22 protein-coding genes and 1 pseudogene (1 of these 23 running past the window's edge) are annotated in these 57,671 nt (G+C 72.3%); 14 read left to right on the plus strand and 9 right to left on the minus strand.

Annotated elements, in window-relative coordinates:
* Positions 1-598 precede the first annotated feature (598 nt).
* From EDD93_RS38700 to EDD93_RS38710, 3 genes are all read right to left on the minus strand, one after another.
* Positions 599-1,189 carry a hypothetical protein gene (locus EDD93_RS38700; protein WP_123531716.1) on the minus strand — a complete coding sequence of 197 codons (591 nt, stop codon included), beginning with the start codon at positions 1,187-1,189 and terminating at the stop codon, positions 599-601.
* Positions 1,190-1,192: 3 nt separating this feature from the next.
* Complete coding sequence (locus EDD93_RS38705) at positions 1,193-2,581, minus strand: helix-turn-helix domain-containing protein (RefSeq protein WP_123531895.1); 1,389 nt, start codon at positions 2,579-2,581, stop codon at positions 1,193-1,195.
* A 78-nt stretch (positions 2,582-2,659) separates the two neighbouring features.
* Entirely contained in the window at positions 2,660-4,129 is a 1,470-nt protein-coding gene (locus tag EDD93_RS38710; RefSeq protein WP_123531718.1) for an MFS transporter, read from the minus strand.
* Between the two features lie 147 nt (positions 4,130-4,276).
* On the opposite strand from EDD93_RS38710, the gene EDD93_RS38715 reads away from it, so the two are divergent.
* The gene (locus EDD93_RS38715; RefSeq protein ID WP_123531720.1) at positions 4,277-4,855 is read left to right on the plus strand and encodes a TetR/AcrR family transcriptional regulator; all 579 of its coding nucleotides are present in this window, start codon (positions 4,277-4,279) and stop codon (positions 4,853-4,855) included.
* Positions 4,856-4,907: 52 nt separating this feature from the next.
* On the opposite strand, the gene EDD93_RS38720 is transcribed toward EDD93_RS38715, so the two are convergent.
* The 6 genes and pseudogenes from EDD93_RS38720 to EDD93_RS38745 form a co-directional block, all read right to left on the minus strand.
* Positions 4,908-6,980: an AAA family ATPase gene (locus tag EDD93_RS38720; RefSeq protein ID WP_185092669.1), complete on the minus strand. Its 2,073-nt coding sequence runs from the start codon at positions 6,978-6,980 to the stop codon at positions 4,908-4,910.
* 109 nt (positions 6,981-7,089) lie between these two features.
* Positions 7,090-18,522: pseudogene (locus EDD93_RS38725) on the minus strand (SDR family NAD(P)-dependent oxidoreductase); the annotation flags it as partial.
* A 32-nt stretch (positions 18,523-18,554) separates the two neighbouring features.
* On the minus strand, positions 18,555-37,148 hold the full coding sequence (locus tag EDD93_RS38730) for a type I polyketide synthase (protein ID WP_123531724.1): 18,594 nt from the start codon (positions 37,146-37,148) through the stop codon (positions 18,555-18,557).
* 82 nt (positions 37,149-37,230) lie between these two features.
* Complete coding sequence (locus tag EDD93_RS38735; RefSeq protein ID WP_123531726.1) at positions 37,231-38,781, minus strand: long-chain fatty acid--CoA ligase; 1,551 nt, start codon at positions 38,779-38,781, stop codon at positions 37,231-37,233.
* Positions 38,781-40,067 (minus strand): 5-aminolevulinate synthase, encoded by a 1,287-nt coding sequence (gene hemA, locus EDD93_RS38740; RefSeq protein ID WP_123531728.1) that lies wholly within the window; start codon positions 40,065-40,067, stop codon positions 38,781-38,783. Before hemA ends, EDD93_RS38735 begins: the two co-directional genes overlap by 1 nt.
* 67 nt (positions 40,068-40,134) lie before the next feature.
* A complete protein-coding gene (locus EDD93_RS38745; RefSeq protein ID WP_123531730.1) occupies positions 40,135-41,718 on the minus strand; it encodes a class I adenylate-forming enzyme family protein in 1,584 nt (527 codons plus the stop codon).
* A 403-nt stretch (positions 41,719-42,121) separates the two neighbouring features.
* On the opposite strand from EDD93_RS38745, the gene EDD93_RS38750 reads away from it, so the two are divergent.
* The 13 genes from EDD93_RS38750 to EDD93_RS38810 all read left to right on the plus strand — a co-directional run.
* Positions 42,122-43,390 (plus strand): hypothetical protein, encoded by a 1,269-nt coding sequence (locus tag EDD93_RS38750; RefSeq protein ID WP_123531732.1) that lies wholly within the window; start codon positions 42,122-42,124, stop codon positions 43,388-43,390.
* A gap of 33 nt (positions 43,391-43,423) precedes the next feature.
* Positions 43,424-44,284 carry a hypothetical protein gene (locus EDD93_RS38755; protein WP_123531734.1) on the plus strand — a complete coding sequence of 287 codons (861 nt, stop codon included), beginning with the start codon at positions 43,424-43,426 and terminating at the stop codon, positions 44,282-44,284.
* A 19-nt stretch (positions 44,285-44,303) separates the two neighbouring features.
* On the plus strand, positions 44,304-44,600 hold the full coding sequence (locus EDD93_RS38760; protein ID WP_185092670.1) for an acyl carrier protein: 297 nt from the start codon (positions 44,304-44,306) through the stop codon (positions 44,598-44,600).
* A complete protein-coding gene (locus tag EDD93_RS38765; protein ID WP_185092671.1) occupies positions 44,597-48,958 on the plus strand; it encodes a non-ribosomal peptide synthetase in 4,362 nt (1,453 codons plus the stop codon). The genes EDD93_RS38760 and EDD93_RS38765 overlap by 4 nt, the downstream gene beginning before the upstream one ends.
* An 8-nt stretch (positions 48,959-48,966) precedes the next feature.
* Complete coding sequence (locus EDD93_RS38770; protein WP_148083934.1) at positions 48,967-50,238, plus strand: hypothetical protein; 1,272 nt, start codon at positions 48,967-48,969, stop codon at positions 50,236-50,238.
* Positions 50,239-50,290: 52 nt separating this feature from the next.
* Complete coding sequence (locus EDD93_RS38775) at positions 50,291-51,361, plus strand: SAM-dependent methyltransferase (protein WP_123531740.1); 1,071 nt, start codon at positions 50,291-50,293, stop codon at positions 51,359-51,361.
* Entirely contained in the window at positions 51,361-52,722 is a 1,362-nt protein-coding gene (locus EDD93_RS38780; protein WP_123531742.1) for an MFS transporter, read from the plus strand. Before EDD93_RS38775 ends, EDD93_RS38780 begins: the two co-directional genes overlap by 1 nt.
* 52 nt (positions 52,723-52,774) lie before the next feature.
* Positions 52,775-53,515 (plus strand): GNAT family N-acetyltransferase, encoded by a 741-nt coding sequence (locus tag EDD93_RS38785; protein ID WP_221217395.1) that lies wholly within the window; start codon positions 52,775-52,777, stop codon positions 53,513-53,515.
* 26 nt (positions 53,516-53,541) lie between these two features.
* Positions 53,542-54,840 carry a hypothetical protein gene (locus EDD93_RS38790; protein ID WP_123531746.1) on the plus strand — a complete coding sequence of 433 codons (1,299 nt, stop codon included), beginning with the start codon at positions 53,542-53,544 and terminating at the stop codon, positions 54,838-54,840.
* A gap of 94 nt (positions 54,841-54,934) precedes the next feature.
* Positions 54,935-55,306 (plus strand): cupin domain-containing protein, encoded by a 372-nt coding sequence (locus EDD93_RS38795; protein ID WP_123531900.1) that lies wholly within the window; start codon positions 54,935-54,937, stop codon positions 55,304-55,306.
* A complete protein-coding gene (locus EDD93_RS38800) occupies positions 55,303-56,331 on the plus strand; it encodes a histidinol-phosphate transaminase (RefSeq protein WP_123531748.1) in 1,029 nt (342 codons plus the stop codon). Before EDD93_RS38795 ends, EDD93_RS38800 begins: the two co-directional genes overlap by 4 nt.
* Before the next feature lie 28 nt (positions 56,332-56,359).
* Positions 56,360-57,049, plus strand: a complete 690-nt coding sequence (locus tag EDD93_RS38805; RefSeq protein WP_185092672.1) for a GNAT family N-acetyltransferase — start codon at positions 56,360-56,362, stop codon at positions 57,047-57,049.
* 39 nt (positions 57,050-57,088) lie between these two features.
* A protein-coding gene (locus tag EDD93_RS38810) for a KamA family radical SAM protein (protein ID WP_260256158.1) crosses the window boundary here: on the plus strand, positions 57,089-57,671 show its 5' end (the start). 830 nt of this gene lie beyond the right edge of the window; the window shows 583 of its 1,413 coding nt (coding positions 1-583); it begins with the start codon at positions 57,089-57,091; the stop codon falls past the right edge of the window.

Below are 57,671 nucleotides of genomic sequence, written 5' to 3' on the forward strand. Positions count from 1 at the left end.
CACAGGGGTGCTCCGCACCCTTGGCCGCCTTCGGCGTCCTGGGGCATCGTCACCTTCGGTGCCAATGCTCGGGCCTTCGGCCCGTGGGGCCGGCCTTCGGCCTGCCCCTGGCTGGCTGTAGGAGAGGGTGGCTTGTTCGTCAGTCTGTGCTGTTCAGGTGAGGGTGGTTGGGGTGTTCTCGGTGGTTCTGGTTCTTGTTGCGGGTTCTTCGTGGTTTGTGTTCCTCGGCCTGTTCCCGGTTGCAGTGTGCGCCCGTTCCCTGATGTCTCGTCATGCTGGTCCATCGGGTACCGGCCCAACTCCTGGTACGTCCCGGGTGCCCCTGACTGAGCATTAATTGGTCTACTCCAATTTAGCTCCCAGGAAGAACCGAGACCGCACCTGGCAACTCGTCAGGTCCACAAAGACAAAACACAAAAAAGCCCTCCCCGCCCCGAGAAAGACATCTGCACCTACGAAATGAACGCCGCCACGAAAGCCCCGGGAAATCGCTCTGTCGGGCACGGCGTCACATCCCGGCGCCCCGCCCCAGGTTCCGCGGCCCCCGTAACCCCGAAAGCTGACACCGCTCACCTGGGGCTGCTGGGAGGAGTGGCTGTCAGGCGCCGATCCCGATGGATCCGACGTAGGCATACGCGGCGTAGTCGGAGTCCAGGTCGGTGATGATGTCGTCCCAGATCTCGTCCAGGGTGTCCAGGTCACCCGCACCCCAGGCCTCGACCATGTCGTCCCAGACATAGCGGGCCTGCACGGAACGTTCGGAGATTTCCGGCCGGCGACGCTGCTCGTCCACGGCCGACTGGTCCACCGGGTAGATCTCGATCCGCCGGCCCCGGCCGGCGTTGTCGAGCAACCGCTTCAACGCACCCGAACGCACCAAGTTGTCCCGACGACGCTCCTGATAGGCCCTGTCGACCGCCTCCAGCTTCGAGCGGCTGGGACGCACCCCACGCTCCCAGGAACGCAGCAGCCGCGCACTGACCCCGTGCCTGGCAAGAACTTCACGACCGGGCCGACTGTCAAGATAGTTCAGACGCGCGGAAAGCCCGCGGCTTGTCGTGACCGGCGAGGCAATACCGCCTTCACGCGCGATGCGATCGAGCTCGGCCGCCAGCGCCCGAGCACCACTCACTCCCCGGGCCCCGTACTTCTGCCATTCGCCCCAGAGGTCGGTCGCGCCGCCTGTCATGGGCTACTCCCCCAGCGTGTAGATGAATTTTGCTTTGACCTGGGAAAGGTCGCGGCCTTCCGGGAACACCGTCTGCCAGTCCCCGGCGACGTGCAGTTCGTCCGTACCCGACATCTGAACGACTGTCAGCCCCGACGTGTGTGCCTTATGCGCTTTCAGCCACAGATTCACAAATGCCTGCGAACGAATGATATGCATCCAGTCAGGACGCCGGATCTCCCGGTTCGCAGTACTCTCCCCGATCGTGGACACAAACTTAGAATACATGGACTTCACGTATTCCAAGGTCGTTTCATCACCACTGGAAATAGCTTCCCTGCGCACCTCGGCAAGAGTGCGGCGCATCTTCTCCAACAACCCTTCCGAGGCACCCGACGTCCACGACTCATGAATCAGCGGAGCCTCGGCCAACCCGAGTTTCGCGCAACGCAACAGAAGACGGAGGGTGGGCTCCGTCACCCACAGGGGCCCTGGTTCCTTGCGTGCGCCGAGCGGTGACGGGAGATCCGGCTGATCCCAGGGGGCAGGGGTGATCCGATGGATACCGGATCGCTTCGGGTCGTGATGGTCGCCCTGGGAATGAACGAGTTTCCCGATCGGCAACCACGCCTTCAGCGCGCTCAGATAGGCGGCATTCATATCCAGAGCAGTAACCTCAAGAGTCACGTGCCCACCACGAGCGGCACGATGCAGCTCCTCCGAACGCCACTTCGGACGCGCTTCCCAAACCTGGTCAGCGCCTTTCTGTGATGCCTTCTTCAGGATATCGGCGGTAGGTGGAAACTCCGAGTGCTCATAACGGCCACCGACCCGCGAAGCGGCGAACAGAGCCATCACATCCGGTACGGCTGTTTTGATGAGCGCGGCCTGCGCGGCTCCCAAATCACCGTTATGCGTGGTGAGTTCCTCCGTCACGCGTCCACTGACACGATCCGCGAGCGGCCCCGCAGGCACAACCGACCGCCTCGGAACCACCGGCGCCGGCGCGGGCGGCGCCGAGGCGGCCGCGACGGGGGCCGGGACCGATGCGGCCGGAGCCGGGACCGGTGCGGCGGGCGCGGGAGCAGCGGGAGCGGGACCAGCGGGCGGGGCTGTGAGTGGCGGCGTTTCGAGTGGGATGAGGGTCAGCTGCCCACCGGTCGCGATGCGGTCCGTGGGCAGTTTCGCCAGGGCGTGGGTGGGGCCCGCGAGGAGATCCAGCACGGGGATCCCCCAGTGGGCGGCGAGCTGGTCGCAGTCCGTCAGCGTCCACGAGGCCTTTCCGCGCTGTCTGCGGCTGATCTGGCTCTGTGTCAGCCCCAACGCGGTGGCCAGAGCGGCCTGCTGCTCACCGGTGCGGTGCGCAATCGCGGTCACCGTCACCCGCAGCGTTTCCTCCGTACTCATCAGCATGAGCACACCCTACCTAGCCTATGCGTATGTCGCATAGGTGATGGGGCGTGCTCATGTGTTCCAGTGCTGGGGTTGTGGTCAGCGGCTGGTCGCGGGCGCGCTGTTCAGCGGGGTGACCGCGTCCGGGGTGGTGGTGTGCTTCGGGAGTACGGAGTCCTGTGCGGGCTTGGGCTTCGTCAGCAGCAGCCCGGTGAACACTGCGGTGACCAGGGTGACGATGCCCGCGGCAAGGAAGGCGCTGTTGAGGCCGGTCTCGAAGGTGGCACCGCTGGACTGCCGGGAGCGGACGATGGCTCCGAGTACGGCGACGCCGAAGACGGCGCCGATCTGCCGGGTGGTGCTGCTGACGCCGGATGCGAGGCCGCCTTCCTGCGGGCTGACCGCCTGGATCGCGGCTCCGGTGAGCGGGGACATGGCCAGGGCGAATCCGGTGCCGGCGATTGCCAGGCGCCACCACACGTTCCCGTATGCGGTGTCGGCGTGGACGGTGCCGAGTGCGAGGAGTCCCAGGCCGGCCAGGGCGAGGCCGGTGGTGACCACGACGCGGAAGCCGTAGCGGGCGGCGAGGCGTCCTGCGTACGGGCTGACGACGACCATGGCGAGGGAGACGGGCAGGGTCTGCAGGCCGGCGCGCAGGATCGAGCTGCCCTGGACGTAGACGAAGAACTGGGAGAAGAAGAACGAGGAGCCCATGAGGGCGAATCCGACTACGACCATCGCGGTGTTGGACACGGTGAACAGGCGCTGCTTGAACAGTTGCAGGGGCAGCATGGGCGCGGCGCGGCGGGCTTCGACGGTGATGAAGGCCGCGAGGAGGATCACTGTGGCGGCGAAGCTGGCCAGGATGACCGGCGATGTCCAGCCGCGGGCGCCGCCCTCGATGAGGCCGTAGGTGAGCGCGCCCACGCTCAGGACGGACAGCACGGTGCCGGGGATGTCGATCGCGGGGGCGTTCGGGTTGCGGGACTCGGCGAGGTGGCGCAGGCCGACCAGCAGAAGGATCACGCCGATGGGCAGGTTGACGAGGAAGATGGCGGGCCAGCCGAAGGCCTGGGTCAGCACACCGCCGGCGACGGGGCCCGCAGCGAGGCCGATTCCGCTGAGTCCGGCCCACAGTCCGATCGCCTTGACGCGTTCCTGGGGCAGGGGGTAGGCGGCGGCGAGGAGGGCGAGTGAGGCGGGGGCGAGCGCGGCGGCTCCGATGCCCTGCAGGACCCGGCCCGTGATCAGCCAGCCGACGGAGGGTGCGAGGGCGCAGAACAGGGACGCGACGGTGAAGACCACGACGCCGGTGAGGTAGACGCGTTTGCGGCCGAACCGGTCGGCGAAGACGCCGCCGGACAGGAGAAGCATCGCGACCAGGAGTACGTAGGCGTCAACGATCCACTGCAGACCGGTCAGTTCCGTGTGGAGGCGGTGCTGCATGTCGGGCAGGGCCGCTCCGACGATCGTGTTGTCGAGCAGGACCATGAACTGGCCCAGGCAGGTGACCGTGAGGAGCACGGTTCGGTTCGGCCGGCTGTCCGGTGTTGCAGGCGATGCAGCCATGGGGGTTCCTCTCAATGTCATCGGTTGTGCCCGGCCACGACTGGTGTGATCGCCTTCCAGAACTTTAAGGCAGTCAGTGGCTGCGTTAAGAGACTATACGGAGGGTCACCCGTAAACGCAAGTCTGGACTGCGTTAAGGTGAGGGGTATGAATGGACAACAGCGAGCCCGGCGGCCCGGCGGGCGCAGCGCCCGTGTCGGCGCACAGGTACATCAGGCACTGACCGAACTGATCGGCGAGCGCGGGTACGGCCACTTCACCGTCGCGGAGGTCGCGGCCCGTGCGGGTGTGGCCGACAGCAGCATCTACCGCCGGTGGGGCAGCCTGGAGAACCTTCTCTCCGAGGTGATGCTCAGCCGCCTCAACGCGCAGTCACCCATGCCCGACACCGGGAGCCTGGCCGGTGACCTGCATGCCTACGCGGCCAACGTCGCCCGCGAGATCACCGGACCCGACGGGCTGGCACTCGTACGCCTGGCCGTCGCCCTCACCGGCACCGGTACCGGCCAGCAGGGTCAACAGGGGCGGGAGGCACGCGACAGCCTCCGCGACGAACGCACCCGCCAGATGCAGTCCATGCTCGACCGCGCCGCCGAACGCGGCGAGAGGACTCCCGCCGCACTCGACGTGCTCGACCACGTCCTCGCGCCGATGTATATCCGCGTCCTGTTCGGGATGGAACTCACCCCCCAGTACATCGACGGACTCGTCGACCGAATCCTCTGACACCCGCCACAGCAACACGGCGGCCGCGCGCGGCACCGCGCCCGCGCAACCGTCAGGCAGACCCGGCGGTGACGGTGCACAGGCGCTTGGTGGCCCGGGTCAGGGCCACGTACAAGTCCCTCTCCCCGCCAGGGCGAGCCGCGATGATCTCCTCCGGATCCATCACCACCACCCCGTCGAACTCCAGACCACGCGCCTGCGACGCCGGCACCACACGCGCATGACGAGCGACACCCCCGGCCACCAACTCGCCCACCCTGGAGTCCGCACACACCACCCCCAAAAGCTCATCCGGGAACTCAGCCCCCTGGACGGACACCTCCCGCGCAACAGCGGCGACCGACCCACCCGACGGCACAGTCACCGAACGGGGGTGCTCACCACTGCGCAGAGACCGCGCAGGCACCTGATCCGGAGCGATCCGCGCCAGCAGACCCCGCACACTCTCCAGAATCTCCTGCGTCGTGCGATAACTCACGCTCAGACTGTGCCGCTTGAACCTCCGCCCCACGTGAGGACTCAACGCCTCCTCCCAGCCGGCCGCCGTCACCACCGGACCCGCCTGCGCGAAATCGCCCACCAGCGTCATCCCCCGGCCCGGACAACGCCGGACAACCATCCGCCACTCCATCCCCGTCAGCTCCTGCGCCTCGTCGACCACCACATGCCCGAACACCCGCTCGGGAGGGCCATCGGTCAAGGACGCCGCCTCGTCCAGGAGCGGGACATCGGCACCGGTCCACGGGTCACCCGCACTACGCAGCAGCAGGGACCGCTCCTGTTCGGTCACGCCCGGCAGGTGCTCGGCGAGAGCGTCCTCGTCCCCCAGCAGCGCGTTCACGAGGTCACCCGGCACAAGCCTCGGCCACAGCGCCTCGACCGCGCCGTCCATACCGGCATCACCCAGGAGGTCGGCCCGGATGGCATCCAGGTCCAGCTCATGGACCGGGCCCGGGTCTCCGGCGCCTTCGGCACGACGCCGAGCGGCCCCCGTGAACCGGTCGAGATCCAGACCCGTCATCCTCTCGGTGTCGGCGTCGATCTGCTCCAGGACGTCGCCCATGTCCCGTTGCATCGCATCGGTCACCGCATCGGCCAGGAGCTCCTTGAACACCTGGCGCGCGGGATTGTGTCCCGATACGGCCGCGACAGCGGTATCGCGCGCCGCGGCCACTTCCCTCTCGGGAAGCGAGATCACTTCCTGACCGACCTGCACCGTGAAATCACCGGCGGGAGCTTGATACGAACGCAGGAGGCCGGCCAGGGCGTCGGCGAAGTCGGAGCTGCCCTTGAGCCGTGCCGTGCCGAAAGGGTCCACCGCGTCCGTGAACACCCCGGCCAGCTCCTGACACGTCGCCAGGACCACGTCGTTCTCACCCAGCGAGGGAAGGACCTGGGAAATGTAGTCCAGGAAACGGGCATTCGGGCCCACCACCAGGACCCCCTCCTCCGCGGCACGCGGGAAGGCGTACAGGACGTAGGCCGCCCGGTGCAGGGCGACGACCGTCTTGCCGGTGCCGGGCCCGCCCTGCACCACGGTCACCCCCCGGTGGGGGGAGCGGACGATCTCGTCCTGCTCGGCCTGCAGCGTCGCGACGGCCGCGTTCATCCTGCCCGTACGCCGCGCCGACAGAGCCTCGACCAGCGGTCCGTCCCCCACCACGTCCTGATCGGTCGGGGCGCTCCCGTCCAGCAGCTCGTCGCTCACCGAGACGACGGTGCGGTCGTCGAGGCGCAGATGCCTGCGCCGCCGCAGGTCCATCGGGTGGACCGGTGTCGCCTCGTAGAAGGGCCGCGCCGCGTTCGCGCGCCAGTCCACGAGCAGCGGCAGCTCGTCCTCCTCCGTATGGAGGCCGATCCGCCCGATGCGCAGGGCCGTGCCGTCCGACCAGTCGATGCGCCCGAAGACCAGGCCCATTTCGGCGCTCTCCAGCCGGCCGATCTCCTTGGCCAGCCGGTCGGCGGCGATATCTCTCTCGTACGCCTCACCGGCGCTTTCCGCCGGAGCCTTCAGCACACTCGCCCGGTGTACTCGCGCCTCGGAAAGCCGCTCGGTGATCAGCTCGTACAACGAGGACACATAGTCCTGCTCCGATTCAACCGCACGCACAGCAGAATCGTTCATATTCAACAACAAGAAGCTCCTTCGATTCGAGCAACACCATACGGACGAAGCTCCATAAAGATAAGTCTTGACTTACTTGTCGGGGTTATGCCCCCGTGTCCGACCGCTTTTACGCGTCACGCATTCCGCTGCCACATATATCGGAATGCTGGACGGAATGGCTCTTGAGTGAATCGAGCCAGTTCCGCAGGTGCGTGGCGGTCTCTGCCGCCCGGTCCTCGATGATCGAGAAGTGATCCGCCTCGATGTACTCGGCCGGTCCACGGTGTTGCCAGTCGGGAACGGGTTCGGCGTCGAAGCCGCTCAGCGTCACGGTGGCCCGCAGATTCAGCGTCGGCGCAGCAATCCGTCCGGTCCCGCGCTCGGGGTAGATCCGCACGTAGCCGCCCATGGAGACCAGGCTGTGGTCATCGACGGGAGTCAGTGCGTTGTCCCGGGACAGGACCTGTCCCAGCGCGTCGACAAGGACGCGCTGGGTTGCTTCGTCCTCGTCCGGGGCGTAGGTGTCGATCATCGCGAGGCCCACGAGCTCCCCGCCCTTACTCTCCACCCGGCGGGCGACCGCGTGGGCGACCGCGCCACCGGCCGAATAGCCGACCAGCGCCACCGGACCACGCCCGCACTCCGGCACAACTGCCGCTGCGAGGCTCTCGATCGCCGCCTCCCACGTCGCCGGCAGCTCCTCGCCGGCGCGCATGCCGGGCAGCCGCAACACACTGACCTGCCGCTCGCCGCCCAGCTCGCGGGCCAGGCGGGCGAACTGGTGAGGGCCCGACCCCGCCAGGAACGACGGGATGCAGACCAGTGCCGGTGCCCCGGTGCCGCGCGCCAGGAGCTGCACCTCGGCCGGACGCCGCCCGCCGGCCTCGTCGGCGGTGTACGTGGGCATCAGTGCCGAACTCGCCACCAGCAGAGGCATCGCCGCCGCCAGTTCGCCGCGGCGGTGTGCCGCCGACACCAGGTCGGTGAGCGTGCCGCGCACCCCGGCCGGTTCCTGCTCGGCCACATCGGCGGCGGGCTCCTCGATCCTCGATCGCACGAGCTTCGCCACATCGGCGGCGGTCGGGTGATCGAAGATCAGCGTCAGCGGCAGCTCCAGACCGGCCAGTTGGGCGAGCCGGTTACGGAATTCCACGGCACCGAGGGAGTCGAACCCGAGCTCCGTGAACAGTGCGTGCGGGTCGATCGCCTCACCGGACCGGTGACCGAGGACCGCCGCCGCGACGCTGCGCACCTCGCGCAGGATCACACCGTCACGGTCCGCGTCGGGCAGCGCGGCCAGTCGCTGCGTCAGGCTGACATCCGTAGCCTCGGCAGCCGGGGACACCCGGATCATCGCGCGCAGCATCGCGGGCAGGGTGCCGCCGCGCGCCAGGTCGGTGAGCGCCGCCGTGTCCAGCAGTGCGGTCACCGCAGTCGCGCGCTCCGTCGCGAGCGCGTTGTCGAACAGCGCCATGCCGGACTCCGCGTCGATCGGGACCAGGCCCAGCCTGCTCCGGATCCGGCGGGTGTACTGCTCGCCGTCTTCCCCTCCGAGCGCCCCGGCCATGCCGACGGTCCACAGTCCCCAGGCCAGTGAGTGCGCGGGCAGACCCGCGCCGCGCCGTACGCGCGCCAGCGCGTCCAGTACGCCGTTCGCAGCCGCGTAGTTGCCCTGCCCCTGTCCGCCGAGCAGCGGTGCCGCCGACGAGAACAGCACGAACGCGGACAGGTCCAGGTCACGGGTGAGCTCGTGCAGGTGCAGTGCCGCATCGACCTTCGGTGCCAGCACCCGCGTCGTCTGCTCGGTGGTGAGGCTGTCGAGCGTGCCGTCGTCCAGGACGCCCGCCGTGTGGATCACAGCGGTCAGCGGAACTTCGGTGTCGATACCGGCCAGCAGGGCCTCGACGGCGGCGCGTTCGGTGACGTCGCATCCCACGACCCGGATCCGGGCTCCGAGAGCGGTCAGCTCGGCAGCCAGTTCGTCGGCACCGTCCGCGGCCGGGCCGCGCCGCGACGCCAACAGCAGGTGCCGTGCGCCGTGTTCGGTGACCAGGTGCCGGGCGACGATCGCGCCGATGCCCCCTGTCCCGCCGGTGATGAGGACCGTGCCTCGGTCGAACGACGGCGGCAGGCCCGGTTCGGTGGCGGGAAGCGGCTGCAGGCGCGGCGCCAGGAGCCGGCCCTCGCGGACGGCCAGGTGCGGTTCGTCCTGGGCCACGGCGGCGGCGAGGGACGCGACCGGCAGGGCGTCGCCGTCGTGGTCGATGAGCAGGAACCGGCCCGGGTACTCGGACTGTGCGCTGCGCACCAGAGCGGCCACGGCTGCCCCGACCAGCTCGGGTTGCTCACCGGGCAGTCCGGCGGCCCGGTGCGTCACGATCGCGAGCCGGGCGGGGTGCCCGGCGCTGTTCCAGCTCTGCAGGAGGGCGAGCGTGGTCAGCACACCGGCATGCACCTCAGCCGCACCGCCGGCCGCTTCGCGGGGTGCCTGCCACAGCACCGTGTGGGGGACGTCCCGCAGCTCGCCGAGTTCCGCCGGGCCGGCGCAGCTGGTGAGAGGCTCGGGGGCCTCGACGACCGCGGGGTCGCCCAGCACCACGATGCTCCGGGCGTCCGCCTTGTGGGCGGCGGGCACGGCGACCCATTCGAGGTCGAACAGCGGTGCCGCGCCCTGCAGCTGGGCCAGCGCCGCCCGCTCGATCGGGCGGACCCGCACCGACTCCACGCTCAGTACCGGGGCGCCGGTCGCGTCGACGGCGTCCACGCGGAAGGTGTCCGGCGCGGTGCGGGCGATACGGACGCGCAGGGCGCCCACGCCGGACTGCGCCAGCTGTACACCGCCGAAGGCGGACGGCAGGGGCGTCCGGCCGTCGGGCCCCTTGCCGGCGAGAAGGCCGACAGCGGCGTGGAAGACCGCGTCCAGCAGCGCCGGGTGCAGCCCGAACGCCGTGGCACGCGCTGCGGTACCGGCGTCGAGTGCGAGATCCGCGAAGACCTCCTCCCCGCGCAGCCACGCCGTACGGACCCCCTGGAACGCCGGGCCGAACGCGAACCCGAGATCGCCGAGCACGCGGTACACCTCTGCCCCGTCGACCGGTTCACCCTCGGCCGGGGGCCAGTCCCGGTGCCAGGCCGGTGCCGGGGCCGGCGTGGCGGGAGTGAGCAGGCCACGGGCCTGCGGCACCCAGGTGCCGGCGACACGGGCGTGGACCGTCACGGTCCGGTGCCCGTCGGCGTCGGGTCCGCCCACGGCGAGCTGAAGGTCCGTGCCGCCCTCGGCCGGGAGGATCAGCGGTGCCTCGAGGGCCAGTTCCGCCAGGCGCGGCACGCCGAGCCGGGCGCCGGCGGCCAGTGCCAGTTCCACGAATCCGGTCCCCGGCATCACGGCCGTGCCGAGAACGGTGTGGTCGGCGAGCCAGGGGTGTGTGCGCTGCGAGAGCCTGCCGGTGAACAGCCACTCGTCCGTGCCGGCGAGCTGTACCTGGGCGTGCAGCAGCGGATGGCCGGTGGAGTCGGCGCCGGCGAGCGGCGCGGCGCTCTCCGCGGGCTGCAGCCAGAAGCGTTCGTGCTGGAAGGGGTAGGTGGGCAGCGCGATCCGTGTCTGCGGCCGGTCTCCGAAGCAGCCGGCCCACCGCACCGGCCGGCCCGCGCAGTGCGCCGCAGCCAGCGCGGTGACCAGCTGCTCGGGTTCGGCGGCCGTGCGGCGGGATCCCGCGACGACGGATGCGCGCTGTGCGGGGTCGGCTGCCAGCGTGGCTCGGGTCATGGCGGTCAGCACCGCGTCGGGGCCCAGTTCGACGAAGAGGCCGACACCCGACCGGAGGAGGGAGCGCACGGCCGGAGCGAAGCGCACGGCCTCGCGCACCTGCCGTACCCAGTACTCGGGCGTGCCCGTGAGTCCGTCGGCGAAGGCTCCCGAGACCGTGGAGCACAGCGCGATGCGCGGCTCGTGGTACGTCAGGTCCGCGGCGATCTCCGCGAAGTCGGCCAGCATGGGGTCCATCAGGGCGGAGTGGAAGGCGTGGCTCACCCGCAGCCGGCTCGTCCTGACGCCCTCGGCGACCAGCGTCGACTCGAGCGCCGACACCGCGTCGGTGTTGCCGGAGAAGACCACCGCTTCGGGAGCGTTGACCGCCGCCAGGGAGACCGCGGCGGCCGGATCGGTGTTGATGGCTGCCAACAGCTCCGCGGCCCGTGCTTCCGGAACCGCGGCGGCCAGCATGCTTCCCCCGGCCGGCAGCGCCCCCATCAGGCGGCCCCGGGCCGCGACGAGCCGGCACGCGTCCGGCAGCGACCACACACCGGCCACGTGTGCGGCGGCCAGCTCACCGATCGAGTGCCCGGCCACCGCGTCCGGGCTCACGCCCATGGACTCCACGAGGCGGAACATCGCGACCTCGAACGCGAACAGCGCGGGCTGGGCGTACTCGGTGCGATCGAGCAGGGCCTCGTCGCCCGCACCGAACATCACATCCCGCAGCGCGTGCTCCAGGTGCGCGTCGAACTCCGCGCACACCTCGTCGAGCGCGGCCGCGAACACCGGGAACTCCCCGTACAGTCCGGCGCCCATCCCGATCCGCTGCGCGCCCTGACCGGTGAACAGGAACGCTGTCGTACCGGCCCGGCCGGCTCCTTCGACCACGCCCGCTCCGGTCTCACCGGCCGCCAGCCGTGCCAGGGCCGCCAGCAGCGACTCCCGGTCCGGGCCCACGACCGCGGCGCGCTCCTCGAGCTGCGCGCGGTGCAGTGCCAGCGTCGACGCGACGTCGCTGAGGCCGAGTTCGGGGCGTTCGCTCAGCGTGTCGTGCAGGCGGCGTGCCTGGGACCGCAGCGCCGCGGGCGTCCGCGCGGACAGCAGCAGCGGCACAGCCGCCGGGGCGGGTGCGGCGACCGGCGCCGGCGGGGCTGCGGGCGCCTCCTCGATGATCACGTGTGCGTTGGTCCCGCTGATCCCGAACGACGACACGCCCGCCCGGCGCGGCTGCTCACCGGCCGGCCACGGCTCCGCGTCGGTCAGGATCCGTACCGCGCCCGCCGCCCACTCCACGTGCGGCGAGGGAGCATCGACATGCAGGGTGGCCGGCAGCACCTCGTGCTGGAGCGCCTGCACCATCTTGATCACACCGCCGACACCGGCCGCCGCCTGTGTGTGCCCGATGTTCGACTTCAGCGAGCCGATCCGCAGCGGCTCGGCTCGCTCCTGCCCGTAGGCGTTGATCAGCGCCTGCGCCTCGATCGGGTCGCCCAGCGTGGTGCCGGTGCCGTGTGCCTCCACCACGTCCACCTCGGCCGCGGCCACACCCGCGTTGGCCAGTGCCTGGGCGATCACCCGCTCCTGGGAGGGGCCGTTGGGTGCGGTCAGGCCGTTGCTCGCACCGTCCTGGTTGATGGCGCTGCCTCGGATGACGGCCAGTACCGGACGCCCGTTCCGCTGCGCGTCGGACAGTCGTTCGAGGGCCAGTACGCCGACGCCCTCGGCCCACGAGACACCGTCGGCACCGCTTGAGAACGCCTTGCAGCGTCCGTCCGGCGACAGCGCCCGCTGCCGGGAGAACTCCAGGAACAGCAGCGGAGTCGACATGACCGTCACCCCGCTGGCCAGGACCAGCGAGCTCTCCCCCGCGCGCAGCGCCTGGACCGCCAGGTGCAGAGCCACCAGCGACGAGGAGCACGCCGTGTCCACCGTCACCGCGGGTCCTTCCAGACCGAGGGAGTAGGACACCCGACCGGAAACGACACTGCCGGCGGACCCGGTCGCCAGATAGCCTTCCGCGGCGCCGTCGGCGGCCTCGCGCGCCGTGTAGCCGTAGTCCTGGTACATGACGCCCGCGTAGACCCCGGTGTCGCTGCCCCGCAGTGAGGTCGGATCGATACCGGCGTCTTCGAGCGCTTCCCAGGACGTCTCCAGCAGCAGCCGCTGCTGCGGGTCCATCGCCGCGGCCTCGCGGGGTCCGATCCCGAAGAACGCGGCGTCGAAGTCACCTGCGGCGTCCAGGAACCCGCCTTCCCGGGTGTAGATCTTGCCCGGCTTGCCCGGATCGGTGTCATACAGGTGATCGACGTCCCAGCCCCGGTCTCCCGGGATCGGGGTGATCGCGTCGACCCGCCCGTCGATCAGGTCCCAGAGCTGGCCGGGGTTCTCTACGCCGCCGGGGTACCGGCAGCTCATACCGACGATCGCGATCGGCTCGTCGGCAGCCCTGCTCCTGGTCCCGGCCGAGGCGGGACGCGGCCGCGCCGGCTGCGAACCGTCGACCCTGGTGCGCAGGAAGCCCGCGACAGCGGCGGCGGTCGGATAGTCGAACACCAGCGTGGACGGGAGCTGGACACCGGTGGCGGCGGTCACCTTGTTGCGGAACTCGATTCCGCCGAGCGAGTCGAAGCCCAGTTCCGTGAACGGTGTCCCGGGGGCGACGGCGTCGGCCGACTCGTGGCCGAGGACCGCGGCGGCGATCGCGCGGACCTCGTTGAGGATCAGCGGCTCCCACTGCTCCTCGGGGGCATCGAGCAACCGCTGACGCAACGGGCTGTCGGCGATCCGGTCGCGCGACGGCAGGCGGATCAGGCCGCGCAGCAGCGCGGGCAGCGTGCCGAGCCGGCCCAGTGCGGTGAGGGCCGGTGTGTCGAGCAGCGCGGTCATCAGCATCGGTTCACCGGAGGTCAACGCGCTGTCGAGCATCTGCATGCCGGTGTCCGGCTCGATCGGGGTGAGACCGAGACGGGTGCGGATCTGGCGCACCATGTTCTCGCCACCCGCGTCGTTCAGCGCCTCGGCCATGCCGAGCTTCCACAGTCCCCAGGCCAGCGAGTGCGCGGCCAGGCCGGCGCTGCGGCGGGCCTGGACGAGCGCGTCCATCGCCGCGTTCGCGGCCGCGTAGTTGCCCTGGCCCTGCCCGCCGAGCAGCGGCCCGGCGGAGGAGAACAGCACGAACGCGGACAGGTCCAGGTCGCGGGTCAGCTCGTGCAGATGCCAGGCGGCGTCGACCTTCGGGGCGAGCACGCGGTCCACCTGCTCGGCGCTCAGGGTCTCGATCGTGCCGTCGTCGGACACGCCCGCGGTGTGCACCACGGCGGTCAGCGGCTGGTGCGCGGGTACGGAGTCCAGCAGCGCGGCGACCTCGGCGCGCTCGCTGACGTCGCACGCGGCGACGCGCACGTCGGCGCCCAGCGCGGTCAGCTCGGTGACCAGTTCCTCGACACCCGGTGCGGCCGCGCCCCGGCGCGAGGCGAGGAGCAGGGTGCGCACCCCGTGGCGGGCGACCAGGTGGCGTGCGGTGACTGCGCCGAGGCCGCCCGCGCCGCCGGTGATCAGGACCGTGCCGTCGCCGAAGTCCGCGCCGGCCGGTTCGCCCGTGGCCGCACGCACCAGCCTCGGGACCACGGTTGCGCCGTCGCGGATCGCGAGCTGCGGTTCATCCATGGCGGCCGCGGCGGCGATCAGCGGGAGCAGGTCCGCGCCGTCGCCGGGGTCGATGTCCAGGTCGACGTTCACGATGCGCCCCGGGTTCTCCGACTGCGCGCTGCGTACCAGGCCTCGGACGGCCGCAGCCGCAGGGTCCGGCGTCTCACCGGGCAGGCCTGCCCCGTTGCGGGTCAGCACGACCAGTGCCGAGTCGGCGCAGCCCGGTTCGGTGAGCCAGCCGCGCAGCACCGCGAGGGCTCTGTGCACGGCCCTGCGAATGGCTGCGGGGACGTCCTCGCCGTCCGCCTGTGCCGTCTCGGGCGACCAGACGACGGCCGCGCCGGCATGACCGCCGCCGCCTGCCGCGAACGCGGCGACGTCCGCGAAGGTCTCGGCGCAGCCCGCGACGGACCGCCCCAGTGCGACCGGTTGCCCGTCGGGCGCCGCCGGCGCCGTCACCGACGTCCAGTCCACGGCGTAGAGCGGGCTGCGGGCCCCGGCGAGAGCGCTCGCGTCCGCGGGGCGGGCGAGTACGGCGTCGATCGACAGGACCGCGGCGCCACCGGCGTCGCAGGCGTCGATACGCACCTTCTGGGGACCCGAGCGGATGATGCGGGCCCAGACCGAGGTGGCGCCGGGCCGGAACACCCGGACGCCGCCGAAGGAGAACGGGAGCGGCAGCCGGCCGTCGGGCAGGTCCTCGGCGAGCACGTCGATGGCGGCGTGGAAGACCGCGTCCAGGAGTGCGGGATGCACCCCGAAACCCGCTGCCCGGCCCGCCGCCGTCTCGTCCAGGGTGACCTCGGTGAACACCTCGTCACCGTCGGTCCAGGCGGCGCGCACGCCCTGGAAGCTCGGGCCGTAGCCGAATCCCAGGTCGGTGAGCCGGTCGTACAGGCGCGCCCCGTCGACCGGTGTGCCGTCGGCGGGCGGCCAGTCGGGGTCGGTCCAGTCCGGTGTCACGCTGTCGGCGGGGGCGAGCGCGCCGGTGGCGTGGAGCGTCCACTCCGGCTCGCCCGGGTGGGACGGCGCGGGGCCGGTGACGGCACGCGAGTGGATCGACAGGCGTCGGCGGCCGGTGTGATCGGGTTCGCTCACCGAGAGCTGCACGTCTGCGGCGGCGGTGCCGTCGAGGAGCAGCGGTGTCGCCAGGACGAGTTCGTCCAGGACGGGCAGGTCCAGCCGGCGCCCCGCGGCCAGGGCGAGGTCGACGAATCCGGTGCCGGGCAGAAGCACCGATCCGAAAGCCGTGTGGTCGGCGATCCACGGCAGGTCGGCGACGGAGAGGCGGCCGCTGAACAGCCATTCGTCGCGTCCGGCGAGCGGTGCGGCGACACGCAGCATCGGATGATCGAGCGCGTGCAGGCCGGCGCGGCTCATGTCACCCAGCGCGTCGTCGTCGGGCTGTACCCAGTAACGGCGGTGCTGGAAGGCGTAGACGGGCAGATCGAGGTGGCGGGCGGGGCCTTCCGGCATCAGCGGCGCCCAGTCGACAGCGGCGCCCGAGCAGTGCACGGCGGCGAGCAGCCGCAGGAACTGACCGGCCTCGTCGACACCGCGCCGTGCCGCCGCCGTGACCAGCGAGCGGGACTCCTCCTCGTCGCCAAGTGTCTGACGGGTCATCGCCGCCAGTACCGCGTCCGGGCCCACCTCGACGAACCGGCGCACGCCGGCATCGGCGAGCGAGCGCACCGCAGGTGCGAACCGCACGGCTTCACGCACCTGCCGCACCCAGTACCGCGGTGTCAGCAGCTCGGAGCCGGCCATCGCGCCGGTCACCGTGGAGCACACGCCGATGCGCGGCGTCCGGTACTCCACCGATGCGGCGACCCGCTCGTACTCGGCGAGCATCGGCTCCATCAGGGCCGAGTGGAAGGCGTGGCTGACCGTCAGCCGCTTGGTCCGCACGCCCTCTTCGGCCAGCTGGTCCTCCAGCGCGTGGATCGCCGCCGCCTCGCCGGAGAACACAGCCGCCTCGGGCGCGTTCACGGCCGCCAGTGAGACCGTCCCGGCCGCGAGCAGTTGCCGCGCCCGCTCCTCCGGCACCGCGGCGGCCAGCATCGCGCCACCGGCCGGCAGCGCCCCCATCAGCCGGCCCCGGGCGGCGACGAGCCGGCACGCATCGGCCAGCGACCACACCCCGGCCACATGGGCTGCGGCCAGCTCACCGACCGAGTGCCCGGCCACCACGTCCGGGGTCACGCCGAACGACTCCAGCAGGCGGTACAGCGCCACCTCGAACGCGAACAGGGCGGGCTGCGTGAATTCCGTGCGGTCCAGCAGGGCGGAGCGCCCGGTGCCACCGGACATGACCTCGCGCAGCGACACCCCCAGCAGGGTGTCGAGCTCCGCGCACACCTCGTCGAGGGCGGCGGCGAACACGGGGAACGCGGCAGCCAGCCCCGCGCCCATACCGGTGCGCTGCGCGCCCTGGCCGGTGAACAGGAAGGCCGTCTCACCGGCGGTGGCGGCGCCCGAGACCACGTGCGGGGATTCCGCACCCGCGGCGAGGGCCGTGAGGCCGCTGAGGAGACCGGCCCGGTCGGCGCCGAGCACCGCGCCGCGCCGGCCCAGCCGAGCGCGCCCAGTGATCAGGACGGCAGCGATGTCGGCGTCCTCGGCCTCGGGGTGGTCGGCGAGCCAGGCCAGCAGCCGGCCCGCCTGGGCCCGGAGCGCGGGCTGCGACTTGGCCGAGAGCAGCCACGGCGCCGGCAGCGCCGGGCGGACCTGCTCCTGCTCCTGCTCCTGCCCCCGTCCCTGTGTCCGGTCCTGGTCCTGGTCCTGTGCGACAGCTTCGCGGGCGGACGGCGCCTCTTCGAGGATCACGTGCGCGTTGGTCCCGCTGATCCCAAACGACGACACGCCCGTGCGGCGCGGCCGGTCGAGCTCGGGCCACGGCTGAGCCCGCGTCAGCAGTTTCACGGTGCCCGCCGACCAGTCGACCTCGGGGGTCGGCTCGTCCACGTGCAGGGTCGAGGGCATGACGCCCTCCCGCATCGCCATGACCATCTTGATCACACCCGCGACACCTGCCGCGGCCTGTGTGTGACCGATGTTCGACTTGACCGAACCCAGCCACAACGGGTTGTCGTCCGCACGGGCCCGGCCATAGGCGGACAGCAGCGCCTGCGCCTCGATGGGATCGCCCAGACGCGTACCCGTACCGTGCGCCTCCACCGCGTCCACCTCGGACCCGGACAGCCGCGCGTCGGCCAGCGCGGCCCGGATGACCCGCTCCTGCGCGGGCCCGTTCGGTGCGGTCAGCTGGCTGCTCGCACCGTCCTGGTTCACCGCGGAACCGCGCAGCACCGCCAGCACCCGGTGCCCGTTGCGCTGTGCGTCCGACAGCCGCTCCAGCACCAGGACGCCCACGCCCTCGGCCCAGCCGGTGCCGTCGGCCGACGAGGAGAACGCCTTGCAGCGCCCGTCCGGCGCCAGCCCGCGCTGCCGGGAGAACTCCACGAACGTGCCCGGTGTCGCCATCACCGTGACACCGCCGGCCAGCGCCATGGAGCATTCGCCCCCGCGCAGCGACTGGGCCGCGAGGTGCAGCGCGACCAGCGAGGACGAGCACGCGGTGTCGACCGTCACCGCCGGCCCCTCCAGGCCGAAGGTGTAGGACAGCCGGCCCGACGCGATGCTGCCGGCGCTGCCGGTCAGCAGGTAGCCCTCGAACTCCTCGGGCGCACGGGGAGTCCGGGAGCCGTAGTCGTCGTACATGACGCCCGCGTACACCCCGGTGCGGGTGCCGCGCAGCGCGGTCGGGTCGATGCCCGCGTGCTCGACGGCTTCCCACGCCGTCTCCAGGAGCAGCCGCTGCTGGGGATCCATCGCCGCCGCCTCGCGGGGGCTGATGCCGAAGAACTCGGCGTCGAACCGGTCCGCCTCGTACAGGAAGCCGCCCTCGCGGGAGTACGAGGTCCCGAGGTGGTCGGGTTCGGGGTGGTACAGGGCCTCCAGGTCCCAGTCGCGGCCGTCCGGGAAGGGGCCGACGGCGTCGCGTTCGGCGCGCAGCAGCTCCCACAGGTCGTCCGGGGAGGCGACACCGCCCGGCAGGCGGCAGGCCATGCCCACGATCGCGACCGGCTCGTGTGCGCGATCCTCCAGCTCCTGCACCCGCTGGCGGCTCTCCCGCAGGTCGACGGTCGCCCGCTTGAGGTAGTCGCGGAGTTTCTGCTCGTTACTCATGTCTACCTGCCGAGTTCGTTGTCGAGTGCTGCGAAGAGTTGGTCGTCGCTCGCCAGATCGAGGTCGGCGCCGTCGGTGCCGCCGGCCACTGTCCGGAGCAGGCCGCGCAGCCGCGTGGCGTACGTTCCTTCCGGTCCGTCGCCGTCCGCCGGGCCTGCGGCCGAGAGCGCGGCCTCCAGTGCGTCCAGGGCCGCCTGGACCGGGTCCTCGGTTTCACCGGCCAGTTCGCCCTGCAGGTACGCGGCGATGGCCCGGGTGCTCGGGTGGTCGAAGACGAGCGTGCTGGGCAGCCGCAGTCCGGTGGCGATGTTCAGCCTGTTGCGCAGTTCGACCGCGGTGAGGGAGTCGAGGCCCAGGTCCAGCAGTCCGCGCTGGACGTCGATCGTCCGCGGGGCCGGGTGGGCGAGGACGATGCCGACCTGTTCCCTGACGAAGTCGAGCAGCAACTGCTGCTGCTCCTCCCCGTCCAGGCCGGTGAGGCGCTCCGCCAGCGGGATCGCCGCCGGAGCGGAGGCGGGCCGGGCGGGCCGGCGCCCGGTGCGCACCAGGCCCCGGTACAGCTCGGGCAGTGCGTCGCCGAGGCTGCGCAGTGCCGCGAGGTCCAGTGCCACCGGTGCGAGCACCGGCCCCGGCACCACCGCATCGGTGCCGGGCCGTGGCGCGCCGGCTCCCGTCAGGGCCGTATCGAGGGCCGCGAGGGCCTGGCCGGCCGGCATCGGCAGGATCCCGTTGCGTGCGAGCCGGGCCCGGTCGGCGTGGTCGAGGTCGTTCGCCATGCCGTCCTGCCACATGCCCCAGGCGAGGGACACAGCGGGCAGGCCCTCGGCGTGCCGGTGTGTGGCGAGCGCGTCCAGGAAGGTGTTGCCGGCGGCGTAGTTGGCCTGTCCGGCGTTGCCCACCAGGCCGGCGACGGAGGAGAAGAGGACGAAGTCCGTCAGTGGCAGTCCGGCGGTCAGCTCGTGGAGGTTCCAGGCGGCTTCCACCTTCGGCCGCAGGACCCGGGAGAGGCTCTGCGGGCTCAGGGCGTCCAGCATGCCGTCCTCGACGACTCCGGCCGCGTGCACGACCGCGGTGAGCGGGTGCGCGTCCGGGACCGAGGCGAGCAGTGCGGCCAGGGCGTCGCGGTCGGCCGCGTCGCATGCCGCGACCCGTACCTGCGCGCCGAGCTCCGTGAGTTCGGCGACGAGGTCCTGCGCTCCGCCCCGCCTGCTGGTGAGCAGCAGGTGGCGGGCGCCCCGGCCGGTCACCAGGTGCCGGGCGACCTGGGCTCCGAGCGCGCCGGTGCCGCCGGTGATCAGCACCGTGTGCTCCGGGTCGAACGCGTCGCCGGCGTCGGGGGTCCGGGCTGGGTGCGGGGCCTTGGCGAGCCTGGTCACGTAGGCCTGTCCCCGGTGCAGTTCGAGCTGCGGACGGGGGTCGGCCAGGGCGGCGGCCAGCAGTTCGCGGCCGGCCGGCAGGCCGTCCGTGATCACGTGCTGGAAGCGTCCGGGGTGTTCCGACTCGGCGGTCCGCATCAGCCCGGACAGTGCGCTGTGCGCCAGTTCCCCGGTGCTCACGACGGCGAGCCGTGCTCCGGCCGGCGTGTCGGCGGCGAGCCACTGGCGCAGGACCGCCAGCACGTCCTGGGTGACCCGGCCGGTCTCGTGGACGGGGGCCGGGGGCACCGGAAGGACGACCACGTCGGGTGCGGCCGTGCCGTCGGCCGTCGCGGCGGCCAGCGCGGCGAGGTCGGCGTGGTGCCGGGCGGCGAGTCCGAGGCCGGCCTCGGACTCGGACTCGCCGAGGACCACGATGCTCAGGTCGCCGCCGGCGGGGAGTTCCGCACCGGCCCGCTCCACCGCGTACAGGTGCTGATCGCGGGGGCGGGTCGGCGCGGTCCCGGCCGGCAGGGCGCGCAGGGCGAGCGAGGCGACGGTGGCCACCGGCGCGCCCGTCTCGTCGGCGATGTCGACCGCGACCGTTCCGTCCGGGCCGGCCGACAGCTTGACGCGCAGGGTGCCGGTGCCGCTGCGGACCCCGGTCAGCCGGACGCCGCCGAAGGAGAAGGGCAGCCGTAGTCCGGCCGACTCCTCCAGGAGCAGTGCGTGCAGCGATGCGTCGAACAGGGCCGGGTGCAGGGCGAATCCGTCGGGGTCGGCGGACGGCCGTACCTCGGCGTAGAGGTCGTCGCCCGAGCGCCATGCCGCCTGGAGGCCCTGGAAGGCGGGGCCGTAGCCGTAGCCCTGGTCGGCGAGGCGGTCGTACAGGTCTTCGACCGGCTGGGGTTCGGCGCCGGCCGGGGGCCAGGACACGAGATCGGGTCCGGGGACGGCGGGGAGGGCGGCCATCACGGTTCCGGTGGCGTGCCGGTTCCAGACCTTGTCCTCCTCTTCGCCTTCTCCGCGCGAGTGGACGGCGATGGGCCTGCGGCCGTCCGCGTCGGGCCCGCCGACGGTGATCTGGAGCTGGAGCGCGCCCTCGTCCGGGAGGACCAGGGGTGCCTGGAGGGCGAGTTCCTCCAGGTGCTCGCAGCCGAGTGCGGCGCCCGCGTGCAGTGCGAGGTCCACCAGGGCCGTGCCGGGGACCAGCAGGGTGCCGGCGACGGTGTGGTCGGCGAACCAGGGGTGGCTGCGGGCCGAGATCCGGCCGGTGAACAGGACGCCGTCGGAGTCGGCGAGGGCCAGCGCGGCCCCGAGCAGCGGGTGCCGGGCGGAGTCGAGCCCGGCCGAGGCGACGTTGCCGCCGCCGGGCCCTTCCGTGAGCCAGTAGCGCCGGCGCTGGAAGGGGTAGGTCGGCAGGTCCGCAGCGGGCGCGGTGTTCTCGCCGAACAGTGCGGGCCAGTGGACCGGTACGCCCCGTACGTGGGCGTGGGCCAGGGCGGTGACGGCGGTGTGCGGTTCGTGGCGCCCGCCGCGCAGCACCGGGACCAGGAGCGATCCCGCGTCGAGGAAGTCCTGTGCCATCGCGCTGAGCACGCCGTCGGGCCCGAGTTCCAGGAAGGTCCGTACGCCTTCGGCCTCCAGGGCGCGTGCCGCGTCCAGGAAGCGCACGGGCCGGCGGACGTGGCGGACCCAGTACTCGGGCGTGGTCAGTTCCTCGGCTCCGACCGGCTGACCGGTCAGGGTGGAGACGATCGGGATGGCGGGCGCGGTGAACGTGAGTCCCTTGGCGACCATCCGGAACTCGTCCAGCATCGCGTCCATGTGCGGGGAGTGGAAGGCGTGGCTGACGCGCAGCCGCTTGGTCTTGCGCCCCAGGGCGGAGAGTTCGGCGCCGACGGCCTCGACGGCTTCCGCGTCGCCCGAGAGCACCACGGAGGCGGGGCCGTTGACGGCGGCGATGTCCAGCAGGCCCTCCCGTCCGGCGAGCAGCGGCAGCACCTCCTGCTCCCCGGCCTGTACGGCGAGCATCGCGCCGCTGCCGGGCAAGGCCTGCATCAGCCGGCCGCGCGCCGCGACGAGCCGCGCGGCGTCGCCCAGCGAGAGGACGCCTGCGACGTGCGCGGCGGCCAGCTCACCGATGGAGTGGCCGGCGAGGTAGTCCGGCCGTACGCCCCAGTGTTCGAGGAGCCGGAAGAGCGCGACCTCGGTGGCGAAGAGGGCGGGCTGGGCGAAGCCGGTCCGGTCCAGCGGCGCCGGGTCCTCGCCGAAGAGGACGTCGAGCAGCGGCTCGTCCAGCCATTGGTCGAGCTCTGCGCACACGGCGTCCAGGGCCCGCGCGTAGGCGGGGTAGGCGGCGTACAGCTCCCGGCCCATGCCGAGCCGCTGGCTGCCCTGGCCGGTGAACAGGAAGGCGGTGCGGCCGTCCACGGGTGTGCCCCGCACGGCCGGTGCCGCGAGTGCGTCGGCCGCTTCGGCGGTGGTGGCGGCCACCGCAACGGCGCGGTGCGGGAGGCCGGCCCGTCCGAGGGCCAGGGTGCGGCCCGCCGCTGCCAGGTCCTGCGGCCCGGCGCCGGCGAGCGCCGCGCCCACCTGCCCGGACTGTGCCAGCAGGGCCGCGTCATTGTGCCCGGACAGCAGCAGCGGCACGACCGGCATCGGCTCGGCCGGCGGGACCGTCTCCTGGGCCGGCGGCTGCTCCACGATGACGTGGGCGTTGGTGCCGCTGATGCCGAAGGAGGACACGCCTGCCCGGCGCGGCCGGTCGGTCTCGGGCCACGGCACCGCCTCGGTGAGCAGTTCCACCTCGCCCGCGGACCAGTCCACGTGCGGGCTGGGCTCGTCGATGTGGAGGCTCTTGGGGAGCACTCCGTGCTCCATCGCCTTGACCATCTTGATGACGCCGGCCACACCTGCGGCGGCCTGGGAGTGTCCGATGTTGGACTTCAGGGAGCCCATCAGGAGGGGGGACGTGCGCTCCTGACCGTAGGTGGCGAGTACGGCCCGAGCCTCGATCGGGTCGCCCAGCGTGGTGCCGGTGCCGTGGGCCTCCAGTGCGTCGACGTCTGCGGTGCTCAGGCCCGCGTTGGTCAGCGCCTGGCGGATCACCCGTTCCTGGGAGGGGCCGTTGGGGGCGGTGAGGCCGTTGCTCGCGCCGTCCTGGTTGACGGCGGTTCCGCGGATCACGCCGAGGATCCGGCGGCCGTTGCGCCGGGCGTCGGAGAGCCGCTCCAGCAGGAGGATTCCGGCGCCCTCGGCCCAGGCCGCCCCGTCCGCCTGCGCGGAGAAGGACTTGCACCGGCCGTCCGGTGCCAGGCCGCGCTGCCGGCTGAACTCGACGAACAGGGTGGGCGCGGCCAGCACGGTCACGCCGCCGGCCAGGGCCAGTTCGCATTCACCGTTGCGCAGTGCCTGGGCGGCGAGGTGGAGGGAGACGAGCGAGGAGGAGCAGGCGGTGTCGACGGTGATCGCCGGGCCCTGCAGGCCGAAGGTGTAGGCGATCCGGCCGGAGGCGACACTGACCGTGCTGCCGACCGACAGGTAGCCCTCCATGCCCTCGGGGGTGTCCTTCAGGCGTGCCGCGTAGTCGTTGGCCATGACGCCGGCGAACACACCGGTCTGGGTGCCCTTGAGGGAGGTGGGGTCGATGCCCGCGCGCTCGAAGGCCTCCCAGCAGATCTCCAGCAGGAGTCGCTGCTGGGGGTCGATGGCGGTGGCCTCCCGTGCGCTGACCCCGAACAGTTCGGGGTCGAACTGCGGTGCCTCGTAGAGGAATCCGCCGTGCCGGGTGTACGAGGTGCCCGGGTGGTCGGGGTCCGTGTCGTACAGGCTCTCCAGATCCCAGCCCCGGTCGGCCGGGAACGGGCCGATGGCGTCCCGCCCGTCGGACAGCAGCGTCCACAGCTCCTCCGGGGAGCCGGCCTCGCCCGGGTAGCGGCAGGCCATCGCGACGATCGCGATCGGCTCGTCGGAGGTGCCGGCTGCCGGTTCGGCGTGGGCCGGTGCGGTCTCGGCCGGTGTGGCGGCCGGGCTGCCCAGCAGTTCGGTACGCAGGAAGCCGGCCAGGTCACCGGTGTTGGGGTGGTCGAAGACCAGCGTCGCGGGCAGCTTCATGCCGGAGGCCGCGTTCAGCCGGTTGCGGAGTTCCACCGCCTTGAGCGAGTCGAAGCCCAGCTCGTTGAAGGCGCGGTCGGAGGCGACCTGGCCGGCGTCGGTGTGTCCCAGTACGGAGGCCACCACGCCTCGGACCAGTTCCAGGACCGCGCGCTCCTGGTCCTGGGGGGCCAGGGGGGCCAGGCGTTCACGGAGGGTGTTGCCGCCGGGCTGTTCGCCGGCGGCGGCCCGCCGCACCACCAGGCTGTGGAAGATCGCGGGCAGCGTGCCGTCCTCGTTCTGGGCCCGCAGCCCGGTGTAGTCGAGGAGGGCCGGGACGAGCACCGGCCGGCGGGTGGCGAGGGCCGCGTCGAACAGGGCGAGGCCCTGCTCGCCGCCGATGGGGGCGATGCCGCCCCGGGACATGCGGGCGAGGTCGGCGTCGGTCAGGTGACCGGTCATCCCGCTGCCCTCGGCCCACAGGCCCCAGGCCAGCGACGTACCGGGCAGGCCCAGGGCCTGGCGGTGCTGTGCAAGGGCGTCCAGATAGGTGTTGGCCGCGGCGTAGTTGGCCTGCCCCGGAGTGCCGACCGTGCCGGCCAGCGAGGAGAACAGGACGAACGCGTCCAGGTCCATTCCGGCCGTCAGCTCGTGCAGGTGCCGTGCGGCATCGACCTTGGGGCGCAGGACGGTGTCGAGCTGCCCGGCCGTGAGGGCGTGCACGGTGCCGTCGTCGAGGACGCCGGCGGTGTGCAGGACCGCGCTGAGCGGGTGCGGTGCGGGGATCGCGTCCAGCATCGCGGCGACCGACGTGCGGTCGGCCATGTCGCAGGCGACCACGGACACGCAGGCTCCGTGGGCCGTGAGTTCGGCCTCCAGCTCGAGCATGCCCGCCGCGTCCCGGCCCCGACGGCTCGCCAGCAGCAGATGCCGTACGCCGTGTTCGGCGACGAGATGGCGGGCGAAGAGCTGCCCCAGGGTGCCGGTGGCGCCCGTGATGAGGACCGTGCCCTCGGGGTTGAGTGCGGGCACGGTGTCGTCCGCCTCGGGCGACCTGACCAGCCGGGGTACGAGCAGCGCCCCGTCCCGCAGGCTCACCTGCGCGTCCGGTACGCCCAGTGCGAGGCCGAGCTCGGCCTCGGAGACGTCCCGGTCCGTCAGGTCCAGCAGGCCGAAGCGCTCGGGGTGCTCGGTCATGGCGGTACGCACCAGACCCCAGACGGGAGCCGAGGCGAGTCCGGCCTCCGTGCGGGCGGTGGTCGCGTCACGGGTCAGGAAGACCAGGCGCGAGCCGGCGAACCGGTCCTCGGCGAGCCATTCCTGGGCCAGCCGGAGCGCTTGGTGTGCCGCGGCGCCGGGGCCGTCATCGCCCGGGAGGGGGACCACGACCAGCGGCGGGCTGCCGACGATGCCGGCGAGGTCCGGGTAGCTGCCCGCAGGGGCGGGCAGGTGGTGGCCCCGGTCGTCGAGGACGGCCCACCCGGCGGCCGGGGCTGCCTTGGGGGCGGCCGTCCACTCCACCTGGAGCACCGGCCGGCGGGACGTGCCCGAGCCGGTCAGCTGCGCGGGGTCCACGGCCCGCAGGCTGAGCGTCTTCACCGATGCGATCGGCGCTCCGCTCGCGTCGGCGAGGGACAGGGCGGCGCCCGAGCCCTCCGGGGTGATGCGTACGCGCAGCACGCTGGCGTTCACCGCGTGCAGCCGGACGCCGGTCCAGGCGAACGGCAGCACCAGGCGGCCGTCGGCCGCGAGTGCCAGCGGGTGCAGGGCGGCGTCGAGGAGGGCCGGGTGGATCCCGAACTCTCCCGGGGAGACGCCCTCCGGGAGCGCGACCTCCGCGAAGGTCTCCCGGCCCGCGCGCCACAGCGCCCGCAGGCCCTGGAAGGCGGGCCCGTACTGGAAGCCCCGCTCGGCGAGCGTGTCGTACGCCGCCGTCAGGTCGACCGGCTCGGCGCCGGCCGGGGGCCAGGCGGTGTCGGCCGGTACGTCGGCGGGTCCGTCGGCGTGGCCCAGTACGCCGGTGGCGTTCAGGGTCCACGGGTGGCTCAGCGCGTCGTCGGAGTCGGGCTCCGGGCGGGAGTGCACCGACAGCGTGCGCCGGCCCTCCTCGTCGGGGGCGTCGACGACGGCCTGGAGCTGTACCGCGCCTCGTCCGGACAGCACCAGCGGTGCCTGGAGGGTCAGTTCGTCGAGCTGGTCGAGGCCCGTGTGGTCACCGGCCCGGATGGCGAGGTCCACGAACGCGGTGCCGGGGAGCAGCACGGTGTCGGCCACGGCGTGGTCGGCCAGCCAGGGGTGCGTGTTCAGGGCGATCCTGCTGCTCAGGACCAGCCTGTCCGCGTCGGCCAGCCAGAGCGCGGCGCCAACGAGCGGGTGCCGTTCGGCGGCCATGCCGAGCCCGCCCGCGTCCCCGGCCGTCACCGGGCCCTCCAGCCAGTGGCGCCGGCGCTGGAAGGGGTAGGTCGGCAGGTCGACGACCGCACCGGGGCCACCGAGCACGGCAGCCCAGTCGAGCGGTGCGCCCGAGACGTGGGCCTGTGCCGCGGAGGCGAGGAAGTCGTCGAGTCCGCCTTCGTGACGGTGGAGCGAGGGGACGGTGACGGCGCTGTCGTGGGGCGTGTCGTCGATCGTCTCCTGGAGGGCGATGGTCAGCACCGGGTGGGCGCTGGCCTCGATGAAGACGCGGTGGCCCTGGTCGAGCAGGGTCCGGGTGGCCTCCTCCAGCTGGACGGTCCTGCGGAGGTTGCGGAACCAGTAGGCGCCGTCGAGCTCCGTGCCCTCCAGCGGCTCACCGGTGACGGTGGAGAGGAAGGGCACCTCGACGGTGCGCGGAGTGAGGGAGGACAGGGCGTCGAGAAGCTCGTCGCGCAGGGTCTCGACGTGTGCGGAGTGGGAGGCGTAGTCGACCGGGATGCGCTTGGCGCGCATCTTGTTGTCCTTGCAGTGGGCGACCAGCTCCTGCAGAGCGGTCACCTCTCCGGCGACGACCACGGAACGCGGGCCGTTGTGTGCGGCGATGTCGATGGCGCCGTCCCAGCGGGTGATGAGTTCGCGGACCTCGTCGGCGGGCAGGGCCACGGAGACCATTCCGCCCGTACCGGCCAGCTTCACGATCGCCCGGCTGCGCAGCGCCACGACCTTCGCCGCGTCGTCCAGCGACAGTGCGCCGGACACCGCGGCCGCCGCGATCTCGCCCTGCGAGTGGCCGATCACCGCGTCCGGCTCGATGCCCACCGAACGCCACAGCGCGGCCAGCGACACCATCACGGCCCACAGCGCCGGCTGCACCACGTCCACCCGGTCGAATCCGGGGGCGTCCTCCACACCGCGCAGGACGTCCAGCAGCGACCAGTCCGTGAACGGCGCGAGCGCCCGCTCGCACTCGGCGAGCCGGGCGGCGAACACCGGGGAGGAGTCGAAGAGTTCCAGGGCCATGCCCTGCCACTGCGAGCCCTGTCCCGGGAACACGAACACCGTCTTGCCCGCGCCCGTGGCGGTGCCCTGCACCAGGTTCGGCGCGGTCCCGCCCGAGGCCAGTGCATCGAGGCCCGCCAGCAGCTCGTCCCGGCCGGTGCCCGAGACCGTCGCCCGGAAGGGGAGGTGCGGGACGCGGGTGGCGAGAGCCGACGCCACCCGTGCCGGGTCGGCGCTCTGCGAGGCCAGCAGCTCACGCATCTGGCCGGCGCGGGCGGCCAGGGCCGCCTCGCTCTTCGCCGAGACCACCAGCGGAAGCCCCGGCACCGCGGGTTCAGCGGCCGTGACCGGCTCCGGGCCCTGTTCCAGGACCACATGCGCGTTCGTACCGCTGATGCCGAACGAGGAAACGGCCGCGCGGCGCGGTCGTGCCACCTCCGGCCAGGCCCCGTGCTCGGTGACCAGTTCCACGGCACCGGTCGACCAGTCGACGTGCGGTGTCGGCTCGGCCACGTGCAGCGTCGCCGGAAGCTCCGCGTGACGCATCGCCATCAGCATCTTGATGATGCCCGCGACACCGGCGGCGGCCTGGGTGTGGCCGATGTTCGACTTGATCGATCCCAGCCGCAGCGGCTCGCCGCGGTCCTGGCCGTAGGTGGCCAGCAGCGCGTTGGCCTCGATCGGGTCACCGAGCCGGGTGCCGGTGCCGTGCGCCTCGACCGCGTCCACCTCGTGCGGGGCGAGGCGGGCGTTGGCGAGGGCCTGGCGGATGACGCGTTCCTGGGAGGGGCCGTTGGGGGCGGTGAGGCCGTTGCTCGCACCGTCCTGGTTGACCGCGGAGCCACGGATCACGCCGAGGACCTGGTGCCCGAGGCGCTGGGCGTCGGAGAGACGCTCCAGCACCAGCATGCCCGCGCCCTCGCCCCAGCCCGTGCCGTCCGCCGAGGCGGCGAACGACTTGCAGGTCCCGTCGGGCGACAGTCCGCGTTGCCGTGAGAACTCGACGAAGGTCGTCGGCGTGGACATCACGGTCACACCGCCGGCGAGTGCCATCGAGCACTCGCCCTGGCGCAGCGCCTGAGCGGCGAGGTGGACCGCGACCAGCGACGAGGAGCATGCCGTGTCCAGCGTCACCGCCGGCCCCTCGAAGCCGAACGTGTAGGACACCCGGCCGGACAGGACGCTCGCGATCGTCCCCGTCAGCAGGTGTCCCTCGAAGCCCTCCGGAGCGCTCGCCAGCCGCGATCCGTAGTCGTTGTACATCACGCCCGCGTAGACGCCGGTCGAGGAGCCGCGCAGCGCGGCGGGGTCGATTCCCGCCCGCTCCAGCGCCTCCCACGCGACCTCGAGCAGCACCCGCTGCTGCGGGTCGGTCGCGATCGCCTCACGTGGGCTCAGGCCGAAGAACTCGGCGTCGAACTCCGCGGAGTCGTAGAGGAATCCGCCCTTGCGGGTGTACGACTTGCCGGTCTTCTCGGGGTCCGGGTCGAAGAGGTCCTCCACGTCCCAGCCCCGGTCGGACGGGAAGTCGCCGATCGCGTCCCGGCCCTCTGCCACGAGCCGCCACAGCTCCTCGGGGGAGGAGACCCCGCCCGGGTAGCGGCAGCCCATACCGACCACGGCGATCGGCTCGTCCAGTCCCGGGGCGTGGGCGGTCACCGACGGAACGGCGGCCGTCGTGGTCGCGTCCAGGCGGTCCAGCAGGAAGTCCGCCACCGCCCGGGGCGACGGGTGGTCGAACACGAGGGTGGTGGGCAGCCGCAGCCCGGTCACCGAGTTCAGCCGGTTGCGCAGTTCGATCCCCGTGAGGGAGTCGAAGCCGGTCTCCTTGAACGCCTTGGCCGGGTCGATGCCGGCGTCGGCCCCGTGACCGAGGACCAGCCCGACGGTCTCCCGTACGGTCTGGAGCACGGCCTGCGCCCGCTCCGGTGCGGGCAGTTCGCTCATCCGCCGGCCCCAGGACGAGTCGGCGTCGGCGGTGCCTGCCGCCTGCCGGCGGCCGACGCGGACCAGGCCGGTGAACAGCTCGGGCAGCGCGTTCTCCGCGCCCCGGGCGCGCAGCGCGCCCAGGTCGAATTCGGCGGGGACCAGCAGCGGCTCCGCCGAGGCGAGCGCCGCGTCGAACAGGTCGAGTCCCAGTTCCGGGGTCAGCGGGACGATGCCGCTGCGCTTCCAGCGCGCCACGTCGGCGTCCGCGAGGCTTCCGGCCATGCCGTCGGCGCTGTCCCACAGGCTCCACGCGAGGGAGGTGGCAGGCAGGTTCCGGGCGTGGCGGTGCTGCGCGAGTGCGTCGAGGAAGGTGTTGGCGGCCGCGTAGTTGGCCTGGCCGGCGTTGCCCATGAGCCCCGCGATGGACGAGAACATGACGAACGAGGTGAGGGCGCGGGACTCGGTGAGGCGGTGGAGGTTCCAGGCCGCGTCCACCTTCGGGCGCATCACCCGCTCCAGCTGACCGGCCGACAGCGAGGCGACCGTCGCGTCGTCCAGGACACCCGCCGTGTGCACCACGGCGGTCAGCGGGCGCTCGGCCCCGGCCCCGTCCAGCAGACCCGCCAGCGCGTCGAAGTCCGACACGTCGCACGCCGCGACCCGGGCGCGGGCGCCCGACTCCGCCAGCTCCGCCACGAACTCGGCGGCGCCCGGGGTCTCGGCACCCCGCCGCGACACCAGCAGCAGGTGCCGAGCACCGTGATGCGTCACCAGACGGCGCGTGATCAGGCGGCCCAGCGTGCCCAGAGCACCGGTCACCAGGACCGTGCCCTCCGGGTCCAGGCCCTTCGCCGTCCCCGCGGTGGCCGCGGGGCGCGCCAGGCGCGGTACGAACAGCCCGCCGCCGCGCACCGCGACCTCGGGTTCGCCGGACGCCAGCGCGGCGGGGAGCAGTTCCGCGCCGTCCTCGTCCACGTGGACGAGGACCAGCCGGCCCGGCTGCTCGGACTGCGCGGTACGGACCAGGCCCACGAGCGGGGCCGTGTGCAGTGCGCCGTCCGGTACGACGAGGACGAGGCGGCTGTCCGCGAACTGCGGGGCGGCCAGCCAGTCCTGGACCGCCTCAAGACCGCGCGCCGCCGTGGTGTGGGTGCGGGCGAGCTCATCTTCGGTGGTGGCTGCGGTGAGCTGCTTCTCGCCGATCACCACGAACTCCGGGGCGGTGGAGCCCGCGTCGACCGCGGCGCCGAGCGCGGCGAGGTCGGCATAGGGCGCCTCGCCGAGCCGGACCCATGCCTGGTCGGTGACCTGCCCGGCGGCCGGGACGGTGTCCCAGGCCATCCGGTACAGGGACTCCACGGCCGGGCCGGTGACGGCGGCGGCGAGCTGATCGCGGGGGATCGGCCGCAGGGCGACCGACTCGATCGCCGCGACAGGGGCGCCGGTGCCGTCGGCCAGCGTGAGGCGGGCCGTGTCCCGGCCGGTGCGGGTCCAGCGGACGCGCAGCACCGTGGCGCCGACCGCGTGCAGTGCGAAGCCCGAGAACGAGAACGGCAGCCGGATCGTGCTGTCGTCCTGCGCCGGGTCCGCGGCCTCGAGGACGAGCGGGTGCAGGACCGCGTCGAGGAGCGCGGGGTGCGCGCCGAAGCGCGCGGCTTCGGTGTGGAGCTGTTCGGGCAGGGCGACCTCGGCGAAGATGTCGTCGCCCGCGCGCCAGGCGGCGCGCAGGCCGTGGAAGGCCGGCCCGTAGCCGTAGCCCAGGTCGCCGAGGCGGTCGTAGACGCCGTCCAGGGGGACGGGGGTGGCTCCGGCCGGGGGCCACTGGTCCAGGGAGTCGCCCGGCGGGGCGACGGCGGGGGTGAGCAGGCCGGCCGCGTGGCCGGTCCACTGCTCTTCGCCGGTCCGCGCGTACACGGTGAACCGGCGGTCGCCGCGCGCGTCGGCCTGGTCGACGGTCAGCCGCAGCTGGGCGCTCGTCCTCTCGGCGAGGATCAGGGGTGCCTGGAGGGTGAGTTCCTCGACGGTGGCATGGCCCAGGTGCTCGGCCGCGGTGCCCGCGAGCTCCAGGAACACCGTTCCGGGGACCAGGACCGTTCCGCCGATCGTGTGGTCGGCCAGCCACGGATGCGAGGTCAACGACACCGAGGCCGAGAACTGCACCGCGTCGCCGTCGGGGTCCGCGATCGCCGCGGCGAGCATCGGGTGGTTCACAGCCGTCAGGCCCAGGCCCGCCGCGTCACCGGAGCGCGGCGTGTCCAGCCAGAAGCGCTCACGTTGGAAGGCGTACGTGGGCAGTTCGACCAGGCCGGAGCCCGGCAGGAACCCTGCCCAGTCGACGTCCACACCATGGGCGTGCACCGCGCCCAGCGCGGCGAGGACGGAACGCTTCTCGGCACGGTCCTTGCGCAGCAGCGAAACCGCGACGATGCCCTCGACATCCGCCAGGCACTCGCCGGTCAGACCCGCGAGTGTGCCGTCGGGGCCCAGCTCCAGGAACGCCGTCACACCGAGATCCGCGAGCGTCGCAACACCGTCCGCGAAGCGCACCGCCGACCGGGCCTGAACGGCCCAGTACTCAGGAGTGAACTCCTCCACCACCTCACCGGTGACATTCGAAACGACCGGAATCCGGGGAGCCGCATGGGTCACAGTCCGGGCGACCTCCGTCAGCTCCGCCAGCATCCCGTCCAGATGCGCGGAATGGAACGCATGGCTCACCTTCAGCCGCGTCGCCTTCACACCCTCCGCACGCGCCAGCTCCAAAACCTCGAGCACAGCCGACTCATCACCCGAAACCACCGTGCCAGCAGGGCTGTTGACCCCCGCCACATCCACACCCGTACGTCCCCGGAGCCACCCCGCGACACGCGCCTCGTCCGCGTTCAGGGCCACCATCGCCCCACCCTCAGCAACACCGTCCATCAAACGCGCCCGCGCACACACCAACCGCGCCGCATCCTCAAGCGACAACACACCCGCCACATGAGCCGCCGCCAGCTCACCCACCGAATGACCCACCAGATAATCCGGGGTCACCCCGTAATGAGACAGCAGCCGGAACAACGCCACCTCGACCGCGAACAACGCCGGCTGAGTGAACGCGGTACGCCCGAGCAACTCCGGCTCACCCCCGATCACCCCCGCCAACGACCGGTCCAAATACACATCCAACGCCGCGACCACCTCATCGAACGCAGCCGCGAACACCGGCTCCGCCGCATACAGCTCACCGCCCATCCCCACACGCTGACTCCCCTGCCCGGAGAACAGGAACGCCACGGCACCCGTCGGGGCGGGCCCGCCCGGCGTCAGCGTTCGCAGAGCCTCGAGGAGTTCCTCGCGGGTCTCCCCCACGAGCACGGCCCGGTGATCGAAACGAGCACGCGATAGGGCCAGCGAACGGCCCACGCTCACGGCGTCGAGCTCCGGCCGGTCCGCCAGGAACGACACCAGCCGGTCCGCCTGCTCCGAGAGCGCGGCCTCGGACCTGCCCGAGAGCACCCACGGCACCGGACCCGCCACCGGCGGCTCCTCCACCGGAGCCACGGTCTCGTCGACCTGCTCGACGATGAGGTGGGCGTTGGTGCCGCTGATACCGAAGGACGAGACGCCCGCCCGGCGCGGACGGCCGAGCTCCGGCCAGTCGTGGGCCTGCGTCAGCAGCTCGACCGCGCCGTCCTGCCACGTGACGTGCGGGGTCGGCTCGTCCACGTGCAGCGTCGCGGGGAGAACCCCGTTGCGCATCGCCATGACCATCTTGATCACGCCCGCGACACCCGCCGCGGCCTGCGTGTGACCGATGTTCGACTTCAGTGAGCCGAGGCGGAGCGGCTCCTCGCGGTCCTGGCCGTAGGTGGCCAGCAACGCCTGCGCCTCGATCGGGTCGCCGAGCTTCGTACCGGTGCCGTGCGCCTCGACCGCGTCCACATCGGACGTGGTCAGGCGGGCGTCGGCGAGCGCGGCGCGGATGACCCGCTCCTGGGAGGGCCCGTTCGGTGCCGTCAGGCCGTTGCTCGCACCGTCCTGGTTCACGGCCGAGCCACGGATCACCGCGAGCACTCGATGCCCGTTGCGCTCGGCGTCCGACAGCCGCTCCAGCACCAGCAGGCCCACGCCCTCGGCCCAGCCGGTGCCGTCGGCCGACGAGGAGAACGCCTTGCAGCGCCCGTCCGGCGCCAGCCCGCGCTGCCGGGAGAACTCCACGAACATGCCGGGTGTGGCCATGACGGACACACCGCCTGCGAGGGCCACGGAGGACTCGCCCCGGCGCAGGGACTGGGCGGCGAGGTGCAGCGCGACCAGCGAGGACGAGCAGGCGGTGTCGACGGTCACCGCCGGGCCCTCGAGCCCGAAGGTGTAGGACAGCCGGCCCGAGGCCACGCTGGCGGTGTTGCCCGTCAGCAGGTAGCCGTCGTGTCCGTCGGACGGCTCGTGCAGCCGGGGCCCGTACTCCTGTGCCGTCGCGCCCACGTACACGCCGGTACGGGTGCCGCGCAGCGCGGCGGGGTCCATGCCCGCCTGCTCGAAGGCCTCCCAGGCCGTCTCCAGGAGCAGCCGCTGCTGGGGATCCATCGCCGCCGCCTCGCGGGGGCTGATGCCGAAGAACGCGGCGTCGAACCGGTCCGCGTCGTGCAGGAAGCCGCCTTGGGTGGCGTAGGTCCTGCCGGGGCTGTCCGGATCGGAGGTGAAGAGCGAATCGAGGTCCCAGCCTCGGTTGGCCGGGAATCCGCCGACCGCGTCGGCCTCGCTGCTGACCAGGCGCCACAGGTCTTCCGGAGAGGCGACTCCGCCCGGCAGCCGGCATGCCATGCCGACGATGGCGATCGGCTCGTCGGGGGCGGTGGCCCCGTACGCGGCGTCGTCCCGGTCCTGGCTGCGGTCCGGGCCGTCGAGCAGGCTGTCGAGGTGTCCGGCGAGTCCGGCCGGGGTCGGGTAGTTGAAGAGGAGGCCGGCGGTCAGCGAGAGCCCGGTGGCCGCGTTCAGCGCGTTGCGCAGTTCAACGGCCGAGAGGGAGTCGAAGCCCAGTTCCCTGAAGGTCGTGTCGACGCCCACGTCGCGCGCCGATCCGTGGCCGAGCACCGCTGCCGCGTGCGCGCGCACGAGTTCCAGCGTGGCGCCTCGCGTGGCCTGCTTCGGGGCGCTCCGCTCCGTCGCAACGGCGGGGATCTGTACCGGGTCCTTCGCCGAGCCGTCCAGCCAGTAGCGCCGGCGCTGGAAGGCGTACGTGGGGAGTTCGACCAGGCCGGAGCCCGGCAGGAACCCTGCCCAGTCGACGTCCACACCATGGGCGTGCACCGCGCCCAGCGCGGCGAGGACGGAACGCTTCTCGGCACGGTCCTTGCGCAGCAGCGAAACCGCGACAATGCCATCGGCATCCGCCAGGCACTCGGCCGTCAGGCCGGCAAGCGTCCCGTCGGGGCCCAGCTCCAGGAACGCCGTCACCCCGAGGCCGGCCAGGGTCGCAACACCGTCCGCGAAGCGCACCGCCGACCGGGCCTGAACGGCCCAGTACTCGGGGGTGAACTCCTCCACCACCTCACCGGTGACATTCGAAACGACCGGAATCCGGGGAGCCGCGTGGGTCAGGGTCCGGGCGACCTCCGTCAGTTCCGCCAGCATCCCGTCCAGGTGCGCGGAGTGGAACGCATGGCTCACCTTCAGCCGCGTCGCCTTCACACCCTCCGCACGCGCCAGCTCCAAAACCTCGAGCACAGCCGACTCATCACCCGAAACCACCGTGCCGGCAGGGCTGTTGACCCCCGCCACATCCACACCCGTACGTCCCTGGAGCCACCCCGCGACACGCGTCTCGTCCGCGTTCAGGGCCACCATCGCCCCACCCTCAGCAACACCGTCCATCAAACGCGCCCGCGCACACACCAACCGCGCCGCATCCTCAAGCGACAACACACCCGCCACGTGAGCCGCCGCCAGCTCACCCACCGAATGACCCACCAGATAATCCGGGGTCACCCCGTAATGAGACAGCAGCCGGAACAACGCCACCTCGACCGCGAACAACGCCGGCTGAGTGAACGCGGTACGCCGCAGCAGCTCCGGCTCACCCTCGATCACCCCCGCCAACGACCGGTCCAAATACACATCCAGCGCCGCGACCACCTCATCGAACGCAGCCGCGAACACCGGCTCCGCCGCATACAGCTCACCGCCCATCCCCACACGCTGACTCCCCTGCCCGGAGAACAGGAACGCCAGCGCGCCGTCCTGCGCCGCGCGCCCCCTGACGACTCCGGCCGAGGGCATGCCCTCGGCCAGTGCACGGGCTCCGGTCAGCAGCTCCTCGCGGGTCTCCCCCACGAGCACCGCGCGGTGGTCGAAACGAGCACGGGTCACGGCAAGCGAGCGGCCCACCGCCGCGACGTCCAGCTCCGGACGCTCCGCCAGGAACGACACCAGGCGATCCGCCTGACCCGCCACGGCCTCGGCCGACCTGCCGGACACCACCCACGGCACCGGGCCGGCGCCGGACTCGGCACCGGGTGTCTCCTCCCCGGCCGCCGGCTCGGTGCGCCAGTCCGAGAGCACGACGTGACAGTTCGTACCGCCCATGCCGAACGAGCTGACACCCGCGTAGAGCGGCTGCTCCGGGCGCGGCCACGGCTCGCGGCCGCGCTGGACGGTGAGCTTCAACCGGTCGAGCGGGATGTCCGGGTTGGGGGTTTCGAAGTTCAGGCTCGGCACGAGCTCGCGGTGCCGGATGCAGAGCGCCGCCTTCAGCAGGCCGACGATGCCGGCGGCGCCCTCGAGGTGGCCGACGTTGGTCTTCACCGATCCGACCCGCAGGTCGGCCCCGTCCACCCGGCCGTCGCCGAGCACCGCGCCCAGTGCCGACGCCTCGATCGGGTCGCCCACCTTGGTACCCGTGCCGTGGAGCTCGACGTACTGCACCTGCTCGGCGGGCACCCCGGCACGCTCGTAGGCCTGCCGCAGGACGTCCTGCTGGCCGGCCGGGCTCGGCACGGTGAGGCCCTCGGTCGTTCCGTCGTTGTTCATCGCGCTGCCGTGCAGCACGCAGTAGACCGGGTCGCCGTCGGCCACGGCGGCGTGCAGGGGCTTGAGCACCACGAAGGCGCCGCCCTCACCGCGTACGTATCCGTTCGCCCGCGCGTCGAAGGTGAAGCTGCGGCCGTCCGGTGACAGCGCGCCGAACCGCTCCGCGCCGATGGTGCTGTCCGGCACCAGGTTGAGGTTGACACCGCCGGCGATGGCCATGGCGGACTCGCCCCGGCGCAGGCTCTCGGCTGCCTGGTGCACGGCGACCAGCGAGGAGGACTGGCCGGTGTCCACGGCCGCGCTCGGCCCGTGCAGGCCCAGGGTGTAGGAGATCCGGTTGGCGATGACGCCTCGGTTGAGTCCGGTCAGGGTGTGACGGGTGATGCCTTCGATGCCGTGCTGGTGTGTGAGGGCGGCGTAGTCGTCGGCGATGACGCCGACGAAGACACCGGTCCGGCTCTCGGCGAGATCGGACGGGCGGATCCTGGCGTCTTCCAAGGCCTCCCAGGCGAGTTCAAGCATCAGCCGCTGCTGCGGGTCCATCGACGATGCCTCACGCGGGCCGATGCCGAAGAAGCCGGCGTCGAAGCCGCTGACGTCCTCGAGGTAGCCGCCCGGACGAGAGGGCAGTTCGGGGCGCCCCGCGGGAGGCGCGCCGATCGCACTGCGGCCGTCGCTCAGCAGTTGCCACAGCTGAGCGGGGTTCTCCGCGTGTGGCAGTCGGCAGGACATACCGACGACGGCAATGGCCTCTGTCGATATCGCCGTGTCCGCTTGGAATTCAGCCATGGTGGAGCTGCCCCCTATTTTTACGTTCGATGCTTGAACGGAGGCGTAGCACCCGCAGCTGTGCCGCGGGTGCTACGCCAATTCATGCCGCTGTCTGCGGAGAATGCTTCTCGTATTTCGCCACGAGTGTTCGTTTGAGAACTTTTCCGCTGGATCCCAGCGGGAGGGCGTCGACGAATTCGACTCGCCGAGGGTACTTATATGCGGCGAGACGCTGCCGCCCCCATTCGGTGATCTCCTCGCCGGATCCGGGGGTGATGTCCGCCGGCCGGGAAGGCACGACGACCGCCCAGACCTCCTCACCGAGCACGGGGTGCGGAACACCGATGACCGCGACCTGTGCGACGGCCGGGTGCCTGACGAGGATCTCCTCGATCTCGCGCGGATAGACGTTGTAGCCGCCGCGCAGAATGAGGTCCTTCTTGCGGCCCACGACCGAGAGGTAGCCGTCGCCGTCCAGCGTGCCGAGATCGCCGGTGCGGAACCAACCGTCCTTCACCGCCTCGGCGGTGAGGTCCGGGCGGCCGAGGTATCCGGCCATGACGCTCTGGGCCCGCACCACGATCTCGCCCACCTCGCCGACGGGCAGGAGCTCGATCCCGTCGGCGTTCGGCCGGGCCGTGCCGACGGTGATGCCGGTGATGGGAACACCGACCGTTCCGGGGCGAAACGTGAGGCCGGGGTAGTGGTAGGCGACGCTGCAGGAGGTCTCGGTCATCCCGTAGCCCTCGTACACCGGGCATCCGAACGTGCTCCGGACCGCTTCGAGGGTCTTGGCGGGAAGGGCCGATCCCCCGCTGTACACGCGGTCGAGCCGAGGGACCTGCCCTCCCTCGGCCACCGCATCGAGCAGCTTGGAGTACATGGTCGGCACGCCCATGAACACCGTGCACCGGTGTTCCGTCATCAGTTCAAGGGCCTTTCGGCCGGTGAACCTGGGCATCATGACGAGGGAGATGCCGGCGCGGAAGCCGGTCAGCATGGCGCAGATCTGGCCGAAGGCGTGCGCCAGCGGCAGGCACCCGAGCAGGACGTCGTCACCCCGGAACGCATACGGAGTGGTGACCATCCTCTCGACGTTGTACAGAATGTTCCGGTGGGTGAGCATCACGCCCTTCGGCTCACCCGTCGTACCGGACGTGTAGAACACGACCGCGACGTCGTCGGGTTCCGGCACGACGGCTTCGTCGATCGGCGCCGTGCCCTGTGCCTCGTGCTCCAGGTCGAGCGTGCCCGCAGGGCCCGGACCGACGCTCAGGAGCACGGTGCCGCGCCGCTCCGCCGCCTCGCTCGCCCGGTCGAGCAAGGAGGCGGCGCACACCAGGTATCGGGCGTCGGCGTCGGCCAGTACGTGGTCGATCTCCGCCGCCGTCGCCATGACGTTCAGCGGGATCGCGACGGCACCGGCCGCCAGCACGCCGAAGTACACGACGGGAAACTGCGGGGTGTCGACCAGCAGCATGGCGACCCGGTCCCCCGGCCGTACGCCGTTGTCACGCAGCACCGAGGCGTAGCGGCGGGCCTGGTCCCACAGCCACCCGTACGTGTAGTGCTCGGACTCGTGGACAACGGCCGGGTGTTCGGGACGCCGCTCCGCCGTGCCGGCCAGTACGCCGACGACTGACATTGTCATTACACCAGCGCTCCGGCTTTCGCCTCGGTGCGGATGCCGGCACCGCAGAGCTCGGACTCGAACCAGTCCCGGGCACTCGCGGTCGGAATGCTCAGCTCCTCCCAGATTCCCCGAAGGGCCTGGGCGAAGCTCTCGACGTCGCTCTGGCTGTGCACGGCGGACGGAGCGATCCGCAGGATCTCCTCGCCCGCGGGCACGCTCGGGGCGTTGATGGACTGGACGTAGATCCCGTGCCGCTCGAACAGCAGCTGGGACGCCCGCTTGCACAGCTCGTCGTCACCGACGAAGGCGGCGATGATGTGGGAGTCCGTGGAGACGAACGGGATGTCGGCGTCGATCAGGAGGCTGTGCAGAAGCTGCGCGTTCTCCGAGAGGAGCTTGCGCTCGACGTCGGAGGACCGCAGGTAGCGGACCGACGCCAGCGCGGCGGCAGCGACCGCCGGCGGCAGCGAGGTGGTGAAGACGAACGAGCGCGCGTAGGTCCGCACCGCGTCCACGAGGGCCGCCGGGCCCGCGATGTAGCCGCCGACCGTTCCGAAGCCCTTGGCCAGGGTGCCCATGACGACCGTGAAGCGATCGCGGATGCCTTCCCGCGCGGCGATGCCGGCGCCCTGCGGACCGTACATGCCGACCGCGTGGACCTCGTCGATGAAGGTGGTGGCACCGTACTTGTCGGCGATGTCGGCGATCTCGGCGAGCGGCGCGACGTTGCCCGACATGGAGTAGACCGACTCCACGACGATGAACTTCGGGCAGTCGGCGGGAGCCGCCGCGATCAGCTCCTCCAGGTGGGCGACGTCGTTGTGCCGGAAGACGTGCTTCTGCGCGCCGCTGTGGCGGAGTCCGTCGATGATCGAGGCGTGGTTCTTCGCGTCGGAGAACACGACGGTGTCCTTGGGCATCCCCGCCAGCACGGTGAGGGCGCCTTCGTTGGCGGTGTAGCCGGAGGTGAAGAGGAGCGCGGCCTCCTTGCCGTGCAGATCCGCCAGTTCGTTCTCCAGACGGACGTGGTGGTGGTTGGTCCCGCCGATGTTCCGGGATCCTCCGGAGCCTGCGCCATGGGTCTCTATCGCGGCCTGCATCGCCTCGATGACCTGCCGGTTCTGCCCCATGCCCAGGTAGTCGTTGCTGCACCAGACGTTTACTTCCGAATCCACCCCGTCACGCCGGGCAGAGGCCATGGGGTAGTGACCGGAACGACGGCCGATCTCCAGGAACTCGCGCTTGCTCTCCGCGAGATCGCCGGCGGTTTTGCCACTCAGATAGGATGCCAGGTGAACGTTCATTTACTCGCCTTCTCGACTTAGCGATGGGACTGGCCTGCACACGAGGTCGCCGGTGCCGGGAGCGGCACTAGGAAAACTGCGACTTCAGGAGCTCCTTGTCGGGCTTGCCGTTGCTGTTCATCGGCAGCACGCTCAAGACGTGTATCTTCTCGGGCACGTGAATCGGGGACAGTGCCTCGGTGATTCCCGAGCGGATGTCTTCCACTTCGACCACCTCGGCCGGATCGCATTCGATCGCGGCGTGGATGTGCTCGCTTCCGTCCTCGTCCCGGACGCTGTATACGGCGGCATGCCGGACGCCCGGGTGGGAAAGGATTTCCGCCTCGAGAACGATGGGATGCACCTTGACGCCGCCCACCTTGATGACATGGGCGACCCGGCCCATGAGCGTCAGATAGCCTCGCTCGTCGATGAATCCGATGTCTCCGGTGGAATACCAGCCGTCACGAAGAACTCGTGCCGTCAATTCCGGGTCCCGGTGATAGCCGTCCATCATCTGAGGAGACTTGACGTGAACCTCGCCGGTTTCGCCGGCCGTCAGCGGCGCGCCCGTTTCCGGGTTGCGGACGGCGATCTCGACATACGGGAAGGGCCGCCCGACGGTTGCCGTGAGATCCGGGTCGCCGTGCTCCGGGGGTGTGAGGGTCGTGATTCGACCGCATTCGGTCGCGGCGTACCCCTGCCACAGGACAGGGCCGAAGATCCGGAAGGCCTGGGCAATTCGTGCGGGGGCCGCGGGGCTGCCGCCGTAGACAATCCGCTTCAGTGAGGAAAGGCCTGCGGCTGCCACGGCTTCGGGGTCACGGATTCCGCGCTCGACCAGGTGGTCGATGAGCTGGAACACGTGGTTCGACGCCATGAACGTCCACGTGACGTCCTTCGACTCCGAGACGGTCTGCGCGAACTTCTCGGCGTCGAAGGTCTCGTGGAGGTACAGCGCTCCGCCCAGCGCGAGGACCGCGTCCGCCAGCGGTGCGACGCCGTGGCTCAGCGGGGTCGACACCAGTATCGTCGCGCAGTCGGCCTCACGGCCGAGCTCCATCCAGGCGCTCAGGGTGGCTTCCCACGCACCGCCCGACAGCCGGATGCCCTTGGGCCGTCCCGTGCTGCCGCTGGTGAAGCCGATGAAGGCCGGCGCGCCCGGCTCCCACGACACGGCTTCCGGGGTACCGGCGCCCTCGGTCCGGCCTGCCCCGTCGTGCTCCGCGTGCGCAACCCGTGTCACCGGGATCCCGCTGCCGGCAGCGAGCTCCGCCGCGCGCTCCGAGCCTTCGGCATCGGCGTAGATGGTCACGGCTTCGGTCTCGCGCAGGATCTGGATCTGGTGGTCCAGCGGGAGGACCGTCGCCCTGGTGCCGGGGTTGGTCGTGCGCAGATAGGACACGGCGCCGCCGAGCAGATGCGTCGCGTACCGCGCGGTGAGCATCTCGGGGCTGTTGGGCGCGACCAGAATCGCGACCATGTCCCCCCTGCCCACTCCGCTATTGCGCAGCGCAAGGAACGTTTCAGTGACGGACCGAATCAGATCACTGCCGGAGAAGGTCTTACCACGCCAATAGGCGGCATCCCGATCCGGTGCGGCTGCGAGCAGCGAAAGGATATCGGAGACATAACTCTGACTTTTACTCCACCAATGTTCGGGCAGGCTCATGGGACCTTCCATAGCGATGTCATCCGATTGGGCGGTTTAATCTTCGACATCCAATGGAATCCAGTCAACCTCGTTCCGTCAGGGCTCTAGCAACCGTCATGCGCTTCTTGAACGCATGACTTCGAATCCCTCTTCGGTGCGAGGTGGCGCGCCTGCACGGGCGTTACATCCACGCGATTGCATTCCCGTGGCAGTGGGCCGGAAACCGCCCCCGGCGCCCACACATACCCGCGCGAGAGGCCGCCTCGACGGGGAGAACGCGGCTTCGCCGGGCGCCGGCGGCTCCTCGCGTCCGGTGCCGGCGCCCGGCGACCGCCACCGGTGTGGAGCGAGACTTGAGCGTTCTTCCAGGGCCTCCAGCGAGCCTCGAACCATCCATCGCCGGGGCCCAAGGAGAATCGAGATGGAAGAGACCGACGCACCGCTGTCGCACGAACTCTCCGACTGGTGCAGTTCCGCAGGGGCGGGCGACTTCCCGTACGCCGGCGTCATCGACCGGCTGCGCGCCGTGGGCAAGCACTTCCTCGACGAGGAGCTCCTGACGCTGCTCTCGGAGTGCCGCACCGTGTTCACCGAGGCGTCATCCGGCGGCGGCGAAGACATCCCGGACACCTTCGCCGGGCCCTTCCTCGACGTCCTCCTGGACAAGTTCGACGACCGTTACGACTACCCCAGCTACACGGCGCTGGCGCTGTTGCGGCGGGGCGCGCCCGACAGCCGGTCGGGCTGGGAGGTGCTGCGCCGGCACCGCGACCGCACGGTGCTGATGCTGCTCGCCGACCTGATCGGCTTCGAACGCGACGTGCTGGAGGGCGCCCCCCGCGACCCGCAGGGGATGCTCCCGGGCGAACCGCTCCTGAACAAGCGGCTGCGGCTCGCGGCCAGGGTCATGGAACCGGCCGCGCTGCGCGTGCTGGACGGGGCCGTCGACCCCGTCGTCGTCGCCGCGACACCGGGCCGCACTCCGGCCGGCGAGCTCGCGGACGCCGTGCTGGCCACCGTCACCGCCGGGGAACGGCTGATGCTGCGCACCAGCCTTCAGCCCGTGTACGTGCTGCACGACGAGTACCTGTTCCTGCGCGTGCTCCAGTCCTTCGAGACCACCTTCGCCTTCATGTCGGCCACGCTGGACGAGGCGGTGCGCACCCTGCGCGGCGAACAGCCGGGCGACGCAGCCGCGTTGGTCGCCGCGGTCACCGACGTACTGCGCGAGTCGCTGCCGCTGTTCTCGTTGCTCGCCACCATGCAGCCCGAGTCGTTCCAGCTGTTCCGGCAGTTCACGGAGGGTGCGAGCGCCATCCAGTCCGAGGGTTACAAGACCTTCGAGTCGTACTGTTCCACCCCGGCTCGAGCGAGGCTGGACTCGTTCGCGTTCCTCTCTGTTCCTGACGTGCGAAGCGAAGTGCTGGCCGGCCGGGAGACCGTCCAGGGCACCTGGGAGAACGTGATCTCCAGTGGATGGCTCCCGGAGCCGGACGCCGCGGTCCTGCGGGCTGCCGCCCTTCAGCTGGAGGGGGTGCACCAGCGATGGAAGCAGACCCACTACCGGCTGGCCGTACGGATGATCGGCACCAGGAGCGGCACCGGTTCCACGGAGGGTGTGCCGTATCTGGCGTCGGTGATCTCCCAGCGGCTGTTCCCCGCCATGGAACAGCAGCCGGCCGTCGGCTGACCACGATCAGCGAACCGGAGGACACCGAAGCCCATGAGCAAGAGAGCCACAACCGGACGTCCGGGTACCGCCCGCCGCGCACTGAACCCGGACGCCGCAGATCCGCAGCTCGTCTACGAGTACGACCGGGGCAGCAACTACGAGCAGGACACCCGGCTCACCACGGCACTGTCCGCCCTCCTCCCGGAGGACCAGCTCGTCCACCCCGACCAGCGGCTGTTCCAGTCCGTGCACCTGATCACCGAGTACGCGTGGGCCGCGATGCACTTCGAGATGGGCCGTGCGGTGACCCTGCTGGACGACGGCGACCCGCTGCTGGCCACGCAGGTGCTGGAGCGTGCCGCCTCGCTGGGACGCATACCGGTGCAGGCGCTGGACACCCTGGTGGAATTCCTGCCGCAGACCGGCCTGCTCACCATGCGTGACACCTTCCCCGAGAACACCACGGGGCTGGACTCCCCCGGGGCGCGCAATCTGCGCCGTGCGGCGCAGCCCCTGTGGCGGGCCTTCACCCGGGCGCTGGAGCGCGCCGGTCTCACCTCGGAGGACCTGATCACGGCGCAGGGCAGGCTCGCGGCGCCGGCCGGCGACGAGCGGGCCGCGGCCGATCTCGCGCTGGTGCGGCAGGGCCTGATCCGGCTGGACGGGGCCGTCGCGGACTGGAAGCAGCTCCATCTGCGCATGGTGTGGGGCCAGTTGGGCGGGCACCCCGAGGCCGAGCCGCACTCCGTGGCCGGCGGGAGCTGCCCCGTACTGCCCACGAGTCTGCGCGGGGAGTCCACCGTCAGCCTCATCAGGATGTCCGAGCGCACCCTCTTCCCCCAGCTCTGGGACGCCGTGGATGCCACCTACCGCCGTTTCGTCCCACCCGTCCCCGCTGACGCGGCGTCCTGACCACGTAAGGAGTCTCCCCATGACATCGGCGCTACCCACCGACGGTGCGACGAGCGAGCTGGCGTCGCTGGTGCGCACCGCCTGGACCGAGAGCCTGGGCCACGACGAGTTCCACGACGAGGAGAACTTCTTCCTGGTCGGCGGTCACTCGATGTGCGCGCTGCGGATCGTGCGCACGCTCAAGCGGGAGCTGGGGGCGCCCCTGACGGTACGCCAGTTCTTCGCGCACCCGACCGTGACCGAGCTGGCCGCCTTCCTCGCCGGGGCCGCCCCGGTCAGCGGTGGCCCCGGAACGCGTGCGGGGGCAGGGGCGTGACCGCGGCCTCCTCCGCGCAGCTGGAGATCTGGCTGGCCGACCGCTGTGAGCCCGAGTCCGGCCGTTACAACATCCCCGTCTGCCTGGAGTTCCGCGGCGGCCTCGACGACGCGGCGCTGCGCGCGGCCCTGGCCGATGTGCTGGCGCGCCACCCCGCGCCGGCCGGACGGTTCGAAACGGTGGGGGGCACGCTGCGCCACACCGCGGAGCCCGGCGTGGCGGCGCCGCTGCACATCGCCGTGCGTCCTGGCGGGTACGACCGCGAGGCGGCGCTCGCCGACGCCGCCCAGGCCTCGGCCCGCCCGCTGGACCCGGGCACCGCGCCGCTGCTGCGGGTCGAGGCGCTCCGGTTCGACGACGGGGCCCTGGTCACGGTGACGGTGCATCACCTCGTGGCGGACGGCCGGTCCGCCGAGGTGCTCGCCGAGGACCTGATCACCGCCTACCGGGCCCGGCACACCGGCCGCGACCCCCGCTTCGTACAGGTGCCCGTGCCCGAGCCGCAGCCTGTGGCGGCGGCCCCCGACCCGTACTGGACGACGCTGCTGGACGGCGAGCCCGCGCGGCTGGCCCCGCTTCCGGACCGGTTGCGCGCCGAGGACGCGATGCGCGGCCCGGCGGGCTGGACCGAGCGCGAGCTGGACAGCGGCAGGCTCGCCGAGGTGCGGTCGCTCGCCGCCCGCGAGGGCGTCAGCCCGGCGATGGTCCTGCTCGCGGTGTGGAGCCTGCTGCTGCACGCCTGGTCCGGGGAGGACGACGGTGTGCTCGGCATGCCGTTCGCCGGACGGCACGAGGCGGGCCAGGACGATGCCGTCGGCCTGTTCACCCGTGTCCTGCCCGTGCGTTCCGTGCACGAGGCGGCCCGCCCCTTCGCGGACTACGCGGCCGCGCTCGGCGAGCAGGTCCTCCTGTCCATGGAGGCGCACGCGGATTCGGGCGACCTGCCCCCCGGCAGCGCCCCCGCCCACGCGGCGGTCTTCCTGCACCAGCCGCAGCCCGCATCGGCCTGGCAGGTGCCGGGCGCCGAGGTGCGGCTGCTGCATCCGGAGAGCGCGGCAGCCAAGTACGACCTGGCGTTCGCGGCCGTGGAGGCCCCGGACCGGCTCGTGCTGCGCATCGACTACGACCAGGACCTGTACGCGCCCGCCACGGCCGAGCTGATGGCGGAGCAGATCGACCGGATGCTGGCGGTGGCGTCCCGGCCGGGCATCACCTGCCGGGGGCTGCTGGCCTCCCTCGCGGCGGCGCCGCAGGCCGGCGCCCCGGGCGCGCCGGTGACCGCGGCCACCGTGCCGGAGCTGGTGCTGGAGCAGGCGCGCCGCGCCCCCGGCGCCCCCGCCGTCGTGCACAACGGGGCCCTGCTGAGCTACGGCGAACTGGTGCGGGACGCCGTGCGGATGGCGCACTGGCTGCGTATCCAGGGGGTGCGCACCGACGATGTCGTGGCGCTCCTGCTGCGTCCGGGCCCGGCCACCGTCACCACCATGCTCGCGGTGGGGCTGGCCGGGGCCGCGTACCTGCCGCTCGACCCCGCCTACCCCGACGCCCAGCTGGAGCTGGTGGTCTCCGACGCCCGCCCCCGGCTCCTGATCGCCGAGCCGGACGAGGAGCACCGGGTCACCGGGCTGCCCGTGCACACCCCGGAGGCGGTCCGGGCGGCGGCCAGGCCGCTGCCGGTGTCGGCGCCGGCCACCTCGGCCGGGCCCGAGACGGCCTTCAACGTGCTCTACACCTCCGGCTCCACGGGCCGTCCCAAAGGGGTCGTGCTGCCGCACGGCGGGGTGCTGCGGATGATGCACCGCCCCGAATTCGTGCCGCTGGGCCCCGACGACGCCGTCTCGCACCTGTCCCCCCTGAACTTCGACGGCGCGACGTACGAGATCTGGGGCGCGCTGACGCACGGCGCGAAGCTGGTCGTGCTCGACAAGGAACTCGTCCTCAGCCCACGCGAGCTGCGCACCGCCGTCCGCGCGCACGGGGTGACCACCCTGCTGGTCACCACTCCGCTGCTGAACCGGCTGGTCGAGGACACCCCCGACCTGCTCCAGTCGCTGCGCCGCGTCTACTTCGGCGGCGAGATCATCTCCGTACCGCACATCCGCAAGGCCCTGCGCTGGGCGCGTCCGGGCACTCTGCTGCACAGCTACGGGCCGACGGAGAACTCCTTCACCTCTTCCTGGCACCCCGTCGACGAGGTGCCGCAGGGCGCGCGTACCGTGCCGATCGGCCGTGCGGTGCCGGGCACCCGGCTCCATGTGGTCCTGGAGGGCACGCTGGTCCCCGCGCCGGTGTACGTGCCCGGTGAGCTGGTGCTCGGCGGCTCGGGCGTGGCCCGGGGCTATCTCGGTGATCCGCGCGGCACCGCGGAGCGCTTCGTGCCCGATCCCTTCGGCGACGAGCCGGGGGCGCGGCTGTACCGCACCGGGGACCGGGTGCGGTGGGCGGCCGACGGGCAGCTGGAGTTCATCGGCCGCGCCGACAACCAGGTCAAGATCCGCAGTCAGCGGGTCGAGCTGGGCGAGGTCGAGGCGGCTCTGCGCGCGCACCCGCAGGTGCGGGGGGCGTTCGTCACGACCCGGGCCGACGACGCCGGCGAGAAGCAGATCGTCGGTTACACGGTCCTTGACCGTCCGTCGGCGCTGGAGAGCGTACGGACCCATCTGCGCGCCGTACTGCCCCGGTTCGCCGTGCCCTCGCACCTGCTGGCACTCGATGAGCTGCCGCTGACCCCGAACGGCAAGATCGACCGCAAGCGGCTGCCCGCACCACCGGACGCCGCGACGCCGTCGCCGGTCGCTCAGTCCGTAACACCGGTCGCTCCGCCGCAGGAAGCGGGTGGCGTCACCGGTGCGGTGCTGAAGGCCTGGCGCAAGGTGCTGCCGGGCCGCGTCTTCGACCGGGAGACCAACTTCTTCGACGCGGGCGGCCATTCGCTGCTGCTGGTCAAGCTCCAGGACGCGCTGCTGGAGACCACCGGCACCGCCCCGTCCGTCTCCGAACTGATGCGGTTCACGAGCGTCCGCTCGCAGGCCCGGCTCATCGGCGGCGCGACCGCCGACGAGGAGCCCGCCGAGCGGGAACGGGAACCCCGTGCGACGGTCCGCGAACAGGACGACGCGATCGCCGTGATCGGGATGGGCGCCCGGTTCGCCGGCGCCCCCGACCTGGCGGCCTACTGGGACAATCTGGCGGCGGGCCGCGACTGCTTCACCGAGGGCCCCGGACCGTTGGTGACCGAACGGGGCGACGGCACCCGCCGGGTGGCCCGCTGGGGGATGCTCGCCGACGGCCCGGGGTACGACGCCGGGCTGCTCGGGCTCACCGCCGACGACGTCGAATCGGGCGACCCCCAGCACGGTGTGCTGCACGAGGTGCTGTGGGCAGCCGTCGAGGACGCGTCCCTGCGGCTGTCCGACATCGCGCACCGCACCAGCCTGTACGCGGGCTGCCCCCGGCTCGCCCACACCGACGGCGAGGCCCGCGTCGACGACGTGGTCAGCGTCGACCCGACGTTCGTGGCGTCCCGCTTCGCGTATCTGCACGACCTGTGGGGCGAGGCCCTGCTGCTCGACACCGCATGCTCCACCGGGCTGTACGCCGTGCACCTGGCCGCGCGGGCGCTGCTGCGCCACGAGAGCGACTACGCGCTGGCCGGCGCCGTCTCGCTGGACGGCGATTCCGACGGTTCGTACGTCTACCGGCCCGGCCTGCTGTACGCCGACGACGGGGTCTGCCGCCCCTTCGACCGGCGGGCCTCGGGCACCGTCGGCGGGTTCGGGGCGGGGGCGCTGCTGCTGCGCCGGCTCTCCGACGCCGAGCGGGACGGTGACCCGATCCACGCGGTGATCCGGGGCAGCGCGGTCAACAACGACGGCCGCGAGCGGGTCGGCTACTCGGCCCCCGGGATCGAGGGGCAGGCCCGGGTGATCCGCCGGGCCGTCGCCGCCGCCGGGGTCACCGGGGCCGACATCGGTTACGTGGAGGCCCACGGGACCGGCACCCGGCTCGGCGACGCGATCGAGGCCACCGCGCTCGGCGCGGCGCTGGGCACCTCGGGCCCGCCGGTGGCCGTCGGCTCCGTGAAGGCGTCCATCGGGCACTGCAACACGGCCGCGGGGATCGCCGGGCTCATCAAGACGGTGCTCGCCGTGCACCACGCGGTGCTGCCCGCGACGCCCCATGTGAGCGAACCCATCGACGAACTCACCGGGCAGGGCGGCCGGTTCGCCCTGCTGACGGAGGGACGGGCCTGGGACACCCCGGCCGGCCGGCCGCGCACGGCAGGGGTGAGCTCGTTCGGAGTCGGTGGCACGAACGCCCATGTGGTCGTGCAGGAACACGTACGGGAGAGGGTGTGAGCACCGCGATGGAGACAACGTTTCCGGCCGGGCCCGAGGCGCTGCGGGTACTGGCGCTGTCCGCCCGGGACGGGCGGACAGCGGCTGCGGCGGCCGTCCGGCTCGCGGACCGGCTGGCGGCGGACCCGTCACTGGACCCCGACGACGTGGCCCTCACCCTCGCGCACGGGCGGGAGCGGTTCGCCGTCCGGCACGCGGTGACCGGGACGAGCGCCGCCGGGCTGGCCGACGCGCTGCGGGAGTCGGCGGCGCGCCCGCGCCGGGCGGCTCCGGTGCCCGCCCTGGTCCTCGACCTCGGTGACGGCTCGCCGCCGCCCGGCACACCCCCGCTGGCGCAGGCCGTCGAGGCGTCCGCCACCGCCGGGGACCTCGGTCTGCCGCAGGCCGCCGATACGGCGGCGGTGCTGTACGGCACGGCGTCCTGGCTGGCCGCGCACGGGGTGCGTCCGGACGTGGTCCTCGGCCGGGGTCCGGCGGCCGCCGCCGCGTCGGCGCTCCGCGGTGAGCTGTCCCTCCCCGACGCGCTGCGGGCGGCGGCGACAGCCACCGGAACCCCGCAGGCCGAGACTCCCGAGGGGGAGGTGCTGGTGGTCCGCCTGGGTGCCGGCGCCGCCGAAGCCGGTGTCCTGTGCCTCGACCCCCTCGACCCGGCCTCGTACGCAAGGCTCTTCGCCACGCTCTGGGAGCGGGGCTTCGACGTGGACTGCACGCTGGGGCGCGGCGGGCGCCGGGTGCGGCTGCCCGGGTACCCCTTCCAGCGCTCCGGCTCCGTCACCGCGACGGTCCCGGCCGGACTGCGCCCGCTCACCCCGCACGAGCAGCGCTGGCTCTTCCACGACCTGGTGCGCTCGGGGAGCGCGGCCGAGCACACGCTGTGCGCGACGGCCGTCCTGCCCGGTCCGGTGCCCGGCGCCCCGGCCGCCGACGCCGCACTGGCCGCGCTCCAGGACCGTCACCCGGACCTGCGCACCGTCTTCACCCGGTCCGGCGGCCGCTGGTTCGCCCGCGTCTCCGGCCGGCCGGTGCCGGTGACGGTGCTCGCCCCGGACAGCGGCGTCGCGCCGGCCGGCCGGGTGCGGGCCGCCACCGCGCAGGACACGTTCGCCGCGGCGGACGTCCCGCTGGTCCGCTGCGCCCTCGCGCCTGCGGGTGACGGGTGGGCGGTGGCGCTGGCCGTCTACGCCCCGGTTGCCGCTTCCTCGTCGGCCGACGAACTGCTCGCCGAATGGTGCGAACTCGCCGGGGCACCGCTCCGGCCGGCCTCCGCCGCGCACGCGTGATCCCTGCACCCCCGTCCCCGTAGCCGTACCCGTACTCACGAAAGGAACCGCCATGAAAACCGCCCAGGACCTCACCGCCGCAGTGCCCGTTCCAGCCGACTGGGCCGGGGCCGCACCCGCGCCGATCGGCGTGGACCAGGCCTTCAACGGCTATGTCGCCGGCACCGTCATCAACGCCCTCGACCGGCTCGGGGTCTGGGACCGGCTGGCCGTCGACCCGCTGCTCGACCTTCGCGTCCTCGCCGCCGAGACCGGCCCCGCCGTCCGCGAGCGGGAGCTGCGCGAGGTGGTCCGGGCCGCGGCGACCTGTGGCTGGGTCCGGCTCCAGAACGACGGCCACACCGCGCTGCTGACCACAGCCGGCCAGGAGGTCATCCGCATGCGCGGGTACTTCACCTGGGGCGTCGGCGGTTACAACGAGGTGTTCGCGCAGGCCCACCGCATCGTGGCCGGCGAGGCCGAGTTCGGCACGGACGTGCTGCGCGACGAGGCGATGGTGGCGCTCGGCTCCGGTCAGAACGACCGCTCCTTCATGGCCGGCACCCTGGACTCGGTCCTGGCCGATGTGGACTTCTCCGTCCTCGCCGACCTCGGCAGCGGCATCTCCGCCCGGGTCTCGCGGGTGGTCGGCGAGCGCCCCGGCACCCGGGGACTCGGCCTGGACATCAGCGGTCCGGCCACTGACCTCGGCCACCGCACGATCGCCGAGGCGGGCCTGGCCGACCGGGTCCGGGCGATCCGGACGGACGTGCTGGACGTGTGCCACCGGGCCGCGCACCGCGAGACCCTCGCCGAGGTCGACACGGTGATGAGCTTCTTCCTGCTGCACGACCTGCTGGCAGACCCCGTGACCCGGCCGCACACCTTCACCCGGTTGCGCGAGGCGTTCCCGGCGGCCCGCACGTTCGTCTTCGCGGACACGATGCTGCGGCCGGACTCGCAGGACTCGGCAACACTGCCCGTCTTCTCCCTCGGCTACGAACTGGCCCACGCGCTCATGGGTGTTCCGCTGCACACCAAGGAGACGTACGAGGAGCTGTTCGCCGGAGCCGGTCTGGTTCCGCGCCGCGTCGTGCCGTTCGGCACCCCGCACTCGTGGCTGTACGTACTGGAGGCCCGGTGATGGCAAGTCCCCTCGCAACGCTGCGGGAGTTCTCCCCGCGCACCCGTGTCGTCCTCTCCGTCAACGCGCTCAACTCGTTCGGCGGCGGCCTGGTCCTGCCGTTCCTGTGGATCTACCTCAGTGAGGTGCGCGGCCTGCCCGCCTGGGTGCCCGCCGTGACGCTCGCGGTGCAGGCGGGCACGGCCGTGGCCGGCGGGCTGTTGTGGGGCTCGCTGCTCGACCGGTTCCCGCCGCGCGTCACGGTGCCCGTGGTGATGGCCGTCGCGGGCATCGGCACGGCGCTGTACGCGCAGGCGACCGGTGTGTACACCGCGCTGACCGCGGCCCTGGTGTACGGCTTCGGAATCAGCGGCGTCGGCACGGTGCTGCGCTACCTGTACGCGGGGGCCGCCTCCGCGCGGGAGCGAGGCCTGGCCTACTCCGCCGACTACGCGGTGTTCAACGCCATGACCGGGCTCGGGGTACTGGTCGGCGGTCTGGTGGCGTCCATGGACGCGGGCTCGCGCGCGGTCCGGTTCAGCGTGCTCTACCTGACGGACGGGGCTACGTTCCTGCTGGCCGGCGCGGCACTGTTCTGGCTGCTGCCGAAGGTGGTCAAGGCGGCCGGGAAGGACGAGGAGGGTGCCACCGGCCGGCGCCGGGCCGGCTACCGCGAGGTGCTGACCCAGCGCCACATCGGTCTGCTGCTGGCCGCGCTGGCGGTCTGCTCGCTGGTCTCGTACGGACAGTTCCGCTCGGGTCTGCCGGGCTATCTGACCCAGGGCGGGGCGCTGGGACCCGAGGGCATCTCCGGCGCCTTCGCGGTCAACATCCTGGTCGCCGTGGGCGCCCAGGTGCTGCTGGCCGACCGGATTCAGCGCATCCGCCGCAGCACGGTGTTCGCCGTCTCCGGCGCGGTGTGGGCCGTGGCCTGGGCGCTGGTCCTGGCCGCGGGGCTGCGGCACGGCGGCAGCGCGCTGGCGCTGGCCATGGCCGGGGTGGTGCTGCTCTCGGTGGGCGAGGCGCTGGTCTTCCCGGTTGTGACGTCGCTGCTGAACGACCTGGCTGCCGAGCACATCAGGGGCCGGGTCAACGCCCTGCTCTCGGTTGCCGTCTCGACCGGCTCCGTGGCCGGACCGGCGCTCGCGGGCGCCCTGCTGCCGTGGGCGGACGGCCTCGGCCTGATGGCGGCGCTGCTGGCCGGCTGTCTGGCGGTCGTCGCCGTGGCGGTGCGGCTGCGTACGGTGCTGGGCCTGCGGGTGGACCTGCCGGCGCCGCAGGAGAAGGCGGCCGAAGTGGCGGACGATTCCGCGGCGGGCGCGCCGGATCCCGACGCCGCCCCGCACCGGGCCACCGCCGAAGCGGCCACGGCCTCCGTGTGACGGTCCGGGCCGACCGGACTCCCGATACGAAGCAAGCGAGGTACTGCCCATCATGAACAACTGGCCGCTCACCGGGATCAGCGTGCGCACATCGCGCGTCGAGCTGCGCTGGCCCACGCCCGAGGATCTCGACGCGCTAGCGGACCGGGCGACCGAGGGGGTCCACGCCCCCGGCTTCATGCCGTTCTTCTCGCAGTGGACGGACGGGGCCCCCGAGGTGGTCGCCCGCCGCGTCCTGCAGCGCCACTGGCACGCCATGGCCACCTGGGCCCCCGAGGACTGGACGCTCTTCCTGGTCGTGGTCGCCGACGGTGAGGTGGTCGGCTCGCAGAGCCTGGGCGCCCGGGACTTCGGCGTCACCCGGGAGGTACTGCTGACGTCGTGGCTGACGCTGGGCCGGCAGGGCGAGGGCCTCGGCGGACACGCGAGGGCGGCCGCCCTGGAGCTGGCCTTCACCGGGCTCGGCGCCGACCAGGCGTTCTCCGTCGTACGGCGCGGCAACGACGCCTCCCAGGCCGTGTGCGCCAAGTTCGGCTTCGAGCCCGACGGCAGCCAGATCAACGCGGTCCGCGGCGAACAGGTGGTCAGTGACCGGTTCCGGCTCTCCCGGCAGCGCTGGTCGGCCCGCCGTTCCATCGAGGCGGAGGTGGGCGGAACCGCCGCGGCGCTGCCGCTGTTCGGTGTGACGGCCCCGGCCGCCGCCCGGCGCGCGTCCACCGTCCCCGGCGCCCCCGTGGCGAGCGTGCTCTCCGGAGTGCGCTACGCCGAGGAAGCCGACCAGCCCGCCGCCTGACCGCACCCTGCCCCAAGGACGTGAACATGTCTGAGCATCCCGTCATCGCCGTCGTCTACGACCGGGGCTCCGCCTTCCTCCTCGACATCGTGGAGGGCCTGGCCTCCTTGGGCGACCCGGTCCTGGCCCTGTGGCCCGGCGACCATGCCGACGAGGTGGCGCCGCTGGCCGAGGAGCTGGCCCCGGTCGTCCGGCTGGACGCCACGGATCACGACGTGTCGGCCCGGCTGCTCGCCGCCCATGCCCCGGACGCCATCGTGACCTTCAGCGAATCCAGGCTGTCGGTCACCGCCGAGATCGCCCGGCGGCTCGGCCTGCCCTACCACTCACCGGCCACGGTGGAGCTGCTGCGCGACAAGTACGCGCAGCGCCGCCGGCTGCGGGAGCGGGGCGCCGACTCCGTGCGCGCGTTCAAGGTGCGCCGGCCGGGCGACTGGGCGCAGGCGCTGGCGGCCGTCGGCCTGCCCGCCGTGCTCAAGCCGCAGACCGGCGAGGGCAGCCGCAGCACCCATCTGGTCGAGGACGCGGACCGGGGCGCCGCCCTGGTCGCAGAGCTGCTGTCCGGGGCGGGCGGGGAGAACGCGCTGGTGCTGGAGGAGTATCTGCGGGGCCGGGACTGCGGCCCGCTGGGCGACCACATCTCCGTGGAGTCGGCGGTGACCGGGGGCCGGGTCTCGCACTGGGCGGTGACCGGGAAGTTCCCGCTGGAGCCGCCGTTCCGCGAGGTGGGGCATCTGCGCCCGGCGCCGCTCGCGGCGGCGGAACGTGCGGCGGCGCTGGATGTGGTGACCGCCGCCCTGCACGCACTGGACATCACCACCGGCATCACCCACACCGAGCTGAAGCTGACCGCCGACGGCCCGAGGATCATCGAGGTCAACGGACGGCTCGGCGGCTTCCAGCACCAGCTCGCCAGTCTTTCGGGCGACTTCAACGCGGTCACGCTCGCCGGACGGGTGGCGCTCGGCGAGGACGTCTCACAGGTGCGGGCCGAGGACCGGCGGGTGGTGTTCGCCAGGGCGGTGCCCCTGCCGCCCGGCGGCGGCAGCTATGTCCGCGTGCACGGGCTGCGCGACGCACTCGCCGTGGACGGTGTGGAGAGGATCGTCATCCCTCACCTGCCCGGGGCCCGGCTGCCCGTCGGCGTGCAGAGCGGCGAACTCGCCTGGGTGGAGGGCACGGCCACGGACCACGCATCGATGCAGCGGGTGATCGAGCGGGCGTTCTCGCTCCTCTCGTTCACGATCGCGGACCCGGACGGCGAACACCGCACCATGACCCCGCAAGGCCTGGCCGCCCCGGTGCTCGCGGGGAGCGCCACCTGAGGCCTGCCGCACGTGGTGCTCCAGCGCCGCTCGAGTGGCGTCCTCCACTCTGGTCACCGTTCACGGACCGGAGCCGGAAGAGGGAGTGGCCTGCGTGGCAACCGCTGAGATCCGCACCGACATCCCGCAGTTCCTGCCGGTGGCCGGCCACCACCAGCCGGCCCCCTTCTACCTCACCGCGGACATGTTCGGCGGTGTGCCGGTCCAGGTCGCGGGCGGGCCCGTCGATCATCTGGTGGGCAGGCCCGTCGCCGATCCGCACCGGCACGAGGTGGCCGAGATCTACTTCCTCGTCTCACCCACTCCGGGCGGCGCCCGCATCGAGGTGACCGTCGAGAACGAGACACACGAGTTGTCCTCCCCGGCGCTGCTGCATGTGCCGGCCGGTGCCGAGCACCGCTTCGTCACACTGGAGGCGGAGCCCGGCAGTTACTGCTTCGGCATCCTGCTGGGAGACGCCGCGTGACGGTCGCCGCCGTGCGTCCCGGTCCGGTGCGCCTGCATCTGAGCGAGAACGCCCACGGCGCCAGCCCACGGGCGCTGCTGGCCGCGCACGAGGCCCTCGACCCGACGTCCGTCTACCCCGATCCGGCCCGCTCGGCGCCCCTGCGGGCCATCGCGGAGCGGCTCGGCGTCGGGGAGCACCAGGTCGCCGTCGCCAACGGCAGCGACGAGTTGGTGCTGCTGTCCGCGCTCGCGCTCGGCGACCGCGACCGCCCCGGCCTCACCACCGCGGGCACCTTCCCCGGCTACCGCGTCTGTCTGGAGGCCGTGGGGCGCGGCTGCCAGGAGATCCCGCTCGACGGCGTCCGGGTGGACGCCGACGCCGTCGCCGCCGCGATGGAGCGGGCGGGCATCGTCTACATCTGCCACCCGCACAACCCGACCGGCGCCGTGCTGGACCGCGACCGCATGGAGCTGCTGGTCGAGCGGGCCGCCGTCACCGGCACTCCCCTGGTGGTCGACGAGGCGTACCTGGAGTTCGCCCCGGCGGGCACTCCCCGGCTCCTCGACCACCTCGGCAGCGGCGCCCCGTTGCTGTCGCTGCGCACGTTCTCCAAGGCGTACGGGCTGGCCGCCCTGCGGATCGGCTACGCCGTGGGCAGCCCCGAGCTCGTCGCCCGGCTGCGCGAGGTCCAGGGCACGATGCCGTTCAGCGCGAACGCCGTCGCCCAGGCCGCCGCCGTGGCCGCGCTCGCGGACCGCGGCCATCTGGACGAGGTACGCCGGCAGAACGCGCTGCAACGGGCCTGGTTCCGGGGCGAACTGGAGCGCAGGGGGCGGCGGTCGCTGCCCTCGGCGACGAACTTCGTGGCCGTACGGGTCTCCGACTCGGCCGCAGCCGAACGGCTGCTGGAGCGGGACCATGACATTCTCGTCCGCGACGCCGGGCGTTTCGGATGTGCCGGATATCTGCGGGTCTCCCTCGGATCCGCCAAGGATCTGGTGCGGCTGATGGACGCCCTCGACCTGATCGACCCTGTCGGCTGACGGGCCGTACACCCCCATGGAGAACTCTGTGACGCACGCAGTCATCGTCAACGACCGGCAGCAGTACGCCCTGTGGCCGACCGGCAGCAATCTGCCCGACGGCTGGCTCGCCACCGGCTGGACCGGCGGCGAACAGGCCTGCCTGGACCGGATCTCCGAGCTGTGGAAGGACGGCCGCCCCGCCCCGGTGCGCCGGGCGGTCGCCGAGGACGCCGCCCGTCCCGCCGTGCAGCTGCTGGTGACCCCGCGGCTGTGGCTGCGCGAGGTGCTGCCCGAGGAGGCCGAGCAGCTCACCGGGGGCGGCACGGCCGGGCTCGAATGGCTGGGCGGCACCCCCAGCGCGGAGACCCGGATCGCGGCGAAGATGCTCACCCGTGCCGCCGGCGCCGGAGTCCATGTGCCCGGCTGGGGCATGTACCTGCTGCTCCGGGCGGAGGACGTCGTGGTGGTCGGCGCGATGGGCTTCCACGGTCCGCCCGCCGACGGCTCGGCGGAGATCGGCTTCGACCTCACCGAGCAGGCCCGGGGCCAGGGTTACGCCACCGAGGCCCTGGGCGAGCTCGCCGCCTGGACCCTGCGGCAGAGCGGCCTGGACACGGTCGTCGCCACGACCACCGAGGACAACGTCACCTCGCAGCGCGTCATGGAGCGCGCGGGGTTCGAGCTCCAGCCCGAGCGCGACCAGGAAGGTCTGCTCGTCTACCGGCTCACCCGCTGACCGGTCGTCCGCCAGTCCGCCCGAGGAATTCCGAGGAACATGGTGTCCCGTTCACTCCGTGCCGAGGCCGCCCTTGCGGACAGCCCCGTCGAAAGTCTCCCGCAGCCCTACGCCTACCGCCGTCACGAGGCGGTGGAACCCGACTGGCGCCGCTTCCCCGGCTGGCGCGACGTCACCGAGCGGGAATGGCGCGATGCCCAGTGGCAGCGCTCGCACTGCGTCAAGGGGGTCCGCGAGCTGCGCGCGGTGGCGGGCCCCGGTCTCGACGACGTGTTCTACGACGACGTCGAGGCGGACCAGCGCCACCACGCGACGATGTCGATCCTGCTGCCGCCGCACGTCCTGAACACGATCGCCCCGCACACCGGGGTGGAGACCGCCGCCTGGTACGAGGACCCGGTACGCCGCTACATGCTGCCGGTCGCCTCCGACCGGCATCCGCTGTGGCCGAGCCATCCGCTCGCCTCCCGCGACTCACTGCACGAGGCGGAGATGTGGGCGGTGGAGGGGCTGACCCACCGGTATCCGACCAAGGTGCTCGCCGAACTGGTGAGCACGTGCCCGCAGTACTGCGGGCACTGTACCCGGATGGATCTCGTCGGCACCTCCACGCCGCAGATCA

Origin of the sequence: Streptomyces sp. 840.1 (assembly GCF_003751445.1) — a bacterium.
Classification (GTDB): Bacteria; Actinomycetota; Actinomycetes; order Streptomycetales; family Streptomycetaceae; genus Streptomyces.

Coding starts and splice junctions, on each gene's coding strand:
- EDD93_RS38760 (WP_185092670.1), top strand. CDS start 44,304: ATGACATCGGCGCTACCCACCGACGGTGCGACGAGCGAGCTGGCGTCG.
- EDD93_RS38790 (WP_123531746.1), top strand. CDS start 53,542: ATGTCTGAGCATCCCGTCATCGCCGTCGTCTACGACCGGGGCTCCGCC.
- EDD93_RS38775 (WP_123531740.1), top strand. CDS start 50,291: ATGAAAACCGCCCAGGACCTCACCGCCGCAGTGCCCGTTCCAGCCGAC.
- EDD93_RS38755 (WP_123531734.1), top strand. CDS start 43,424: ATGAGCAAGAGAGCCACAACCGGACGTCCGGGTACCGCCCGCCGCGCA.
- EDD93_RS38730 (WP_123531724.1), bottom strand. CDS start 37,148: ATGGCTGAATTCCAAGCGGACACGGCGATATCGACAGAGGCCATTGCC.
- EDD93_RS38780 (WP_123531742.1), top strand. CDS start 51,361: ATGGCAAGTCCCCTCGCAACGCTGCGGGAGTTCTCCCCGCGCACCCGT.
- EDD93_RS38745 (WP_123531730.1), bottom strand. CDS start 41,718: ATGAGCCTGCCCGAACATTGGTGGAGTAAAAGTCAGAGTTATGTCTCC.
- EDD93_RS38700 (WP_123531716.1), bottom strand. CDS start 1,189: ATGACAGGCGGCGCGACCGACCTCTGGGGCGAATGGCAGAAGTACGGG.
- EDD93_RS38715 (WP_123531720.1), top strand. CDS start 4,277: ATGAATGGACAACAGCGAGCCCGGCGGCCCGGCGGGCGCAGCGCCCGT.
- EDD93_RS38750 (WP_123531732.1), top strand. CDS start 42,122: ATGGAAGAGACCGACGCACCGCTGTCGCACGAACTCTCCGACTGGTGC.
- hemA (WP_123531728.1), bottom strand. CDS start 40,067: ATGAACGTTCACCTGGCATCCTATCTGAGTGGCAAAACCGCCGGCGAT.
- EDD93_RS38735 (WP_123531726.1), bottom strand. CDS start 38,781: ATGACAATGTCAGTCGTCGGCGTACTGGCCGGCACGGCGGAGCGGCGT.
- EDD93_RS38720 (WP_185092669.1), bottom strand. CDS start 6,980: ATGAACGATTCTGCTGTGCGTGCGGTTGAATCGGAGCAGGACTATGTG.
- EDD93_RS38705 (WP_123531895.1), bottom strand. CDS start 2,581: ATGCTGATGAGTACGGAGGAAACGCTGCGGGTGACGGTGACCGCGATT.
- EDD93_RS38785 (WP_221217395.1), top strand. CDS start 52,775: ATGAACAACTGGCCGCTCACCGGGATCAGCGTGCGCACATCGCGCGTC.
- EDD93_RS38710 (WP_123531718.1), bottom strand. CDS start 4,129: ATGGCTGCATCGCCTGCAACACCGGACAGCCGGCCGAACCGAACCGTG.
- EDD93_RS38770 (WP_148083934.1), top strand. CDS start 48,967: ATGGAGACAACGTTTCCGGCCGGGCCCGAGGCGCTGCGGGTACTGGCG.